This window comes from Streptomyces sp. NPDC030809 (genome assembly GCF_055572195.1).
Genome location: NZ_JBVIDV010000003.1, coordinates 1 through 57,277 on the forward strand (window position 1 = coordinate 1; position 57,277 = coordinate 57,277).

The window sequence follows — 57,277 nt, forward strand, 5'->3', positions numbered from 1 at the left end:
GAACTCCTCGTCCAGGCGGATGGTGACGTGTCTCGACATGCCTTTCACCGTACAGCGGCCCTGCTGTACGGGGGAGGGGAACGGCCCGGGGGTGGGGGGGGGGGAACCCCCCCCCCCCCCCCCCCCCCCCCCCCCCCCCCACCGCCCCCCCCCCCCCCCCCCCCCCGCGCCGCCCGGGCCCCTTGTCCGCCGTACACCCCGTTCGAAAGGGAGTTTCCGCATGCAGCCGATGACCGAGGAGGAGTGGCGGGCCTTCGTGCTGGCCGGCACCCGCACCGCCAAGCTGGCCACCACCCGCAAGGACGGCCGGCCGCACGTCACCCCCGTGTGGTTCCTGCTGGACGAGACCCCCGACGGCCGCACCGAGGTGGTCTTCACGACCTGGCACGCCTCGGTCAAGGCCCACGCCCTGCTGCGGGAGCCGCGGTTCGCGCTGTGCGTGGACGACATGGCGGCGCCGTACGCGTACGTGATGCTCGAATGCACGGCCCGCTTCACGGAGGACCCGGCGGAGCTGCGGCAGTGGGCGGCCCGGATCGGCGGCCGGTACATGGGCGCGGAACTGGCGGAGCAGTACGGGGAGCGGAACTCGGTGCCGGGGGAATACCTCGTACGGGCAAATGTTGATCATGCCATTGCCCTTCAGGGGATCGCTTCCTGAGGCTTCGCGCAACACACTTGATCCGCACGCCAGTTGATCACGACCGGCAGTTCCGGTCCCGACCGGCAGTTCCGGTCACGACCGGCAGTTCCGATCACGACCACCACAGGAGAGCCGACTGTGCGCACCGCCGCCGTGACCCCCGAGGGCGACCTGATCCGCTGGGTCGAGCTGCCGGGGGCCGAACCCGTCCGCGTCTACGTGCACGGGCTGGGCGCCACCTCGCCGGCGTACTGGGCCGAGACGGCGGTGCACCCGCTGCTGGCGGGGCGCCGGTCGCTGCTGATCGACCTCCTCGGGCACGGCATCAGCGACCGGCCGGAGGGCTTCGACTACGCGCTCGCCTCGCACGCCGACGCGCTGGCCGCGGCCCTGACCGCGGCCGGGGTGGCCGGAGCCGAGGTGATCGCGCACAGCATGGGCGGGTCGGTGGCCCTGGTGCTGGCCGACCGCCACCCGCACCTGGTGTCGAAGCTGGTGCTGGTGGACGCCAACCTGGACGCGGCCGAGCCGGTGCCCGGGGCGATCGGCAGCACCGGCATCGCGGCCTACACGGAGGAGGAGTTCCTCGCGGGCGGCTGGGCGGAGGTCCGGGACCAGGCAGGGGCCCACTGGTGGTCGACCATGCGGCTGACGGACCGCACCGCCCTGCACCGCAGCGCCGTACAGCTGGTGCGCGGCTCGGAGCCGGTGATGCGGGAGCTGCTGCTCGGCCTGGAGATCCCGCGGACCTTCCTGCTGCCGCAGGCCGACGGGCCGCTGAGGGGCGCCGAGGAGCTGCGGGCCGCGGGGGTGTCGGTGGTGGAGGTGCCCGACTGCGGGCACAACATCATGCTGGACAACCCGCAGGCCTTCGCCGAGGCCACGGCGGCCGCGCTCGCCTAGGCGGCAGCGGCCGCGCGCGCCCGGGCTACGGGTGGCGGTGGTTGCGCCACCACAGGGACAGCAGGGTCAGCGAGTCCGCCGGGGCCGGCCGGGAGGGGCACACGTCTACGTGCGAGACCCGGCAGGTGTCGGCGGGTTCGGCGCGGCCGAGGGCCACGGCGGTGCCGTCCCCGGCGATCCGCCAGCGCTTCCCGGCCGGAATGTGGCCGACCGGGAAGTCCCCGGCCTCCATCAGGATCCAGCGGCCGTGCACCGTGCGGTGCCAGGCGGCCGGCGAGCCGCAGCGGCGGCACGGGGTCCGGGCCGGATCCCGGACGTCCGGCACCGCCGTGCCCGTACGGTCGGCATGGCGCAGCGCGGCGGAGGCGCCGGCCAGCACCTCGGCCAGCAGCACCGGCTCACGGGACGCAGCTTCCACGACTTCCACCCCCACAGACCGCGAACAGCCGTCCTCCGGATCCTTCCACCCGCCACTGACAGCCATGCGGGCGGAAGGACCGCCGGGCCGGATCGCCGCCCGCCCGTCGGCCGGCCGCCGCCCGTCCGCCACCCGCCGGACACCTGCCGCCGCCCCCGCGCGCCCTGCTGTGGGCCGGGCTCGCCGGACTGCTGTACGTGATCCTGCTGCCGCCGCGGATCACCGCCCGGCCGGGACTGCTGAGCTCCCGCGGCCTGTGCACCGCGCACACCGTCCGCACCGACGCCCTCGTCTCCGTGCGCTGCTCGGAAGGGGTGGCCCGGCGGCTGGTGCTGCGCGACGGGTACGGCGGCCGGGTGGAGCTGGATCCGGAGGTGCTGGTCCGCAATCCGCCGCTGTGGCACCGGCTGGACGCCGATGCCCGGACCGCGCTGGAGCGGGGGACCCTGCTGTGCGGGGCGACCGCCCTGCGGCGGCTGTCCGAGCGCATCGACCGGGAAGCCGCCCGTACGGTCTTCAGGATCTCGGGCCTGGCCTGAGGGCCACGGGCCCGCCGCGGCTCACAGCCAGCCGTTGCGCCGGAAGCCGCGGTGGATGACGAAGCAGGAGACCGCGATCAGGACGAGCACCGCCGGGTACCCGTACGTCCACTTGAGCTCCGGCATGTGCTCGAAGTTCATCCCGTAGACCCCGCAGACCATCGTCGGGACGGCCACGATCGCCGCCCAGGCGGTGATCTTGCGCATGTCCTCGTTCTGGGCGACGGTCACCTGCGCGAGGTGGGCCTGGAGGATCGAGTCGAGCAGGGAGTCGTAGGACGCGATCTGCTCGGTGGTGCGGGTCAGGTGGTCGGCCACGTCCCGGAAGTACGCGCGGATGTCCGGCCCGATCACCGGCATCGGCTGGGTGGCGAGCTGCTGGAGCGGCCGGTCCAGCGGGGCCACCGCCCGCCGCAGTTCGAGCAGCTCCCGCTTGAGCTGGTAGATGCGTCCCGCGTCGCCCCGGCTGCCCTCCTCGCTGAAGACGGCGGACTCCACCGCGTCGAGGTCGCTCTGCACGGCGTCGGTGACGGCGAGGTACTCGTCGACCACGTGGTCCGCTATGGCGTGCAGGACCACCGCCGGGCCCTTGGCGAGCTGCTCCGGGTCGGTCTCCAGGGCCTCGCGCATCGGGCCGAGCGAGCCGTGGCCGCCGTGCCGGATGGTGATGACGAAGTCGGTGCCGGCGAAGACCATCAGCTCGCCGGTGTCCACGACCTCGCTGGTGGCGGTCAGCTCCTCGTGCTCGACGTAGCGGACGGTCTTGAAGACGGCGAAGAGGGTGTCGTCGTACCGCTCCACCTTGGGCCGCTGGTGGGCGTGGACGGCGTCCTCCACGGCCAGCGGGTGCAGGCCGAAGAGCTCGGCGAGGCCGGTGAACTCCTCCGCCTCGGGCTCGTGGAGACCGATCCAGACGAAGCCGTCGCCCGTCTTGCGGACCCGGCGCAGCGCGTCCTCGGCGTTCTCGCAGCCGTCCTGCCGGACCCCTTCGCGGTAGACCACGCAGTTGACCACGGCCGATCCCAGGGGGGAGCGGGCGGGGTGGCTGAGGTCCACGGCCCGCCGGACGCTCCGGCGGACCGCTCGGCGTAGCTGGCTGAACATCGACACTGCGGGCTCCTTCGGCGGTTCGGGGCCCAGTGTGTCATCAGCGGTGTTCGGGGTTGGGGTAGTCGAAGCGGCAGCCGGCGTCCCACAGGGAGCGCTGGTTGCCGTGCGCGGGGATGCCGCCGGCCCGCTTGAGGAGGGCGGCCAGGTGCATGAGGTTCCAGCTCATGAAGGCCGTGTTCCGGTTGGTGAAGTCGTTGTCCGGGCCGCCGGAGCCCTCGTCGAGGTACGACGGGCCCGGCCCGGCCTCGCCGATCCAGCCCGCGTCGGCCTGCGGGGGGACCGCGAAGCCGAGGTGCTGGAGGCTGTAGAGGACGTTCATCGCGCAGTGCTTGACCCCGTCCTCGTTGCCGGTGATCAGGCAGCCGCCGACCCTGCCGTAGTACGCGTACTGGCCCTGCTCGTTGAGGATGCCGGAGCAGGCGTAGAGCCGCTCGACGACCTGCTTCATGACCGAGCTGTTGTCGCCGAGCCAGATCGGGCCGGCCAGGACGAGGATGTCGGCGTTCATGATCTGCGAGTAGAGGACCGGCCACTCGTCGGTCTCCCAGCCGTGCTCGGTCATGTCCGGCCACACGCCGGTGGCCAGGTCGTGGTCCACGGCCCGGATCAGCTCGGTGGCGACGCCGTTCGACTCCATGACGGCGCGGCTGCGCTCGATCAGGCCCTCGGTGTTGCTGACCTCGGGCGAGCGCTTGAGGGTGCAGTTGACGTAGACCGCGCGCAGGCGCAGGTCCTCGTACCGGTACGCGGGGGGTGTGGGCGGTGTCGGGGGCACCCGGCCAGCGTGCGGGCCACCGGGCGCGCCTGCCACTCCGGTGACCCGTACGGCTCAGCCCCGGCGCGGCCCGCCGGAGCCGCGGCCCAGGCTGCTCGCGCGAGAGGCGTCCGAGGTGGGTGCAGCCGAGGAGATCCGCGCCTTCTACGGCCGTACGGGCGCCCCGCTGCCCGAGGGTGTGGCCGAGCCGACTGACGACGAGCTCGCGGCCGCGGACGCGATGGAGTGGTGAGCGCCGGCGCGGCATTGCGCGGCGAGGTGTGGGTCTGCGCGCTGCCCCAGCCGGTGGGCCCCCATCCGGTGGTCGTCCTCACGGTCAACCGGATCGCTGAACCGCTCGCCTCGGTCACCGTCGCCCTGATCACCGGTACGTCCGGCCCCCAGGCGACCCACGTGCCCATCGGGCCCGACGCGGGACTGGCGAAATACGACGCGTCGTACGTGAACTGTGCGGACCTGCACACGGTCGCGAAGGCACGGCTGGGCCGGAGACTCGGCCTGCCGGCCCCCGGCGAGCTGCGCCGGGTGGAGGACTCCGTCCGCCTGATCCTCGGCCTGCAGCACTGACCGCAGCGGTCCACGTCATGCAGCCGGGCGGAGACGGCTCCGCCGACGGTGTGCAGCCTGGCCCTGCGCACGATCATCTGCACGGTGGCGCCCTGCCGCCGGGTCTGCGCCGGTGTTTCACGTGAAACAGCGGGCGGGCCGGACGGCCCCCGCACGGCGGACACAATGAGCGTATGACCGATGACACCAGCACGTCCGCGATCACGGGGATGCCCGACTGGGAGAAGCGTTTCCGGGCCCCGAGGGTCGGGCTGCCGGAGTGGGCCGAGGACGCCCCCGACCGCTCCCTCTTCGTCTCCAATGCGACCGGCACCTACGAGCTCTACGCCTGGGACCGGGCCACCGGCGAGCGCCGGCAGGCCACGGACCGGCCGAACGGCACCACCGACGGCACCCTCTCCCCGGACGGGGAGTGGATCTGGTGGTTCTCCGACACCGACGGCGACGAGTTCGGCGTCTGGGTCCGCCAGCCCTTCGGCGGCGGGGACGACGAGCCCGCCACCCCGGGCCTGGAGCCCTCCTACCCGGCAGGTCTGGCGATCGCCCGGGACGGCACCGCGGTGGTGGGCCGCTCCACCGACGAGGACGGCTCGACCGTGCACGTCGTACGGCCGGGGGCGGCGCCCGTGGAGATCTACCGGCACCGCGAGTCCGCGGGGGTCGGGGACCTGTCCCGGGACGGCACCCTCCTCGCGATCGAGCACACCGAGCACGGGGACGCGATGCACTCCGCGCTGCGGGTGCTGACCCTCGACGGCGAGACCGTGGCCGAGCTGGACGACACCAAGGGCGGCACCGAGGAACTGGGCCTGGAGGTGCTGGGCTTCGCACCGGTCGCCGGGGACACCCGGCTGCTCGTGGGCCACCAGCGGCGGGGCCGCTGGGAGCCGATGGTGTGGGACGTGGCGAGCGGTACGGAGACCCCGCTCGCGGTGGACCTGCCCGGAGACGTGGCCGCCGAGTGGTACCCGGACGGCTCGGCCCTGCTCGTCGAGCACAGCTTCGAGGCGCGCAGCGAACTGTGGCGCTACGACCTGGCCACGCAGGCGCTGACCCGGGTGGAGACCCCGCGCGGCACCGTCTCGGGTGCGACCGCCCGGCCGGACGGGACCGTGGAGTACCTGTGGTCCTCGGCCGCGGAGCCCTCCTCGGTGCGGTCCACGGCGGGCGGGGTGGTGCTGGACGCCCCCGGCCTGAAGGCGCCGGGCTCGGTGCCGGTGCAGGACGTGTGGGTGGAGGGCCCGGGCGGGCGGATCCACGCCCTGGCCCAGCGCCCGGCGGCCGGCGAGGGCCCGTTCCCGACGGTCTTCGAGATCCACGGCGGCCCGGCCTGGCACGACAGCGACGCGTTCGCGGCGGCCCCGGCGGCCTGGCTGGACCACGGGTTCGCGGTGGTCCGCGTGAACTACCGCGGTTCCACCGGCTACGGCCGGGAGTGGACGGACGCGCTCAAGCACCGGGTGGGCCTGATCGAGCTGGAGGACATCGCGGCGGTCCGGGAGTGGGCCGTCTCCTCCGGGCTGGCGGACCCGGCCCGGCTGGTGCTGTCCGGCGGCTCCTGGGGCGGCTACCTGACCCTGCTCGGGCTGGGCACCCAGCCGGAGGCCTGGGCGGTGGGCCTGGCCGCGGTCCCGGTCGCGGACTACGTGACGGCGTACCACGACGAGATGGAGGCGCTGAAGGCGCTGGACCGGACCCTGTTCGGCGGCACTCCGGAGGAGGTGCCGGACCGGTTCACGGCCTCGTCCCCGCTGACGTACGTGGACGCGGTGCGGGCCCCGGTGCACATCGCGGCCGGGGTGAACGACCCGCGCTGCCCGATCCGGCAGATCGACAACTACGTGGACCGGCTGGCGGCCCGCGGGGCGGTGCACGAGGTGTACCGCTACGACGCCGGGCACGGCTCCCTGGTGGTGGAGGAGCGCATCAAGCAGGTCCGGATGGAGCTGGAGTTCGCGCTCAAGCACCTGCCGCCGGCGTAGCAGGCTCGGCCTCACGAGGCTGTCCGGGGTCCGGGACGAGGCCCAGTTCCGCGTCCCGGACCGCCTCGGTCTCGCGGCGGTAGAGGCGGAACCACATGAAGAGCACGAAGGCGGCGAAGACGAACCACTCGCCGGTGTAGCCGAGGTTCTGGAAGGCCTTCAGGTCGAGCCCGGTGTTCACGGGCGCCGCCACCGGCACCGGCTCCATGCCGGGCACCCCGGCGGGCGCCTGCGGCAGGGTCAGCCACGCGTCGTACAGCGGGTAGGGCACCAGGTTCACCAGCGAGGCGGCGCCGATCACACCGAGCTGCCCGGCCGGCAGGCCGCCTTCTGCGTGCACGCCCTTGGAGGAGGAGCTTTCCGAGGCCTGGAGGGAGCCGGTGACCTCGACCCGGCCGGCCGGCGGGGCCGGGGCCTTCTTCGGGTCGGCGGTGCCGGGCAGCCAGCCGCGCACCACGGGCACGGCCTTGCCGCCGTCGGTGCGCAGCAGGGTGAGCACGTAGAAGCCGGTCCGGCCGTCGAGGGTGCGCTCGGGCACCAGGAGCTGGTCGGCGTACCGGCCGGAGACCTTGGCGGGCTTGCCGGAGGTCTCCTTGTCCACCGGGAGCAGCGCGTCCAGCGGCTCGGCCGCGGGCTGCGCGGCGGGCCGTTCGGCGGTCGCCTCGCGGTGGCTGTCGACGCGGTCCTCGAAGCGGCCGAGCTGCCACGTCCCCATGAAGAGGCAGAAGGGGACGGACAGCACGACGAAGATGTTGATCCCCCACCACCGCGGGGTCAGCAGAAACCGGTGCACCCCTCCACCGTACGGGCCCGGCCGCCGCGGCTAGGCGGCGGGCTCCGCCGGGAGCACTCCGGTCCGGTAGAGGGTGCCGGAGCAGGCGTTCGGGATCACGGTGCGGGCGGTGGGTGCGCCGGGCTCCGCGGTGTGCGTGACCTCGACCCCGGTCCCGTCGTCGGTGGTGGGCTGCTCGCCCTCGCCCAGCGGGTCGTCGGCTTCGCCGCCCTCGGTGTCCCCGCCCTCGCCGGTGCCGGTGCCCCCGCTGCCGGTGGCTCCGGGCTCGGCGCCGCCGGTCTCGCCGCCGGAGGCGGTGCCGCTGCCGGCGGTCGGGTCCGGGGTGGGGGTCGGGCCGGGGGCGGTCGGGCAGGCCTCCGAGGGGACCCAGGCGAACTTGATCTCGTAGGCGGCGTTCGGGGGCAGGACCAGCGCGCTCTCGTCGGCGGCCGGGCTGGGCAGCCCGGTGGCCGGGTCCCCCGCGGTGTGGTCGGCCACGGTGATCTTCCCGCCGGTGTCGGTGCCGGCCGCGGCGGCCTTCACCGTGCCGCGGCCGGAGACGCGGCAGCTGCCCTGGGAGACGTTGGTGATGCGGAAGGTGCCGTAGACCTTGCCGTCGGCGTCCGGGCTGCGGGTGTCCTCCAGGGCGACGCCGAGCTGGTCGGCCTGGCAGGCGGGGGCCGGGGCGGCGGTGGCGGTCTTGCCGGAGCCCTCGCCGTCGCCCGTGCCGCCGCTGCCGGTGGTCTTGCCGGGGTCCTCGGTCCGGTCCCCCTTGGGCCGGCCGGGGCCGCCGGTGCCGCTGCCGGGCTTGCCGGGCTTCAGGGGGACCGCGGGGCCGTCGGGCAGCCCGGGCCAGGTCAGGTCGGGGTCGGTGAGCCCGGCCTCGCCGGCGCGGGTCTGCTGCCCGTGCCCGGCGATGGCGGTGTGGTCGTCGGTGCCGCCGCCCCCGGAGGCCGCGTCGACGAAGGTGGGGATGGAGATCCCGACGAGCAGGGCCGCGGCGGCCACGCCGACGAGGGTGGCCTGCCGCTTGCGGGCGCGGCGGGCGGGCACGGCGTACCGCAGGCGCTCCAGGGCGCCGTCGGAGGGTTCGAGGCCGGCGACCGCGCCCTGGAGCAGGCTCCGGATCGCGAGCTCGCCGTCGGTGCCGGAGGAACCGGCGAGACCCGGGAGACCTGAGAGACCTGAGAGACCGGACGGGCCGGAGGCCTCGCCACCGGGACCGGAAGTGCTGTTCACGCCGCCGTTTTCCTTCGGGTTGCGTTCGTCGCTCATTGCCCCGCCTCCATGGCCACCCGCAGTGCCGCGATCCCGCGGGAACCGTAGGCCTTCACGGAGCCCAGGGAAATCCCCAGCGTCTCCGCCACCTGCGCCTCCGTCATGTCGGCGAAGTAGCGCAGCACCAGGACCTCGCGCTGCCGCCGCTGGATGCCCTTCATCGCCTTGATCAGGTCGTCCCGCTCCAGCTGGTCGTACGCCCCCTCCTCGGCGCTCGCCATGTCCGGCATCGGCTTCGACAGCAGCTTCAGGCTGAGGATGCGCCGGCGCAGGGCGGAGCGGGAGAGGTTGACCACGGTCTGGCGCAGGTAGGCCAGGGTCTTCTCGGGGTCGCGGACCCGGTTGCGCGCCGAGTGGACCCGGATGAAGGCCTCCTGGACCACGTCCTCGCAGGAGGCGGTGTCGTCGAGGAGCAGCGCGGCGAGGCCCAGCAGCGAGCGGTAGTGCTGCCGGTAGGTCTCGGTGAGGTGGTCGACGGTGGTGCCCACGGCGGCCGTGTCCTCGGCGCTCTCCCGCGGGGAGGGCACACGTCCGGCACGCGTGGACCCGCGTGTGGAGCCCAGCGGAGAGATCACGGGCATGCCTCCGCCAGGCCACGGGGCCTGGGTGCCGCTGCCTGAGGGGCGCGGACGCCTGCGGGGCGGTGCGAGCGGCCCGCCCACGGGCAGGACTGCGATGTCGAGAACCTGTGCCACGCAGGTTGGACACGCAACCCCCCGCCAGGGTTGTACGCACGGGGCATCCCGATGAGTGCCGCCTCCCCTGTCCTCATGCGCACCCGCTCTCCCGATCGCCCCGTTCATCCAGGCGGCAGTCGGGCCATCACCTTGATCTGAGGATCAGACAAGATCCTACAAAGTGATGTACGGTGCGGGCCCCCCAGGCCGTCCCTCTCGCTCCGTCACGTTCCACTCACGCGGACGCGTATCCGGCGGCGGTCAGTTCCGCGATCCGAGCGGTGTTCAGGGCCGCTCCCTGGCGCAGGTTGTCGGCGCAGACGAAGAACTCCAGGGCCCGCGGATCGTCCAGGGACGCCCGCACCCGTCCCACCCAGGCGGGATCGGTTCCGGCGGCGTCGGCGGGGGTCGGGAACTCCCCCGCGGCGGGGTCGTCCACCAGGACCACCCCGGGGGCGGCGGCCAGCACCTCGTGCGCCCCGGCCCGGGTGACCTCGTCGCGGAACCGGGCCCGCACGGTCATCGAGTGGCCGGTGATCACGGGCACCCGGACGCAGGTGACGGCCACCGGCAGCGCGTCGAGGCCGAGTACCTTGCGGGTCTCCGCACGGATCCGCAGCTCCTCCGAGGACCAGCCGTCCGCGGCGGGCTGCCCCGACCAGGGGACCACGTTGAGCGCGAGGGGCGCGGGGAAGGGCCCGGGGTCGGCGCCCACGGCCCGCCGTACGTCCCCGGGCTGCTCGCCGAGCTCGGCGCCGGTGACCAGGGACAGCTGGCGGCGCAGCGCCTCGGTCCCGGCCCGGCCCGCGCCGCTGGCGGCCTGGTACGTGGCGAGCTGGAGCTCGGTCAGTCCGTAGGCGGCGTGCAGCGCGCCCACGGCGACGATCATGGAGAGGGTGACGGGGTCGGGGCCCGCGACGATCCCGCGCGGGCGCAGCAGTGCCGCCTGCGGGTTGATCTCGGGGACCACGAGGGGCACGCCGGGGTCCGCCCGGAAGGCCGGGGAGGCGTCCACGACGGTGGCGCCGCGCGCGGTGACCACGGGGGCCCAGCGGGCCGAGACGTGCTCCGGGGTGAGGAACACGGCGACGTCGCCCTTGCCGAGGCCGTCGAAGGCGTCCTCGGTGAGGGCGAGCACTTCGGTCTCCTCGCCGCGCACGGCCGACCGGCGGCCGGCCGAGCGCGGGGAGGCGACCAGGCGGATCCCGCCCCAGACGTCCGCCCGCTGGGAGACGATCCGGAGCAGGACCGAGCCGACCGCGCCGGTCGCCCCGACCACGGCGAGCGCCGGGGCGGAGGACCGGTCGCCGGTCATCGTCCGGTGCCTCCGTAGACGACGGCCTCGTCGCTGTCGGAGTCCAGGCCGAAGGCCGTGTGCACGGCGCGGACGGCCTCGTTGACGTCGTCCTGGCGGGTGACCACGGAGATGCGGATCTCGGAGGTGGAGATCAGCTCGATGTTCACGCCCGCGTCGGACAGCGCCTTGAAGAAGGCGGCGGTGACGCCCGGGTTGGTCTTCATGCCCGCGCCGACCAGGGAGATCTTGCCGATCTGGTCGTCGTAGCGCAGGGACTCGAAGCCGATGGCGGTCTTCGCCTTCTCCAGGGCGTCGATGGCCTTGGAGCCCTCGGCCTTGGGGAGGGTGAAGGAGATGTCCGTCAGGCCCGTGGAGGCGGCCGAGACGTTCTGGACGATCATGTCGATGTTGATCTCGGCATCGGCGATCGCCTGGAAGATGGCCGCGGCCTCGCCCGGCTTGTCCGGGACGCCGACGACCGTGACCTTGGCTTCGGAGACGTCGTGGGCGACTCCGGAGATGATGGCGTGCTCCACCTGCTCGTCCCCTTGCGGCTGCTCGTTGCTGACCCAGGTGCCGCGCAGTCCGGAGAAGGACGAGCGGACGTGGATCGGGATGTTGTATCGGCGTGCGTATTCCACGCACCGGTGCAGGAGCACCTTGGAGCCGGACGCGGCCAGCTCCAGCATGTCCTCGGAGGAGATCCAGTCGATCTTCCGGGCCTTCTTCACCACGCGCGGGTCGGCGGTGAACACGCCGTCCACGTCGGTGTAGATCTCGCAGACCTCGGCGTCCAGCGCGGCCGCCAGGGCCACCGCGGTGGTGTCCGAGCCGCCGCGGCCCAGGGTGGTGATGTCCTTGCTGTCGGCGGACACGCCCTGGAAGCCGGCGACGATGGCGATGTTGCCCTCGTTCAGCGCGGTGCGGATACGGCCCGGCGTGACATCGATGATGCGCGCTTTGTTGTGGACCGAGTCGGTGATGACGCCTGCCTGGCTGCCCGTGAACGACTGGGCCTCGTGGCCCAGGTTTTTGATCGCCATGGCCAGCAGGGCCATGGAGATCCGCTCTCCGGCGGTCAGCAGCATGTCGAACTCCCGGCCGGTAGGCATCGGAGATACCTGCTCGGCGAGATCGATCAGCTCGTCCGTCGTGTCGCCCATCGCCGAAACCACGACGACCACCTGGTGGCCGTTCTTCTTGGCATCGACGATCCGCTTGGCGACGCGCTTGATGCCCTCGGCATCGGCTACGGAGGAGCCTCCGTACTTCTGCACGACAAGGCCCACGTGCGCTCCTCGCTCATTCCGTTACTGCGGTCAGCTCCGCAGTCTAACGAGCGCCCGGAATCCGGCCCTCATGTACCACATCATGAGACATCCCTTCCGTCAGAAAAGACGACCGAACGGCCCGGGCCGTTCCCGGCCTCAGCGGGTCACATCCGCGACCTTGGCGGTGGCCAGGGTGATGCGCACCGGCTCGGGCAGCTCGACCACCGCCCCGAAGGGGCGCGTGGTGACCTCCCGGTACCGGCCGCCCTCGGGTGAGGTGTGGAGCACCACCGCCCCCTCTTCCCGGTCGATGAGCAGGTAGACCGGAATGCCCGCCTCCGCGTACCCGTGGCACTTCTCGCCTCTGAGCAGGGCATTGGCCTCTGCGTCGCGGGAGGTGACCTCTACGATCATGAGCACCGGGGCCGGGTCGGACCACTCACCGTCTCCGGCGAACGCGTCGGCGGAAGCGAGGACGGCGGCGGGCCGGGTGCGTCCCCGGCCGTCGGCCTCCGTCTTCAGCCCGCGCCCGGGATACAGGCCCAGGTCCGGCCGGGCGAGCAGGCACTGCCTGGTCAGCCAGGCCACGATCGTGGCCTGGCCGCCGTCCCCGCCCCTGCCGCCGCGAACACGTCCCCGTACCAGCTCCAGCCGCACGAACTCGAAGTCGCACCCGGCGGTCCTCTCGAACTGCTCGGCCCGGTCGGCGGTCACAGCAGTTGCACCCTGGTGAGTACGCAGTGCGGCTCGGCGGTGTGGGCGACGACGAGGTACTCGGCGAGGCCGAGCGCACCATCCGGGCCGACGGGGATGCGGCGGAGCTCCGGCCACTTGTCCGAAGCCGTGTGCCCCGGCACCTCACCCCTGGTCTCGTTGATCGCCACCGTGAGGGCAACCACGGCGCCGAACACCTGCCCGTCGAGCAGCGGGTCCATCAGGAGCCTGCTGACCTCCTCCGAGAGGAGACACGGCCACCCCTCGGCCCCCGCCTCACTCAAGGGGAAGCCCGCGCGCTTGCCGGTACGCGATGACGTCCGACAGCGGCACGGTCCTGAGGGTGCCGTTCATGGCGGCCTCCCGGATCCGGTCCGCGTCCGGGTCGGTGTCGAGCATGGCCTCGCACCACCAGTGCCGCAGCACCGCTTCGGCCTGCTCCAGCGGCGCTTCGCCGAATTCGCGGAAGAACCGCATGCGCTGCGCCCCCTGGAGGGCATTGGCGATCCCGTCGAACGTGCGGGGCACACGCTCCGGCTCCTGCGGTGCGGGCGTCGGCTCGAAGGGCTGTGCGGTCATGACGGCCTCCGGACGAGAGCGTGAGGGATCCCCGTTCACGGTACTCGGATCGCGCCCGACCGAGGCCGGGACCCGAGGAGCCGTGCACAGGCTGAGCGGGCTCATCCGCGGGGCCTCGGGAGGAGGCCGCCCGCTTCGCGGACGATGTCGGCGAATTTGTGGACCTCGGACGGGGTGGGGGTGGCGGGGCGGAAGGTCTGGAGGGTGCGGGCTTCCGCGGCCTCGGCGTGGAGGGTCTTGCAGTGGTCGCAGTTCATGTCCAGCGCGCAGCGGGCGCAGGTGCTGTTGATGATCGTCGCGGTCAGTTCGTCCGCGTCGCAGAAGAAGCAGGCCATGATGCGGCGCCCCACGACCCAGTCCCCCTCCTCGAACTCCTCGGCGGCCGGTTCGGGGGCGGCGGGTGCAGGCTCGGGGGGCATCTTCTTCTCCAGGCGGGTGCGGAGCAGGGCGGCGGGGTTGTGGACGGGCCGGGGCAGTCCGGCGGTCAGCGCGTGGACGAGGCGCCGGGCGTCGTCGTCCCGCTCCAGCCAGGCTTCGGCGAGCGGGGCGAGCTGTGCGCACTCGTCGGCGGAGAGGGCGAGCTCCGGCTCGGTCTCGCGCAGTTCCGCGAGCACCCGGTACGCCTCCTCCCGCGGCGGCAGCCGGTGCGGCTTCGCCTTGATCTCGCGGCAGAAGGCGAGCCACCAGTCGCGGTCGCGGGCGGTGCGCGAGAAGTACGTACGCGTCACCCAGCGCGCGGACTGCGGCCGGACCAGGTGCTCCTTGAACTGGCACAGGTGCCCGGCGTCGATGAGCAGATGGAGGAGGGCCCGGCAGCCGGCCTGCCCGAGCCCGGGCGTGGCGGCGGACAGGCTCTTGTGGTCGATGGCGGCGCCTTCGGGCAACCGGTCGATAAACCAGGCGAGCGCGGCTTCATCCTTGGACAGGTGCGCGAATTGCTCCCCCGCAGGGGGAAGTTGGCCGGGAGCGTCCCGCTTCCCGAACCCGGGATTGGCCATCGGATGAGCTGCGGCGGCGGGCAGCACGGCGATAGACTCGAGGCAAGCCACGAGATCCCTCCTATGCAGGATCTTGTCGGTCAAGCCCCGGCCGGTGTTGTGAGCATCGCGCCGGGGTTGTTTGCGTCTGTGGCGGACGCTAGAGCCTCGCGACACTCCGTCGCAACTTGCTCACTATTAGTAATACCGCTGGGTCGCAGGAGACCCGGGTGGGGTGGTTGGGCTTATCCCAACCACCCCATCCCTAGAGGAGAGCTCGGAGCTCGGAGCTCAAAACTGGGCGAGGAACCCGGCCCAGGCGTAACCCGGGAACGTGAGTTCGGGCCCGGCCTCCACCTTGGAATCCCGCACATGGACATCGTCGCGACCGTCCGCGACCTCGACGCAGTTGTCGCCCTCGCCACCGCTGTAGCTGGACTTCCGCCAGTGCAGGTTCATCGCTCCTCCAGCATCCGCATGAGGAATTGGGCCGACTCCCGTGCACCTAGGGCCGCGGTGCGAATCAGGCCGAGCCGCTCGGTGTGCGTACGCACCACCTCGGTGTCCGTGGTGAGTTGCCGGATCGACTGACCGACCGAGTACGCATGCCGAACCCCGGCCTCGTCCTCCAAGACGATCATCATGCCGCTGGTTCCCACCCCGGCGGCAAACTCGAACGGCAGGACCTGGAGGGTTACATGCCGCAATGCACCCACGTCCAACAGGCGCTGTAGCTGCCCCCGTTGCGCTTGACGGTCCCCCAAGAGGGTCCTGAGGGCGGTCTCGTGCACGACGAAACTCATGGCCACCGGTGGCTGCTTCTCCAGGATCAGCTGTCGCTGCAACCGCACCGCGGTTCGCTCCTCGACCGTGCCGTCATCCACCGGTGGCCAGTGGATCTGGAACAGGGCGCGCATGTACGCCTCGGTCTGCAACAGGCCGGGGATCAAAGAGACCTCGTACCACCAGAGGCTTCGCGCCTGTCGCTCCACCTCGAAGAAGCTCCGGTCCCGCTCAGCGGACTTCTCCCGGCTCAGATACTCCTTCGCCGCGCTCAGCAAGCCCTCCGCCTGGAGCAACGCATCCGCCGCGTCCAGGAGTTGCGGGGTCGGCATGCGGACGCCCTGTTCCATCGCCTTGATCGTGTCGGGGGCGTAGCGGGCGGCCGCGCCCAGTTCCTCGCGGGAGACGCCCGCCTTCGTGCGCCACCGCTTGAGCTGGTCGCCGGCGTACCGCCAGGACGGGGGAGGTACAGAAGGGTTCGGCACTGACACAGTGGCCACCTCCGGCGGTTACACCACGATCTGTATCCGGTCAGTCACTCTCCACCGTAGCCCCGGCGCGGAACCCTGGGGCCATGAACAGCGCACTGCGGCCCGATTGGGTCCCCGTTCTCGGCCACCGGCTCCACAGGACCGGCGTGTACTTCGACGCCGTCCGGATCAGCGGCGTGCGCGGGGAGGCCGTGGCCGCGCAGCTCGTGGAGGAGACCGGCGGGCAGGCCGGGCCCGTCGTCTGCGAGGCCGTCGGCTTCCGGTGGATGTACTTCCTCGTGCCGCCCGGCAGCGCCCGCGGCCACGCCTGGCCGCTCGGCGTGCAGCGCCTCGGCTCGGAGCCGCGGACCGTCGCCTACGTCGCGGTGCCCGCGCTCGACGGGGACACCTGGCCGCTGTTCTGGCAGTCGCGCCCCACCCGCGCGGCCCGCTTCGTGGACCCCGACGCGCTGTACGACGTACTCGTCACCGAGCCGGCGTCCCGGGCCGCGGCCCGGGAGCTCCTCGCGGCCTACAAGTCGCCCCGGAACGCGCCGCCTACGAGCGGGCCGGGCGCCGCAGGCCCAGCGGGGCCGCGATCTCCTCGGCCATGACCCGGCCCGCCTGCTCGGCGAGGTCCTCGTCGGCGAGGTCCTCGTCCGTGTCCAGGCCGTCCAGCTCCTGGAGCGGCTGGTCGAGGCGGACGTGCGACACCAGCGACTGGAGCGCGCGCAGGGCCGCGGAGGCCGTCGGGCCCCAGTTGGTGAAGTAGGAGAACTGCCACCACCACAGGGCCTCGGTCACCCGGCCCGCCCGGTAGTGCGCCAGGCCGTGGCGCAGGTCGGCGACGATGTCCGCCATGTCGTCCGAGAGCCGGTGCGCCACCGGCGCCTTGCGCGGCTCGTAGGGGTCGAAGACCTCCGAGTACACGTCCACCGGGTCGAGCATGTACGCGAACCGCTCGCGCAGCTCGTCCACGTCCGGCTCCGGCCCGGTGTCGGGCTCGTAGCGCTCGTCGGGCAGGACGTCCTCGTACGCACCCAGCCGCCCGCCCGCCAGCAGCAGCTGCGAAACCTCCAGCAGGAGGAACGGCACCGCGCTGTCCGGGTCCTCGCCCTTGGCCACCTCGGTGACCGCGACGATGAAGGACTCGATCTGGTCGGCGATCTGGACGGCGAAGTCGTCCGGATCCAGTCCCAGGGCGTGCAGGGTTGCGTCAGACATCGAGTAGTCGCCTTCCTTCAAAGGCCCGCCCGAGCGTGACCTCGTCCGCGTACTCCAGATCTCCCCCGACGGGGAGGCCGCTGGCCAGGCGGGTGACCTTGAGGCCCATCGGCTTGATCATCCGGGCGAGGTAGGTGGCGGTCGCCTCGCCTTCGAGGTTCGGGTCGGTGGCGAGGATCAGCTCGGTCACCGTGCCGTCGGCCAGCCGCGCCAGCAGCTCGCGGATCCGCAGGTCGTCCGGGCCCACGCCCTCGATCGGGCTGATCGCCCCGCCGAGCACGTGGTAGCGGCCGCGGAACTCGCGCGTCCGCTCGATCGCGACCACGTCCTTGGGCTCCTCGACCACGCAGATGACCGTGAGGTCCCGGCGGGGGTCACGGCAGACGGCGCACTGCTCCTCCTGCGCGACGTTCCCGCAGACCGCGCAGAAGCGGACCTTCTCCTTGACCTCCAGCAGCGCGTGCGCCAGCCGGCGCACGTCCGTCGGCTCCGCCTGCAGGATGTGGAAGGCGATCCGCTGCGCGCTCTTGGGCCCGACGCCGGGCAGCCTGCCCAGTTCGTCGATCAGGTCCTGGACCACGCCTTCGTACAACGGACTGCCTTCTCTCTGCTACGGATGACGTACGTACGGTAATGGCGGGACGGGTCAGAAGGGGAGACCCGGGATGCCCGAACCGCCACCGAGGCCCTGGGCCAGCGGGCCGAGCTTCTCCTGCTGGAGCGCCTGGGCGTTCTGGTTGGCGGCCTGGACCGCCGCCACCACCAGGTCCGCGAGGGTCTCGGTGTCCTCGGGGTCCACGGCCGCCGGGGAGATCACGAGGGCGCGCAGCTCGCCGGAGCCGGTCACCGTGGCCTTGACCAGGCCGCCCCCGGCCTGGCCCTCGACCTCGGTCCTCGCCAGCTCCTCCTGGGCCGCGGCGAGGTCCTGCTGCATCTTCTGGGCCTGCTGGAGCAGCTGCTGCATGTTGGGCTGACCGCCACCGGGAAACACGGGTCACTCACTCCTTGTCGTTCGCTCAAACCGAGCCTACGTGCTCCTCGGGCGGGGCGCCCTACGCCGTCGGGCCCAACTCTTTCGAGTGAGAGTTGCCGTCGTGCCGTACCTGATCAAGACCTCCTTGCGGGCGGAAATCCCGGGGTTCGGTGCCCATACCCCGCCGTTCGGCGGTAGGAAGGGGTGGCGCATCATTGCGCACACGCGCACCACCACACGTCAGCGCAGGCAGAGGGAGTGCCGGGTGAGCCAGCCGGAAATGCAGCCCGAGGGGCCGCCCCGGGAGGAAGGCGGGGCAGATCTGACCGGCCGGCCGTTCCCCCTGGGCGACTGGGGCGAGCCCGCGGAGCGCCTGGACGAGCTGTACCGGTGGGTCGAGGCCGACGCGCTGCGCACGGCCGAGTGGTACCTCTCCGACCGGGCCTGGAAGCGGCGCGGGGCGCGGGTGCTGCGGGGCGGGGCGGCGCTGGGGGCCGTGACCGGGGCGGCGCTGCCGCTGCTGGAGCTGACCGGGGCGGTGCCGGGGGCCGCGTCGTACGGGTTCCTCGCGCTGCTCCTTGCGGGGGCGGCGGTGGGGTGCGACCGGTTCTTCGGGCTGACGTCCGGGTGGATGCGGGACGTGGCCACCGCGCAGGCGGTGCAGCGGCGGCTCCAGACGCTCCAGTTCGACTGGGCGTCGGAGAACGTGCGGGAGGTGCTGGGGCCGACGGAGGGGACGGCGTCCGAGGCGGCCGAGCGGTGCCTGACCGTGCTGCGTCGGTTCTCGGAGGACGTGACGGAGCTCGTGCGGTCGGAGACCGCGGACTGGATGGTCGAGTTCCGGGCGGGCCCGACGCCGCTGGTCATGCAGTCGCTGGCCGCCGGGCCGGCCCGCCCCGACCCGGGCGTGCCGCCCGCGCGCTTCCCCCTGCCCCCGGGCACCCGGCCCAACATGCCGCGGCAGCGGCCTCCCGAGCAGCCCCGCTGACGCCTTGCGGGGCTCCGCGGCCACGCCCGGCAGGGCCGGAACTGCTTCGGGGGCTCCGCCCCCGGACCCCCGGTCCTCAAACTCCCCCAGCTACCGCTGGGAGGTGCCCCCTGGACGGGCTGGATTTTGCCCCCCTCCGCTGGAAATTGCGGCTTGCCGGTGGGGCTGGATCTTGGGCCGCACCTTCCGGAACGGGCCGGGGCACATCCAGCCCCGCCGGGTTCCGGTGCGCGGAGCACCGGGTCAGCTGAAGATGATCATGGAGCCTTGGCCGAGGCTTCGGGTGGCGGCCGCGTGGAGGCCGAGCCAGACGTGGCGCTCGCGGGCGAAGGGGCTCGCGTCCGGGGGGACGGGGGAGGCCGGCTCCTCCAGGGACGTGGGGCGGCCGGGGGGCGGCGGCGGCTGGGGCGGGTTGGCGGGGTCGATGCCGATGACCGGCGCGACGAAGGCCAGCTCGCGGAGCAGGCCCTGCGAGGAGCCCAGCGGACCGCCCCCGGCGAGGAGTTCCTCCGTGGCCAGCGGGGCCGCGAAGTCGACCGGGACGTACGCCCCGGCATGGTCGTAGTGCCAGACCAGGTGCGACTGCTGGGCCGTCGCCTCGAACATCTCCAAGAGCTGCTCGTAGTCGCCGCCGAGTTCGTCCACCGGGGTGACCGGCAGGCCGCACAGGTGGAGCAGGTAGGCACGGCGCAGGAAGTGCAGCGCGTCGTAGTCGAAGCCCGCGACCGGGGCCACGTCGCCCGAGAGGCCCGGCATGTAGGCGAAGACGGGCACGGACGGCAGGCCCGCCTCGGCCAGCGCGCGGTCGTACGCGGAGATCTCCTCCGCGAAGGGGTTGTCGGGGCTGTGGCACAGCACGTCGACAAGGGGTACCAGCCACAGGTCACAGGCCACACGGGCTCCCATCGTTGTCCGCCGATCGGCCCAGCGTAGTCTGCCGGGCACGCTGCGCGAAGAGGTCGGCCCCGACGAGCTACGAGTTCGGCGCAGCGTTCCCGTAGCGCCAGACCCAGCAGTCCAGGACCCGTTCCGGCTCGCGCCCCAGCAGCTTGGTCACCGTGTCCTTCAGCTCGGCCGCCCGCTGCTCCCGCTCCGGCAGGACCAGCAGCCCGGTCCGCCACCAGTCCAGGTCCGTACGGGCCTGCTCCTGCCAGTCGGGCCCGATCTGCGGGGGCTCCTTGCCGTAGCGGATGTCGTTCAGCATGTTGGAGGTGTGCCGCGGGGTGGCCCCGTAGATGCCGATCCGCTCCGGGCCCCACGGGCCGTTGAAGTAGCCGCCCGGCAGCCGGAAGCCGAAGTCCTGGTCCACCTGCCAGTGCAGGGCGTCGGCCGCCCCCGGGTCGGGCAGCGGCACCGGGACCAGGCTGCGGCCCTCGGGCAGGTAGTCCCGCCAGCGGCCCTCGGCGATGAACATCGGCACCGCGTCCCGGTCCCGCACCTCGAACGGGGTCGGCACGATCGGCAGCAGCGCCGCCGCGACCGCCGCGCAGCCCAGCAGCCGCTGCTTGCGCACCGGCACGGCCAGGATCCGGGCCAGGCCCAGCGCCACCAGCATGCCCAGCGCCGGGGCGCAGACCATGCCCACCCGGCCCTCGATCACCGACTCGAAGAGCGGCTTGTCCGCCAGCAGCTTCCACGGGCCGGGCAGCACCACGTCCGTGCCGGGGATCCGGATCCGCTGCCCCAGCGAGAGCCAGGCGGCGAAGACCGCGGTGACGGCCAGCGCCCGGACCGCGGTCCGCCGCCACAGCGCCGCCGCGAAGGCCGCGCACAGGGCCAGCAGCGGCCAGCCGTAGAAGGCGTTCTGCTCGGTGCGGTTCAGCGCCAGCTTGTCCGCCTGCGCCTCGTCGCCGAACAGGGAGCGCTGGGCGTACTCGACGAAGGCCCGCGGGCTGTTCCCGGCCGCGTCCCCGTGCAGCACCGAGTGGTAGCTCTGCGGCCCGAAGAACTGCCACCACAGCGGGAAGGCCACGATCGGCACCGCGACCGCGGCCGCGATGCCCAGTCCGCGCAGCAGCGGCCGCCACATCTGCCGGGCCACGTCCCGCCGCATCAGCCCGTACGCCGCCGCGAAGGCCAGCATGCCGAGCGCGGCCAGCAGGAAGGGCTCCTCGCCCAGGAAGACCTGGTACGCCGAGAACAGGCCGAGCAGCACCCCGTCCCGGCGGACCCGGCGGCCGTGGCCGGGCGCGCACAGCCGCAGCGCCCGGTCGATGATCACCGGGATCATGAAGAGCACGCAGAAGTTCGGATGGGCGTTGGCGTGCGAGACCATCGGCGGGGCGAAGGCCGCCAGCGCCCCGCCCACCGCGGCCGCCCAGCGGCTGCGCACCAGCCAGCGCCGGATCAGCCAGTACCAGGCCAGCGCGGTCCCGGCGAGCCCGAAGGTGAGGACGAGCGCCCAGGTCAGGGCGGGTCCGAAGGCCAGGGTGACGGGGGTGAGGGGCACGGACAGGCCGAGCATCACCGTGTTCGCCATCAGGTTGACCCCGTCGGGCATGCCCTGGAAGGTCGTGAACAGCGGATTGCGCAGGTGGGAGACGTTGTCCGCGGTGACCGCGAAGAACCACTCCCACTGGTTCTGGTCCTGGCCGGAGTCCGCGAGGTAGCGGCGGCCCGGGTCCGCCCACAGGCCCTTGTAGAGCAGCAGGGAGCCGAGCAGGTACAGCGCGGCGACCGCGAGGGCGCCCGCGTTCAGCCGGGCCAGCTCGCCCAGCACCCGCAGGTAGTCCCCGGGCCGGACCTTGGAGCCCTCCTGGTGCGCCCAGCGCACCGGGACCTCGGCCACCGGCCAGCCCTGCTGCCGGAAGTAGCGCAGGATCTCCACGTCGATGCCCCAGCCGTCGAGCCGGGAGGCGCCGAAGGCGGCGCGCGCCCGGTCGCCGTCGAAGAGCTTGAAGCCGCACTGGGTGTCCCGGATGCCGGGGACGGCCACGGTGCGTATGACCCGGTTCCCGGCGCGGCCGACGAGCTCGCGCAGCCGGTTCTGGTGGCGCTCGATCTCGGAGTCGGGGTGGGCGCGCGAACCGACGGCCGCCTCGACCGGGCGGCCGGTACCGGCGCCGGCACCGCCGCTGCCGCTGCCGCCTTCGGCGGGCTCGGCGGGCCCGGCGGGCTCGGTGAAGGCCTTCTCCAGCTTCTCCAGTTCCTCGACCGGGGTGGCCAGGTCGGCGTCCATCATGAGCACGCGGCGGCCTGAGGAGGCCAGCACGCCCAGCCGCAGGGCGTTGCCCTTGCCGCGGTTGCGTTCGGAGGACACCAGGCGGATCCGGGGCTCCTCGGCCGCGGCGGCCCGGACCAGGTCCGCGGTGGCGTCGGTGGAGCCGTCGTCGACGACGATCAGCTCCCAGTCGCCGCGGCGGGTGCCCACGTGCCCGTCGAGGTAGGTGCGCACGGCGTCCAGGGTGGGCCCGATCCGGGCCTCCTCCTGGTACGCGGGGACCACCACGCTCAGTTCCACGGCCCCCAGCCAGGGGGTCCGTGCGCCGGGGGGCGCGGCGGGCGGGACGGGGCGGCCGGTGGTCACGGGCCCTCCTGCGGCAGGGTGTCAGCCCAGTCCAGGCCGTGCTGGTTGTACTCCCGTACGAGGCGGCGGACCTCTTCGGCGTCGCCGCGCGTGACCGCGTCGACCAGGGCCCCGTGCCCGGTCCACAGGTCCGTGTGCCCGCCGGCCGCCCGTTTCAGGTGGGGCACGGCGAAGACCCAGCACTGGACGCGGATGCGGTGCAGGAACTCGCTGATGTACGCGTTGCCGACCAGCTCGCTCAGTTCCCGCCAGAAGCGCAGGTCGTAGCCGATCAGGACTTCGAGGGAGCCGCTCTCGGCGGCCCGCCGGGCCTCGTCCGCCCGGCGCCGCACCGACACCAGGGCCTCGCCGGCGCCGGGGCCCGAGCCCCGCTCGGCCAGCCGCCGGAAGATCCCGTCCACGATCAGGGAGCGGGCCTCGACCATGCCCCGGAAGTCGTCCACGGTGAACACGCGGACCCGGAATCCGCGGTGCTGCACGGAATCGAGCAGCCCTTGGGCCGAAAGGTCGACCAGGGCCTCGCGCACCGGGGTCGCGGAGACCCCGTACTGCTCGGCGATCTGCTTGACCGTGAACTCGGTGCCCGGAGGCAGGCGCCCGGACAGCACTTCGTCGCGCAGCGCGTCCGCGATCTGCTGGCGAAGTGTGTTGCGGGTGACAGCTCCGCTGCCGGCCATGGGGTCCGTCTCCTTTGTAGGGCTTCGGACACCTTAGGCCAGGCGGGGCCGCGGAGGTCGGGCCGATCACACCGATCGGGGCCGATCCGGGCCGGTGGGGCCGGTCGCATGCCGGAGCGTGCGGCCGGCCCGCGCGGGCCTCAGGCGGAGGTGGTGTGCCGGTCCGCGACGAGCAGGGCCTCGTCGAGGAGGGCCAGGCCCTCCTTGGCCTCCGCCTCGGTGATGTTGCAGGCGGGGACCACGTGGGTGCGGTTCATGTTCACGAACGGCCACAGCCCGGACTTCTTGCAGGCGGCCGCGAACTCGGCCATCGGCGCGTTGTCCGCCCCGCCCGCGTTGTACGGGACCAGCGGCTCGCGGGTGGTCTTGTCCTTGACCAGCTCGACGGCCCAGAACGTGCCGAGGCCGCGGACCTCGCCCACGCTCGGGTGGCGCTCGGCGATCTCCCGCAGGGCCGGGCCGATCACGTTCTCGCCCAGGTGGGCGGCCTGCTCGACGATGCCCTCCTCGGCCATGGCGTTGATCGTGGCCACGGCGGCGCCGCACGCCAGCGGGTGCCCGGAGTAGGTGAGGCCGCCCGGGTAGGGGCGGGTGGCGAAGGTCTCGGCGATCGCGCCCGAGATCGCGACGCCGCCCAGGGGCACGTAACCGCTGTTGACGCCCTTGGCGAAGGTGAGCAGGTCGGGGGTGACGTCCCAGTGGTCGGCGGCGAACCACTTGCCGGTGCGGCCGAAGCCCGCCATGACCTCGTCGAGGATGAAGACGATCCCGTACCGGTCGCAGAGCTCGCGGACGCCCTTGAGGTAGCCGGCCGGCGGGACCATGATCCCGGCCGTGCCCGGCACGGTCTCCAGGATGACCGCCGCGATGGACTGCGGGCCCTCGAAGGCGATGGTGTCGGCCAGGTGCGCGAGGGCGCGCTCGCACTCCTGCTCCTCGGTCTCCGCGTGGAACGGGGAGCGGTAGAGGAACGGGCCCCAGAAGTGCACGACACCGGCGGACGCGGTGTCGGACGGCCAGCGGCGCGGGTCGCCGGTCAGGTTGATCGCGGCGGCGGTGGCACCGTGGTACGAGCGGTAGGTGGAGAGCACCTTCGCGCGGCCGGTGTGCAGCCGGGCCATGCGGATGGCGTTCTCGACGGCCTCGGCGCCGCCGTTGGTGAAGAAGATCTTGTCCAGGTCGCCGGGGGTGCGCTCGGCGATCAGCCGGGCGGCCTCGGAACGGGCCTCCACGGCGAAGCCGGGGGCGAGGGTGCAGAGCTTGGCGGCCTGCTCCTGGATCGCGGCGACGACCTTGGGGTGCTGGTGCCCGATGTTGGTGTTGACCAGCTGGGAGGAGAAGTCGAGGAAGCGGTTCCCGTCGTAGTCCCAGAAGTACGAGCCCTCCGCGCCGGCCACGGCGAGCGGGTCGATCAGGGCCTGGGCGGACCAGGAGTGGAACACGTGCGCGCGGTCGGCGGCCTTGACGGCCGCACCGGCCTGGGGATCGGGCTGAGGGGTCATGGCGCCAAGGCTAAAAGTCCACAGGTTGGACACGACATCGGCACCTGGTAAGCCCGGAAGGGGGCCGCCTCGGCAGTGTGTCTGCCGGGGCGGCCCCCTTCGGTGTCACGAGGAGGTGGTGCGGGGTGCGGCTCAGGCGTGCTTCCAGACCGGGGCGGTCTGGACGCGCATCCCGTAGATGAAGTTGGAGGCGGTGCCGTTCGCGTTCAGGACCACGACGGTGTTGTCGTCCTGGAGGATCACGGACTTGCCCTGGGCGTAGTAGGTCCAGTTGGTCCAGGAGCCGTGCGAGGTCAGGCGGACCCCGTACAGGCCGTCCTTCTTCACCAGGCGGAACTTCTCGCCGTTGGCCAGCGCGTAGACGCCGAGCTTCGGGGAGGCGGTGGTGGCGCCGGTCCAGCTGTGGACCTCGCCGTCGATGGTGAGGCGGACGTAGCGCTGGCCGACCTTGCGGACGTCCTGGTAGGCCTTGGGGGCCGGGCTCAGGAAGCCGACGCGCTTGCCGTTCTCGACGACGTGCGAGCTGAAGGTCTGCGGGCCCGCCTTGTAGGTCTTGACGGTCAGGCCGCCGATCTTCGTCGTGGAGTAGAGGCGGCCGGCGACGTTGCAGTCCTTGGCCAGCTTCGGGAAGGCGGTGGCGGTCCACGGGGTGTCGCCGCCCTGGGTGCGCTGCTTGAAGACGGGCGCGGTGGACAGCACGCCGTCGATCTTCAGGCCGTCGGACAGGGAGACCGGCTTGGTCTGGTCGACCGTGTTCAGGACCTTGCCGTGCTCGTCGCGCAGCTGGGCCTTGGCGCCGGTGTGGGCGCTGCTGGTGAGCTTGACCGTCCAGCCGTTGCCGTAGACGGAGGGGATGACCGTGCTCTTGACGCAGTGCTCGGCGACCACGAGGGAGCGCGCCGGGGAAGCAGCCGGGGCCGGGGAAGAGGCGGCGAAGGCCGCGGTGGGGGCGGCGACCGCGCCGAAGAGGGCGAGGGCGGCGGTGGTGGTGCGGAGGGCGGTGCGCATGACGACTCCTTGAGGCATTTCGCGGGGTGTTGAGTAAGGAGAGCCGTATGCCGTGGTCTCTTCCGGTGGAGGCCGTTGAGTTCGGGCTGCTGGCTGCAAGAAGAAAATTACTGATCTTGTGTGCCTGGAATGATCCGCTCCGTGTCACAGGCCCGTGACAGAGGGCGGGAGCCCGTCGGCGGGCGGGTTCCGGGCGCCCTGCGGGCGGCCTCTGGCCCGGGGCTGCGACGGACCTCGGCGGGCCACTATCCTCGGCCCGTTCGGCCGGTTCCTGTCGGCCGGTCCAGTCCTAGGGGGAGGGACCTCGCGGCGATGGAACAGCTGTCAGCAGACGACCCGCAGCAGATCGGCGCGTACCGCCTCCTCGCCCGCCTCGGGGCGGGCGGCATGGGGCAGGTGTACCTGGCCCGCTCCGACCGCGGCCGCACCGTCGCGGTGAAGCTCGTACGCCAGGACCTCGCCCGGCGCCCCGAGTTCCGCGCCCGCTTCCGGCACGAGGTCGCCGCCGCCCGGCGGGTCGGCGGCCAGTGGACCGCGCCCGTGCTGGACGCCGACACCGAGGCCGACGTGCCCTGGCTGGCCACCGGTTACGTGGCCGGGCCGAGCCTCCAGGCCGTCGTCGCGAACAACTACGGGCCGCTCCCGGAGCGGTCCGTGCGGATCCTGGCCGCGGGACTCGCGTACGCCCTCCGGGACATCCACGCCTCCGGGCTGATCCACCGCGACCTCAAGCCCTCCAACGTGATGGTCACCCTCGACGGGCCGCGGGTCATCGACTTCGGCATCGCGCGGGCCCTGGAGGCGGCCGACGGCTCGGGGCCGGGCACCGGATCCGTCGCGCACACGCGGACCGGGGAGCTGATCGGCTCGCCCGGGTTCATGGCTCCCGAGCAGCTGCGCGGGGAGCCGGTGACGGCCGCCTGCGACGTGTTCTGCCTCGGCTCGGTGCTCGCGTACGCGGCCGGCGGGGTGCTGCCCTTCGGCGCGGCGGACCGGGACGGGGGCGCGGCCGCGCTGCTGCTGCGCATCGCCGACTCGGAACCGGACCTGTCGCGGGTCCCGGAGTCGCTGCGCGAGCTCGTACGGGACTGCCTGCACAAGAACCCGGCGGCCCGGCCCACCCCGGCGGACCTGCTGGCGCGGGTGGGGGCCGGGGACACGGTCGCCGACGGGCGGGCGCTGGAGCCGTGGCTGCCGGCCGCGCTCGTGGCCCAGCTCGGCCGGCACGCGGTGGAGCTGCTCGACCGGGAGGACCCGCGGCCGGGCCCCGGTGCGGTGCACGCGGCCCGGACGGTGACGGCGGCGGCCCCGCCGCCGGTCCCGGCGCGCCCGCCGCAGGGCGCGGCGGCGGGCGGGAACCCGGCGTCCGGGGGCGAGCGGCCGACGCTGGTGGAGCCGGAGGGGGGCGTGGCCGGGGCGGGTGCGGCGGCTGCGGCTTCCGCCGGGACGGGAGGCGCCGGGCCCGTGGTGGGTTCCGGGGCCGGGGCCGGGCCGGTGGCGGGGCCCGTGGTGGGCTCCGGGCCGGTGGCCGGGCAGGGTCACGGGCCGGGGGCGGGCTTCGGGCCGGCGGCCGGGCAGGGGCCGGCGGCAGGCGGGTACGGGTACGGCTTCGGGCAGGGGGGTCACGGGGCGGCCGGGTCCGGCTTCGGGCCGACCGGCGGGCCCGGCTCCGGGCTGGGGCCGACCGCGTACGGGCAGACCGGCCACGGCTACGGGCCCGTACCGGCGTACGGGCAGCCCGCCGAGCGGCGCACCGCCTCCAGCGTGTTCCTGGTGGTGCTGGCCGTGGTGGTCGCCCTGCTGGCGGGCGGGTCCGTCTACGCGTTCATGCAGTCCTCGGGAGACCCGGGGAGCACCGGCGGCGGCACCGCGGGACCGACCGGCAACGGCACCACCGACGCCAAGGGCGGCCCGGGCGGCACGGACGGCCCGGACACCGGCGGGCCCACCGCCCCCGAGACCGCCGACACCGGCTCCGCCGCCCCGGGCCGCCTCCCGGCGGCGTACGCGGGCACCTGGTCCTCCTCCGGGACGGGCTCCTGGCAGATCACCCTGTCGGACGGCCGGGTCGGGGACACGGTCATGACCCTCACGGGCAGCGGTGCCGACTACGTCTGCACCTGGTCCGCGACCCTGCGCTCGGCGGGCCCGCCGGTCGAGCTGAACCCGTCCTCCGTGACCTCCGGGGACCCCGCCCACTGCTCCCCCGGCCAGTGGAGCCGACTGACCCTGCGCTCCGACGGCACGCTGGAACGGGAACTGGTCGGCAGCGGCAAGACCCCGGTGGTCTACACGAAGACCTCCTGACCGCGGTCCCTCCCCCGGGCTACCCGGGGTGCCGGGTAGTACTTGAGGGGGACCCGGCAGGATCCCGCTCCGCGCCGATGTGGGCGGCGGGCCCGGCGGCCTACGGTGCTTGCGTGACCGAGACGACCACCGGGACACCCCGGATCAAGCCGACCCCGCCGACGCAGCCGGCCCAGCCGGCCGAAGTGCGCATCGCCGCGGGACTGATGGGCAGCTTCCGCACGGACATGATCTCCGGTGCGTTCGCCTTCCGCCCGCTGCCGCCCATGTCCACCGACGGGCCGCTCGCCCGGCGGCTGCCCGGGTCCCTGCGCGCCCAGGCCGCCTGGACCCCGCACGCCGCGGTGGTCGTCACCGCGTTCGTGGTGGTCTGCCAGGCGTACCTGTTCACCGCGGGCTCGCTCGGGCCGGTGGGCTGGGCGCTCACCGGGCTGATGCCGGCGGCGGCCGTGCTCACCACCCTGGCCCGCCCGGTCGGCGCCTGGTGGATCTCGCTCGGCGTGAGCTGCATGCTCGCCGCCCTCACCTCCGACGGCTGGGGCTTCCCCTGGTCCCCGGCCACCTTCCTCGCGCACCTGGCGGTGATGGTGGTGGTGGCCGCCCGCACCAACCAGCGGGTGGCGGGCTGGATGTGGGTGCTGACCCTGCTGCTCGGCGCCCTCATGGACGTCTTCGGCACCTCGGGCAACGTGGTGAACACCCCGGCCATGGCCTTCTTCTCCGGGGTCGCGATGCTCGCCATCACCGTGGTGCACATCCGGCGGCAGGCCGCCCGGGAGGTCTCCGCGCAGCAGGTCGAGACGGCCGTGGAGCGGGACCGGCGGACCCTGCTGGAGGAGCGGACCACCATCGCGCGGGAGCTGCACGACGTGGTCGCCCACCACATGTCGGTGGTCGCCATCCAGGCCGAGGCCGCGCCCTACCGGGTGGAGCACACCCCGCCGGAGCTGGAGGCGGCGTTCGCGACCATCCGGGAGAACGCGGTGGCGGCGCTGACCGAGCTGCGCCGGGTGCTGGGCGTGGTCCGGTCGGCGGACTACGAGGCGCCCGAGGCCCCGCAGCCCACGCTGGCCTCGCTGGACGGCCTGCTGGCGAACGTGCGCGAGGCCGGGCTGCCGGTGGTGAAGACCGTCACGGGGGCGGTGCGCGAACTCCCGCAGGGGGTGGAGCTGTCGGCGTACCGGATCATCCAGGAGGCGCTGAGCAACACCCTGCGGCACGCCCCGGGGGCCGGGGCCCGGGTGGAGGTGTCGTACGTTCTGGGCGGGCTCGGACTGCGGGTCCACAACGATCCGCCGACCGGCGACGTGCGGCCCTCGCCGGGGGCCGGGCACGGGATCACGGGGATGCGCGAGCGGGTGGCCATGCTGGAGGGCGAGATGACGACGGGGCCGACGGCGGACGGCGGGTACGAGGTCGCGGTGTTCCTGCCGGTGCGCGCGGCGGCGGGCGGGGACCCGGCATGAGCATCAGGGTGCTCATCGTGGACGACCAGATGATGGTCCGCGAGGGCTTCTCCGTCCTGCTGAACGCGATGCCGGACATCGAGGTGGTCGGCGAGGCCGTGGACGGGCGGCAGGCCGTCGAGCGGGTGGCGGAGCTGCGGCCGGACGTGGTGCTGATGGACATCCGGATGCCGGTGCTCAACGGGCTGGAGGCCACCCGGGAGATCGTGGCCGCCGACGGGTCGGCCAAGGTGCTCGTCCTGACCACCTTCGACCTCGACGAGTACGTGTACCAGGCGCTGCGCGCGGGGGCCTCCGGGTTCCTGCTCAAGGACGCGTCGGCGCGGCAGCTCGCGGACGGGGTGCGGGTGGTCGCGGCCGGGGAGGCCCTGCTCGCGCCCTCCGTCACGAAGCGGCTGATCTCGGAGTTCTCCAAGCTGTCCGAGCCGGGGCGGCCGGTGGCGGCCCCGGCCGCGGTGGGCGAGCTGACGGAACGGGAGACGGAGGTGCTGGTCCTGATCGCGCAGGGGCTGTCCAACGCGGAGATCGCGGAGCGGCTGGTGGTGGCGGAGTCCACGATCAAGACGCACGTCAGCCGGGTGCTGGTGAAGCTGGGGCTGCGGGACCGGACCCAGGCGGCGGTGTTCGCGTACGAGGCGCGGCTCGTGACCCCGTCCTGAAGCGGGGGCCGCTCCGCTAGCGTCTGCGGCATGGACGATGGCGTGACGGGCGGCGGGGCGGGCGGCGCGGCGGACGGCGGGGCGGACGGCGGGGCCGGTCGCTCGGCGGACGGATCCGGTTTCGATCCCTGGTCGGCCGCCTTCGTGGCCGATCCCTATCCCGTCTACCGGGAGCTGCGCAGGCGCGGGCGGGTCCTGTGGTGCGAGGCGACCGGGCAGTGGCTGGTCCCGCACCACGCGGACGTCGCCGCGCTGCTGCGGGACCGGCGGCTGGGGCGGACGTACCTGCACCGCTTCGGGCACGAGGAGTTCGGCCGGACCCCGCCGCCGCCGGAGCACGAGCCCTTCCACGTGCTCAACGGGAACGGGCTGCTCGACCTGGAGGAACCCGACCACGGGCGGGTCCGGCGGCTGGTCTCCAAGGCCTTCACCCCGCGGACGGTGGAACGGCTCGCGCCGGCCGTGCACCGGATGGCCGGGGAACTCGCGGACCGGCTCTTCGCGGAGGGCGGCGGGGACCTGCTGAAGGCGGTCGCCGAGCCGCTGCCGGTGGCCGTGATCGCCGAGCTGCTGGGGGTGCCGGAGGCGGACCGGGGGCTGCTGCGGCCCTGGTCGGCGGACATCTGCGGGATGTTCGAGCTGAAGCCGGACGCGGAGACGGCGGCGCGGGCGGTACGGGCGAGCGTGGAGTTCGACGCGTACCTGCGGGGGCTGATCGCCGAGCGGCGGCGGGACCCCGGGGAGGACCTGATCTCGGCGCTGATCGCGGCGCACGACGAGGGCGGGCGGCTGAGCGAGCAGGAGATGGTGTCCACGTGCGTGCTGCTGCTGAACGCGGGGCACGAGGCGACGGTGAACACCACGGCCAACGGGTGGTGGACCCTTTTCCGGCATCCCGGGCAGCTGGCCGCCCTGCGGGCGGATCCGGCGGGCATGTTGTCCACAGCTGTGGAAGAACTCATGCGCTTCGACACGCCGCTGCAGATGTTCGAGCGGTGGGTGCTCGACGAGGTGGAGATCGGCGGGACGGTGCTGCCGCGGGGGGCCGAGGTGGCGCTGCTGTTCGGCTCGGCGAACCGGGATCCTGCGCGGTTCGCGCGGCCCGACGAGCTGGATCTCCTCCGCAGCGACAACCCCCACATCACCTTCGGTGCGGGCATCCACTACTGCCTCGGGGCGCCGCTGGCGCGCCTTGAACTGAACGCCTCCTTCGCGGCCCTCCTTGCGCCGGGGCGGCCCGCGCTTCGCCTCTGCTCCGAGCCGCAGTGGCAGGACGGCTACGTCATCCGCGGCCTCCGCGAACTCCTGGTCGAGCCCTGACGGGGCTCCGCCCCGCACCCCGCGCCTCCAACGCCGGCGAGGCTGGATGTGGCCCCACTGGCCCTGCGCCCGCACCCCGCGGGTGGGTTTCGGGGGCTCCGCCCCCGGACCCCCGCGCCTCAATCGCCGGCGGGGCTTGATTCGCCCCCCGTCCGCGGTTCGCCTCCGGGCCGGGGGGCACAATCCAGCCCGTCCGGCGTTTGAGGACCGGGGTCCGGGGCGGAGCCCCGAAACCCATCCGCGGGGCGCGGGTGCAGGGCCGGCTGGGCCACATCCAGCCTCGCCGGCGCTTGAGGCGCGGGGGTCCGGGGGCGGAGCCCCCGAAAGCGGGCGGCGGGGCGCAGCTTCCGGGACCGGGCCGAGGGAAAACAAGCCCCGCCGGCGATTGAGGCGCGGGGGTCCGGGGGCGGAGTCCCCGTTAGTGGGGGACGGTGAGGGACCAGGCGGAGGGGTGGAGGGTCCACGTGCGGCGGCGGACCGGCCCCGCGAGGTGGTGGTGGTCCGCCCGGTAGCGGAAGTCCGCACCGGAGACGGTGACCGTGCGGGCCCGGGCCGTGAGCGGCCGGGCGGCCGCGCCGTCGGGGCGGACCACGACCTCGGCCACCCCGGCGCGCGCGAAGACGGAGACCTCGCGGACCGGACGGTCCACGTCGGTCAGGACCACCCCGTCCGCCTCCACGCGCAGGCGATGGCCCGGCCCCAGCCCCACCGGGGGCCGGACCAGGGTCCGCACGAGGGAGCGGCACGCGCTCCACACGGAGCCGGGGGCCGCAGCCGCCACCGCCCCGCCCGCCGGCGCCAGCCGCAGCCCGCCGAGCACGACCCCGTCGGAGTCGTCGACCAGCAGGTCGTGCATCCGTACCCGCCCGTCCAGGACGGCCCGCGCCCCGGCCACCGCCCCCGTGGGCACGCCCAGCGCGCGGGCCAGGGACAGCGCGCCCAGCGGACCGACCGGGACCAGGGAGAGCGCCCCGCCGGCCGCCCCGCGCTCCCGGTGCAGCAGGCCCACCGCCCGCACCAGCGCCCGGTCGTCGCCCACGATCACCGGGCGGCGATGACCCCGGCGGGCGAGGGCCCGCGCGAACTCCTCAGGTCCGTCGGGGAGGCAGATCTTCGCCGCCGCCCCGGCACACAGCACGTCCTTCGCGATCCGCACGGACTCGCCGTCGAGGCGGCGGGCGACCGGGTCGACGAGCACCAGCAGCGCGGTCTCCGCCGCGCCCGCGGGGCTCATGGTGGGCTCTGGAGCCGACACCTCGGTCCTTCCTCGGGTAGCATCTTTGTGCAAGAGCCCCTTGCGCTATTGCGCCAGGGGCTTCGTCTATTCCGGGGCACCGGTCCGACGGCTCAGCCTGCGGTGTACATCGTCGTACGCCCCCTGACCTTGGACATGCCCCATCCGGAAGAGGTGTACGCCTGTGCCCGCTCTTGTGCTGCTCGGAGCCCAGTGGGGAGACGAGGGCAAGGGAAAGGCCACCGACCTCCTCGGTGGCTCCGTTGACTATGTGGTGCGCTACCAGGGCGGCAACAACGCCGGCCACACGGTGGTCGTCGGCGACCAGAAGTACGCCCTGCACCTGCTCCCTTCCGGCATCCTCACCCCTGAGTGCACCCCGGTGATCGGCAACGGCGTGGTCGTGGACCCGGCCGTCCTGCTGTCCGAGCTGCGCGGCCTGAACGAGCGCGGGGTGGACACCTCCAAGCTGCTCATCAGCGGCAATGCGCACCTGATCACGCCGTACAACGTCACCCTCGACAAGGTCGGCGAGCGCTTCCTCGGCAAGCGCAAGATCGGCACCACGGGCCGCGGCATCGGCCCGACCTACGCGGACAAGATCAACCGCGTCGGCATCCGCGTACAGGACCTGTACGACGAGTCGATCCTCATCCAGAAGGTCGAGGCGGCGCTGGAGAACAAGAACCAGCTGCTCGCCAAGCTGTACAACCGCCGCGCGATCGAGGCCGGCGCGATCGTCGAGGAGATGCTCCAGTACGCGGAGCAGATCAAGCCGTTCGTCGCCGACACCACCCTGATCCTGAACAACGCGCTCGACGAGGACAAGGTCGTGCTGTTCGAGGGCGGCCAGGGCACCCTGCTCGACGTGGACCACGGCACGTACCCCTTCGTGACCTCGTCGAACCCGACCGCGGGCGGCGCCTGCACCGGCACCGGCGTGGGCCCGACCAAGATCACCCGCGTGATCGGCATCCTCAAGGCGTACACGACCCGCGTCGGCGCCGGCCCGTTCCCGACCGAGCTGTTCGACCAGGACGGCGAGGACCTGCGCCGCATCGGCGGCGAGCGCGGTGTCACCACCGGCCGTGACCGCCGCTGCGGCTGGTTCGACGCGGTGATCGCCCGCTACGCCACCCGCGTGAACGGCCTGACCGACTTCTTCCTCACCAAGCTGGACGTGCTGACCGGCTGGGAGCAGATCCCGGTCTGCGTCGCGTACGAGATCGACGGCAAGCGCGTCGAGGAGCTGCCCTACTCGCAGACGGACTTCCACCACGCGAAGCCGGTCTACGAGTACCTGCCGGGCTGGTCCGAGGACATCACCAAGGCCAAGACCTTCGCCGACCTGCCGAAGAACGCGCAGGCGTACGTGAAGGCCCTGGAGGAGATGTCGGGCGCCCCGATCTCCGCGATCGGCGTGGGCCCCGGCCGCACCGAGACGATCGAGATCAACTCGTTCATCTAGTCCTGCACGCCCGGAGGGGTGGATCCGCCGTCGGCGGGTCCACCCCTCCGGTCATTCCGCGGTCCCCGCCGGGACAACCCGTTGCATCGGCCGGCCCGTAACCGCGCCGGTCATGTCGTAGTCGCCGTCATGGTGCAGTACGGCCGCGCCATGCCGTTCGGCCGTGGCCGCGATGCAAGAGAGGTCACCAGGCCAGCTGGGCCAGTTCCTCCGCGACCACGGCGCAGGCGTCGGCGGAGGGGTCGATCAGGGGGAAGTGGCCGACCTCGTCGAGGAGGGTGAGGCCGACCATCTCGCCGGCGCGGGCGGCGGCGGCCACGTAGGACTCGGCGACCTTCGGGGGGACGACGATGTCCTCGCGGCCGTGCACGATCGCCGTGGCGATGCCCGTGGGCAGCAGGGCGGCCGGGTCGGCGTGCGGGAGGCGGGCCGGGAAGTGGGCGGGGCCGCCGAGGAGCTGCTCCGAGGCGCCGCCGCAGACGCCGAGCTGCTCGGCGACGGTGAAGTCCGCGATGGGGGCCAGCGCCACCACCCCGCGCAGCGTCGGGGCGGCCGGCAGCCGCCACGGGGAGCCGGCGGGCAGGACGTGCCGGGCGGCGGCCCACAGGGCGAGGTGGCCGCCCGCGGAGTGCCCGGTGACCACGGTGCGGCGCAGGTCGGCCTGCGGGAGGGCGGCCGCGGCCAGGGCCGGCAGGGCGTCCATCGCGGCGGCCACGTCGTCGAAGGTCTCCGGCCAGCGGCCCGCGACCGGGCCGCCCGCGCCCTGGTGCGGTACGGAGCTGCCCCGCCGGTACTCGATGTTCGCCACGGCGAAACCGCGCCGGGCCAGGAAGTCGGCGAGCGGGGTGACGTGCTGCCGGTCGTAGGGCGCCCGCCAGGCGCCGCCGTGCAGGAGGGCCACCAGCGGGGCCGGGCCCGGGCCGGGCCCGCGGGGCGCGTAGAAGTCCACGACCTGGTCGGGGTGCCCGCCGTACGAAGCGGTGGCGTCCGGAGCGACGGGCGGGTGCGAGAAGGCCGATTCGGCTTCGGCTGCGTCCCGTTCCACTGCGGGGTCAGTCAAGCGGCTCAACCTCTCGTACGGCGCTCGACGCGGAGATCGAACGGATCCGGGCAGCGGGACCGTACCAGCCCCCGGGGCGGCGGATCGTGGCGCACCGGGGGCGGACGGGAGCACCGGCCCCCGCCCGCCCCTGGGGCGCATCGTTTCAGCGGACCGGCCCCGGGGACCGGTCATGATCACCCGTATATGTGACCCAGGGTCCGGGCCGCACGCTCCGCGTCGGCGAATCCGACGTAGAGGGGCGTGAAGCCGAAGCGCAGCACGTCCGGGCTGCGGAAGTCGCCGATCACGCCCCGGCCGATCAGCTCGCGCATGACCTGCGCGGCGTTGCCGGTGCGCAGCGAGACCTGGCTCCCGCGCTCCTCGTGCGCCTCCGGGGTCACGGAGGTCACGGATCCGGCCGGCAGGTACGCCTCCACGCACTCCAGGAAGAAGTCCGTCAGGGCGAGGGACTTGGCGCGCACGTCCTCGATGCGCACCCCGTCCCAGACGTCGAGGGCGGCCTCCAGCGCGAGCATGGACAGGATGTCCGGGGTGCCCACGCGGCCGCGGACGGCGCCCTCGGCGGGAACGTAGCCGGGGGTCATGGCGAAGGGCTCGGCGTGCGAGTTCCAGCCGGGCAGCGGGGTGTCGAAGGCCCCCTGGTGCCGCTCGTTGACGTACAGGTAGGCCGGCGAGCCGGGGCCGCCGTTGAGGTACTTGTACGTGCAGCCCACCGCGAGGTCCACGGCGTGCGCGTCCAGGCCGACCGGCAGGGCGCCCGCACTGTGGCACAGGTCCCAGACCACCAGCGCGCCCGCGGCGTGCGCGGCCGCGGTGAGGGCGGGCAGGTCGTGCAGCCGGCCGGTCTTGTAGTCGACGTGGTTGACGAGGGCCACGGCGGTACGGGGGCCCAGCGCGGAGCGCAGGGCGCCCGGCTCCACGGGGACCACCCGCAGGCCGGTCATCCGGGCCGCGGACTCGGCGATGTAGCCGTCGGTCGGGAAGGTGGTGGCGTCCACGAGGAGTTCGTCGCGGCCCTCGGGGGCCAGCCGGGCCGCGCCGACCAGTGCCTTGAAGAGGTTCACACTGGTGGAGTCGCCGACGACGATGCGCCCGGCGGCCGCGCCGACGAGCGGGGCGATCCGGTCGCCGATCCGCTCGGGCGCCGTCCACCAGCCGCTCTCGTCCCAGGAGCGGATCAGCAGCTCGCCCCACTCGCGCGCAACCACGTCCGCGAGGCGGCCGGGCACGGCGGAGGGGAGGGCGCCGAGGGAGTTGCCGTCGAGGTAGACCACCCCGTCGGGGAGGGTGAAGCGCTCGCGCAGCTTGCCGAGTTCGTCGGCGGCGTCGAGTGCGGCGGCCCGCTCGGCGAGCCGCCCGTCGGGTATCCCGCGGGTCTCAGACATGGCTGCGGGCCGTCCAGAGCTCGGGGAACACGTTCTTGGCGGCCCGCTTCTCCAGCCAGGCCACGCCGGCCGAGCCGCCGGTGCCGACCTTGGAGCCCATCGCGCGGCGGGTGGCGACCAGGTGGTCGTTGCGCCAGCGCCAGACCAGCTCGCCCACGTCGGTCAACACCTCGCCGAGGCGGACGAGTTCGGCGTTCTGGTCGGCCGCGTAGAGCTCCGCCCAGATGGTCTCGACCTCGGGCGAGGGCTCGTACTTCTGCGTGAGGTCGCGGGTGAGGACGGCCTCCGGGACGGGCAGGCCGCGGCGGGCCAGCAGCCGCAGCACCTCGTCGTAGAGGCTGGGCTCGCAGAGCGCCTTCTCCAGCTCGGCGTGCACGCGCGGAGCGCCGCGGTGCGGGACGAGCATGGACGAGGACTTCTCGCCCAGCAGGAACTCCATGCGGCGGTACATCGCGGACTGGAAGCCGGACCCCTCGCCGAGGGCACTGCGGTACGAGTTGAACTGGGCGGGGGTGAGCTGGGCGAGCGGGCGCCAGGAGGCGTTGAGGGCCTCCAGCTCGCGGAGGGATCGTTTCAGCGCGTCCATCGCCACGGGGATGCGGTCCTCGCGCAGCGCCCGGGCCGCGGTCTCCCACTCGTGCACGATCACGGTGAACCACAGCTCCATGACCTGGGTGGTCACCAGGAACACCATCTCGCCGGGATCGTCCGAGCGGGGGTGCTGGAGGTGGGTGAGGACGTCCGCCTGGACGTAGTCCTCGTAGGGGGTGGTGCCGGCGAAGTCGAGGTTCGGGGTGTCCGAACCGGCTCCGGAGGCATCAAGGGAATGCGTCGACATTTCTGTCTCCTCGACACGAACTTCCGGGTAGCGGTCCGCTCCTTCCTGCAGGGTGTGGAGCCCCGGTCCCCTGCGGGCATCATAAACCGGCCCCCACGGGTCGGCTCTAGGGTGATCTGGCGCACTCGCACCGACTTCCGCAAGTCCCCGCGGGCCGGTCCGGGGCCCCGGACGGCTCCCGGCCGGCGCCCGCTACGGGGCCTCCGGGCCGTCCACGTAGCGGCCCTGCGCGTCGTACGGCCAGGCGTTCGAGCGGCAGCCGTCCAGGCCCTTGATCTGCTGCATCATCGCGGGCGCGGGGCGGCCGGGTCCGGAGCAGCCCAGGTGGCGCTTGATGCCGATCTCGTGGCCCACCTCGTGGTTGATGATCAGGTGGCGGTACTCGGCGGGCGGGCCGTCGTACTTCGGGGAGCCGGTGAGCCAGCGCTTGAGGTTCACGACCACCCCGAAGGAGGTCTCGCAGTTCAGCTCCCCGCCGGTGTCCATGTTCTCGGCCGCGCAGAGCCGGTCGGCGGTGTCCGCAGTGGCGATCTTGATGGTGAAGTCGGGCCGCTCCCCCGCGCCCACCAGCCGGAAGCTCGCCCGGCCGTGCGCGGCCCAGCTCTGCCGGTGCCCGAGGATCGTGCGGATCTCCCCCGCCGCCCGGTCCGCGTCGAGGCCGGAACCGTCCTCGACCTCGACCGCGTACCGGCGCAGCGCCCCCGTGCCGGTGGCCCCGCCCGCCGCCCGGGCCGCCGTGAAGGTGCCGGGGCCCTGGCGGGGCACGGAGCGCGCGGCGCGGTCGCTCGCCGTGGGCCGGGGCTCCGCGGGCGGCTGCGGGGCGGGCACCTCGTACGTACCGGCCCGGTGTGCGGCGGCGGGCGGCGGGCCGGCCGGGCCGCGGTCGGCGGGGGCGTGCAGGGCGGCGCCGCCGATCACGAGGAGGCCGAGGGCGCCGACGCCGAGGGTCCCCTTGCCGAGGAGGGTCGTACGGGGCGGTCCCCCGCCCTGCCGTGCCCTGCGTTTCGCACCGCGCCCCGCGCCGCGTTTCCCCATGCGCCCGCCCCTTCGCCGTCCCTGCCGGCGGCCGGCCGGGATCCGGGTGGTTCCGGGCGGCCGCCCGCGCGTTCGAAGGGGAAGAGGGGATCTGCGCCTCCGCGGTTCACCGGGGAGGCGCAGCGGGGCGGACCGGGCCGGTCAGCTGCGGTGGGCGCGCCGGCGGCCGAAGGCGAACCACAGTCCGATCGCGACTCCGCCGATCACGGCGAAACCGCCTGCGATCTTGCCGGAGCCGAAGGCCGCGAGCAGGGCGACGACCGCCGCATAGCCCACGGGAATCAGGACGTTGAGGTTGGTGTAGGCCGCCCTGGGCTGGCTCATGGTTCCCCCTGATCGGTGAATCGGGTCTGCTCTGACGCGAGTTGGGTGGCGCGGCGGAGCCTGGTGGTCGTGGAACGGGTGGAGCGTATCGTTCCGGCCCGATCATCTCACCCGTCACGCGCTGCCGGGACGGACCGGAACCGGCCGACTCAACTCCCGCTGCCCGCACCGGACATCTGCGGCCCGGCCAGCCGCGCGAACAGCCCGTCCGCGTCCGCCATGAGCTGCTCGTACGTGCCCTGCTGGACGATCCGCCCGCGGTCCATCACCACGATCCGGTCGGCGTCGACCACCGTGGACAGCCGGTGCGCGATGACGATCCGGGTGGCGTTCAGCCGGTGCGTGCTCTCGGCCACCAGCCCCTGGGTGGGGTTGTCGAGGGCGCTGGTCGCCTCGTCGAAGAAGACCAGGCGGGGCCGGGCCACCAGGGCCCGGGCGATCATGAGGCGCTGGCGCTGCCCGCCGGAGAGGGTGTTGGTGCCCTCCGAGATCATGGTGTCCATGCCCATCGGCATGGCCCGGACGTCCTCGGCCAGGCCCGTCATCTCGGCGGCCGCCCAGGCGTCGTCCACCGTGTGCCCGCCGGAGCCGATGATGTTGGCGAAGATGGTGCCGGCCTGGAGCGAGCCGTTCTGGAGCACCACCCCGCACTGCCTGCGGACCGCCGAGACGTCCAGCTCGGCCAGGTCCTGGCCGTCGTACAGCAGGCTGCCCGACAGCGGGGTCTCGAAGCCCAGCAGCAGGCGCAGCAGGGTGGACTTGCCGCTGCCGGAGGCGCCCACGACGGCGATGAACTCGCCGGGCTGCACGGTGAGGCTGACGTCGTCCAGGACGAGCGGGCCCTCCTGGCCGTAGCGGAACGACACGTGCGAGACGGCGAGGCGGCCGGAGAGGTCGCCGGGGTCCACCTTGGTGCCGTCGGTCTCCGGCTCCGCTTCGAGGATGGGCTGCAGCCGCTCCAGCATCGGGACCGTGCCGACGGCCGAGACGACGGAGGCGGTGAACTGCAGGCCCGCCGCGAGCAGCAGGTTGAAGGCCGCGTAGAACGGCAGGAAGGTGGCGATCGGCACCTCACCGTGCAGGGGGCCGGCGGTCACCCCGAAGACGACCGCCGAACACACCAGCGGGAAACCGGCGTTGAAGGTGGTGACGCTGTTCTGCACCCGGCGGACCCGGGCGGACAGGGCGTGCCCGCGGGCGGCCAGCCGGGTCCACTCGGCGAAGGCCCGCTCCTCGGCGGCGGCCACCCGCAGCTTGGGCATGGCGGTGAGCATCTGGAAGACCATCGCGGACATGGCCTGCTCGTGCGTGTACTCGCGGCGGGCCCAGCGCAGCTGGAGGCGTCCGGCCACCGCGGCGAACAGCACGCCGACGGCCGTGAGTCCGGTGGCGACCAGGGCCAGGGTCAGGTCGTACCAGAAGACCAGTGCCAGGTTGGCCAGGCCCGTCAGCAGGGCCAGCGTGGCCGTGGTGAGCATGCCGGACAGGAGCTCCTGGGCGGCCGTGACACCGAGCACGGTGGTGCCCAGCTCGCCGGTGGAGTAGCGGCTGAAGAACCCGGCCGGCAGGGACAGCAGCCGGTTCCACAGTCCGGCCTGCATGGCCGCGCCGGACCGGCTCTCCAGCCGCAGCACGGCGAGGTTCTGCACGACGGACAGCGCGGCGGTCACCAGGCCGGAGCCGATGACGACCAGGGCCCCCTGCACGATCAGGTTCCGGTCGGCCTCCGCCACGAACTCGCCGAGCACCTTGCCGGTCATCACCGGGATGATCAGGCCGATCAGGGCGACGAGCGCGCCGGTGAGGGCGAGCCGGGCCAGGTCGCGGCCGTGGCCGAGGGACGGGGAGAGGCCGAACTTCAGCAGGGCGGGGACGCTGCGCACGCCCGTGGGCAGCGGCCGGTACAGCACGACGGCGCCGGGCCGCAGCCGGGCGGCGGTCTCGGCGTCGACGGTGGTGATCCTGCCGTCGTCGACGAGGACGTAGCCCTGGCCGAGGGGCAGCAGGGCCACGGGCCGGCCGGTGACGTGGTAGCCGACCACCGGCCCCAGGTCACGGGTCCACCAGCGGTCCTCCAGCCGGATGGTGCGGGTGCGGAACCCGGAGGCGAGGGCGATGGCGCGCAGGTCCTGGGCGGGGGTGCGGGGGCCGGGCCCGGTGCGGACCGGGGGGCGGACCGAGAAGCCCTGCCGGGAGGCGACCAGCCGCACGGCCGCGAGCATCGGCGCGTCGTCGGCCACGTCCGCGAGCTTCACGCGGGTGCCGGTGTCGTGCAGGACCGCGTCGAACGCGCGGACGGCGGAGGAGAGCACCCGGCCGTCCTGGGCCTGCCGCGCGGCGAGTTCGGCGCGCTCGCGGACCAGTTGGACGGCGATCCGGTGGTCGATGGCGGCGCGCAGCCGGGCGGCGTGCTCGGTCAGCGCGGCCGTCAGCCGGCCCTCCCGGTAGACGGTGAGGAGGGAGGCGGTGGTCAGGAGGGCCGGGCCGCGGGCCCTGACCCAGTCCTGTTCGGTCAGGACCAGCTCGGCACCGGGCCCGACGGGCTCCAGGGCGCTGAGGTCCTCCTCCCCGTCGAGGCCGGCGCCGCCCTCGGTGGCGGGGTCGCCGGGGTCGAGCAGGCCGGAGACCACGCGGACGAACTGCACGCCGTCCACCGAGCGGGCCACGTCGCCCTTGTCGAGTTCGGTGGCCACGGAGGTGCTGAGGGAGGTGAACTGGCGGGGCGCGAGGGCGCCGGGCAGCGCCTCGGCGAGGGCGCTGAGCCCCGCGGTGAGGCCGTCGAGGACCCGGGCGTGGTCGAGCACGGCGCGGCGTTCGCCGGGGGGCCGGGGCAGCGTGGCCCGGCCGAGGCGGACCCCGTTGAGCAGGGCCAGCGGCAGGCGGGTCAGCCGGGCGTCGAGCACGGGCCGGGCGACGACGGTGTGGCGGCTCTCGGCGGCCGTGCCGCACACCACGATCATGCCCGCCTCGGCGCGGCACAGGAAGTGGCGCCGGCCGTGCTCCCCGCCGTCACCGCCGTCCGCCCCGCGTTCCACGGCGAACAGGTCGGCCGCGCCGGATTCCACGTACAGCAGGCTCCCGGGGTCGTCGAGGCAGACGGTCCGGGCGGGGGCGGCGGCGGGACTGCTCACAGCGTGTCCTTCTCGTCGGAGCGGCTGGAGTCGAACAGGGCGGCGTAGCGGCCCCGGGCGGCCAGCAGTTCGTCGTGGGTGCCGCGCTCGGCGATGACGCCCCGGTCGAGCACGATGATCTCGTCGGCGTCGCGCACGGTCGACAGCCGGTGGGCGATGATCAGGCAGGCGCAGCCGCGGCGGCGCAGGTTGTCCATGACGGTGCGCTCGGTGGCCGGGTCGAGGGCGCTGGTGGCCTCGTCGAGGACGAGCAGGGTGGGGCGGGCGGAGAGCGCGCGGGCGAGTTCCAGGCGCTGGCGCTGGCCGCCGCTGAAGTTGCTGCCCTGTTCGCTCACCTTGGCGTTGAGGCCGCCGGGCCGGGACATGACCTCGTCGAAGACGGCGGCGTCCTGGAGGGCGGCGAGGACGACCTCGTCGGGCACGGTGTCGTCCCACAGGGTGAGGTTGTCGCGCACCGTCCCGGCGAACAGGGCCACGTCCTGGTCCACGTACGCCATCGAGGCCGCGAGCACCGTGCGGGGGACCTCCTCGCGGGGCCGGCCGCTGATCCGGATCTGCCCCGAGCGCGGCTCGTACAGGCCGGTCACGAGGCGGCCCACGGTGGACTTGCCGCTGCCGGAGCCGCCGACGATCGCGGTGCGGGAGCCGGGGGCGACGGTGAGGGTGAGCCCGGTGACCACGGGGGCGGCGAGCGGGCCGTAGCCGAACGTGACGTCTTCCAGGGTGAGTTCGCCGTCGAGCCGGTTGGCCGGGACGCCCCGCCCGTCGGCCGCTGCCTCGTCCGTGCCGGGTGCGCCCTCCTGGAACCCGCGGGCCTGCGGGTACTTCTCCACGTCGTGGATGCGCTTGAGGTCGGCGTTCATCTCCTGGAGCCGGCTGCCCAGGTTGGTGAGCTGGGTGACGGGGCGGCTGAGGGCCGCCAGCAGGGTCTGGAAGGTGACGAGGATGCCGACGCTGAGGGTGCCGTCGGCCACCCGCAGGCCGCCGACGAGCAGCATGAGGCCGATGTTGACGACGGCCAGCAGGGGCGGCAGGACGGTGAGCACCGCCGTGGTCTGGCCGAGCCGCTGCTGGGCGGTGGTGACCTTGGCGAGGAAGCCGGCCCAGCGGGTGAAGGCGTCGGGCTCGGCGCCGGTGGCCTTGACGGACTCGATGGTGGAGAGGGTCGCGAAGGTGGTGCCGACCAGGTTGCCGCGGTCGGCGCGCAGGGCGTCCACGGCGTCCTTGCGGGACCGGGACACCAGTTGCAGCACCACGACGTTGAGGGCGGCGGTGCCCAGGCCGACCGCGCCGAGCAGCACGTCGTAGCGGATCATCAGGCCGCCGTAGAAGACCACGAGGGCGAGGTTGATCGTGGTGGCGGCCACGTCGCGGGAGAGGATCATCGCGACGGTGTCGTTGCTCGCCACGCGCTTGGCCACCTCGGCCGGGCGGCGCTGGAGGAAGAACTCGATGGGCAGCCGCAGCAGGTGGCGGAAGAAGCGGGCCGAGGCCACCAGGCCGGTGCGGATCTCCATGCGCAGCAGGTAGTGCTGCTGCACGGACGTGAGGACGAAGACCATCAGGGCGGTGACGGCCATGGCCAGGAGCAGCGGCAGCACGGCCGTGGGCGAGTCCGAGCCGAGCACCCGGTCGAGGAAGACCCGGGAGTAGGCGGCGCCGACGATGCCCGGCACCACCAGGAGCAGGCTGGCGAGCAGGACCAGGGGCAGGGCGCGCCCGGAGGGCAGCCGGCGGTCGAGGAGGGCGGCGGCGGTGCTGCTGCGCTTGCCGCCCGGGGTGAACTCGGGGCCGGGCTCGAAGGTGAGGACGATGCCGGTGTAGCCGGAGTCGAACTCGGACCACTCCATCAGCCGGGGCCCGCTCGCCGGGTCGTTGACGGCGACCTGGGTGCGGCCGAACCGGGTGGTGATGCCCTCGATCACCAGGAAGTGCTGGAAGGCCCAGAAGATGATGACCGGCCCGGTGCGGAGCTTCTCCTGCAGCTGGTCGGTCTCGGCCTGGAAGCCCTTGGCGACCAGCCCGAACGACCGGGCCGCGGCCAGCACGGCGCTGGCCCGGGCGCCGTCCCGGGAGACCCCGCACAGGCCGCGCAGCTCCTCCAGCGGGACGTGCCGCCCGTAGTGGGCGAGGATCATCGACAGGCTGGCCGCGCCGCACTCCACCGCCTCCATCTGGAGGACGGTGGGCACCCGGTGGGCGCGCCGCCGTGCCCAGCGGCGGTTGCGGGACGCGGTGCGCCGGGTGCGGCGGGCGTCCCGACGGGAGGGGGCCACGGGGGGTCGGGTCTTCGTGTCACTCACGGCCGTTTCCTCGGCTTCTCGTCGGGTGTCTCGGCACCGGCGGCGCTCAGCGCCCGAGCACCAGGTCGAACGGCGACTGGGTACGCAGCTCGATGGAGGCGGACACCGAGGTCTGCGAGCTGAGCCGGACCGGCGGGGGCTTGGCGGCGCTCCATGCGTAGCCGGAGGCGGAGCCGGGTTCGGGGACCAGATCGACGGTGACCAGGCGCGGTGCCTGGTCCTGCTGGAAGCTGCGGGCCGCCAGCTCCCCGCCGGCGATCGCCGCGAGGCCCTCGCGGGTCAGCGGGTACGGGTCCACCCGGGTGACCGTGCCGCGCAGCAGGCCGAAGACGGCCGGGGGCGCGGTGGACACGGACAGGTCGACGGGGCGGCCGGGGACCAGCCGGGCGGCCCGGTCGGCGGGCACGAAGACGAGCGCGACGAGGCGGTCGCCGGGCAGGTCGGTGCGCTCGACCGTGGCGACGGTGGTGCCGGCCGGGACGAACTGCCCGGCGGTGAGCGCGGCGCTGATGACCTTGCCCGCGAAGGGGCTGGTGATCGTACGGACCTTCCCGTCCCGGTCGGCGAGGCGGGCCACGGGCTGTCCGGCCCGGACCAGGTCCGCGGGGCGGACCAGCAGGTCCTGCGCCATGCCGGTGTACGGGCTCTGGACCTGGCTGGTGCCGCCGGGGTGGGTCAGGACGCCCGGGGCGTCGACGGTGACGTCGAGCCGGGCGAGCGCCGCCCACACGCAGGCGCCGACCATGACGATGAGCACGACGAAGACGGCGATCCAGCCGCGCGGGGCCGCGAGCATGACGGCCGCGTCGAGCTCGTCCGGCTGCCGCTTGCGCTGGAGCGCCTGGTAGCGGAACTTCACGGCGTGTCCCCCTCCCCGGGTCAGGAGCCCGCGGGGGCGGGGTCGGTGGCGGCGGCGGGGGCCTCGACGGCGGCTGCGGTGGCGGCGGTGGCGGCGGTGGCGGCCGCGGCCCGTCCGCCTGCGGCCCCGCCGACCGGGCGGCTGCCGAGGACGAGTTCGCCGACGGTGCCCTCCAGCAGCGGGTCGCGGCCGGTGGCGGCGGCGAACGCGGAGGTGTCCCCGCCGCCGAGGCCGCACACGGCCAGCCCCATGGCGGTGGCCACCAGGTAGACGGTCTGGTAGAGCACGCCGACGTGCTTGAGGATCAGCGGGTAGGCGACCGTCTCGTACTTCCACATCACGCGGCCGAAGCGGGCCGCGACCAGCAGGACCACGTGCGGGTCGGACGCCATCATGGTGCCGCCGCGGGCCTCCTTGACCAGGGAGGCGGTGGCCGGGCCGGGCGGGCAGACGAGCTCCAGCTCGTGCCGGTCGGCGACGTACCGGTACAGCCCCGGCTCCAGGCCCTCGCAGCGGGTGACCAGAGGGTAGACCTCCAGCTCGTGCACGGCGCCGCCGCTGGGCATCGGGCGGTCGGCGAGCTCCTGGCCGTCGCTGCCGGTGGAGGTGCCGCGGATCCGGACGGTCCGGTAGAGCAGCTCGGCGAGCTGGGCGGCGGTCAGCGGGGCGGCGTCGTCGTGCGCGCGGGTGGAGGTGCGCTGCTCGATGGCCTCGGTGAGGGTCAGGTCCCGGGCGGTGACCGCGGCGAGGTCGGGTACGGGCAGGGCGATCCGCATGCCGCCGTCCCCGGGGGCCACGGCCGGCTCGGGGCCGAAGCGGTCCGCGTGGCGGTAGGTGCCGCCGTATCCGGGGGCGGACGCCGGGGTCCTGGTGCGGGCGTGGAAGGCGAGGTCCACCGGGTCCCACTGGATGCTGCCGCGCTCCTCGGCCTGCGGGTCCGCGCCGGGGCCGCCGGGGGCCAGCGCGCCGGCGGTGGCGAGCAGCCGCAGCAGCGGGGCCGGGACCTCCTCGGTCCAGGTCGTCAGGAGCGGGAGCAGGGCGGTGGCGCCCGCGCCGAGCTCGACGGCCAGCGGGCTGCCGGGGGCGCGCAGCGACAGGGCGCCCTCGGCGGGGGTCAGCAGGGCGTGCCGGCTGAGCCGGACCGGGCCGCGGGGGGCGGGCGCCAGGGCGGTGCTGCCGCGGCCCACGGGCACCAGGCGGGCCACCGGGGTCCCGTCGGGGCCGGTCACCGCGTGCTCGAACAGGCCGCCGGCTTCCAGCCGGGCGCGCAGCAACTGCCAGCGCAGCAGACCGGTTTCGCCGTCGTGGGCGATGACGAGCGCGCCGACCGCGGCCTCGTCGCGGTCGGCCTCGCCGAGGGCGGTCAGCGCGGCCGCGGCCCCGGGGGTGAGGGTGCCCAGGCGCACGGTGCCGCTGCGGGTGGTGAGCTTTCCGTCCGCGAAGGCCCCGCCCCGGGCCAGCCGGCTGGTCAGGGTGTACGCGGCCGTGGCCGGCACCCCGCTCGTCAGTGTGCTCGTAAGGGTCATGGCTCCAGCCCTGGGGAGGCGCGGGCCGGGGCGTGCCCCGGCCGCGGCGGGTGTGGCGGGTGAGCGGTGCCGGCCCCGGGCGGGGCCGGCACGGAAGGAGCGTGGGCGTCTAGAAGAAGACGTTCCAGCTGTTGAGGTCGGCCTCGGCGGTGGGCCGGGCGAGCCGGCCCATGCGGACGGGGGCGTCGTAGAGGCGGCCGGGGCCCAGCCGGCGCCAGAAGTGCCGCAGGCCGGGGGCGATCACCTTGACCACGTTGAGTTCGAGGTCGGGGCGGGTCTGGTCGACGACGATGACCTCGGAGCCGGCCTCCTTGATGCGCTCGACCTGGTCGCGGATGCGGTCGGCGAGGTCGAACCCGGCCTGCGGTCCGACCTTGGTGGCGGGCAGCTCCGGGTCGGGCAGCAGCCAGGGCTCCGAGGCGACGGTGGCCGTCTTCAGCCAGTTCAGCGTCTCCAGGTCGCTGACGAGGTACGCGGTGTCCCCGTTCTCGTCGCGCTTGTCGATCATCGGCAGGAACTGGTTGAGCTCGGTGAGCGCCCGGAAGGCGGCGACGCGCGGGTCCGGGTGGGCGCCGAAGCCGACCATGACGTCCTCGACGCTGTGGCGGCGGCGCGAGGCGGCCGCGTACACCGGCATGCCGAGGTCGGTGGTGATGTCGAGCATCCACAGGTCGCGGTCCATGGCGTCGTAGAAGGAGCGCAGCCGGTCCACGTACGGGTCGTCGAGCGAGTCCATGTCGAAGGCCGGGACGCGCAGCCGGTTGTACCACCAGATGGCGACGGCGTCGCGCTCGGTCAGCTCGCACAGGCCCTGGAGGATCGCTTCTTCGAGGGAGTTGCCCGCGGCGCTGCCGTTGGAGTCGGCGATGCAGAAGAAGTGGTCCTTGAGGTCCGGGTGGCCGTACCAGGAGTAGGCGGCGGGGATCAGCCGCTCCTCGTCGTGGGTGAGGGACCAGCCGGTGGTCCAGTCGATCGGGGTGTCCTCGGGGAACGGGTCCGGCACCTTGTGGAGGCGGTTGGCGGGGTCCTGGTTCCACGCCTTGCGGCCGGCGACCTGCGCCTCGGAGAAGTGCAGCAGGCTGCGGGGGTGGACGGCGGTGGCCGGGTCGAGGTCGCGGTAGGCGGCGCGCTGCACGGGCTCGTCCCCGCGCCAGACGCCGACGTAGCGCTCGACGGCCTCGCAGACGGCGCTGACCTTGGCCTGGATCTCGGAGCGGCCCTTGCCGCCGCTCTGGCCGCGCAGGTTGCGGCGCAGCAGGTCCATGCTGTCGTTGACCATCGCGAAGTTGTGGCCCGCGGCGTAGCTGTAGGTCAGGGTGTTGGACTCGGGCGTGTGGGAGACCAGCTTGGTGATGGCGCCGAGGTGCTGGCTGATGTGCCGCTCCAGGCGGGCGAGGGTGGCCTCGGGGCTGTTGACGCGGTAGCCGCCGTCGCTGGTGTGGACGGCGTCTCCGGAGGCCAGCACGATCTTGGGGCTGCGCCCGCTGTAGACGGCCGGGTCCCCGCAGGAGCGGCACTGGGGCTGGCGGACCAGCGGGTGGTACTCGGTCTTCAGGGTGGCCAGGTCGAGGGTGACCATCTGCCCGCACAGGGCGCCGGGTTCGCCGGTGGCGGTGATCCGGGCGGCCTCGGCGGCGATCAGGCCCGCGGCGGCCAGCGGTCCGGCGGCGATGCCCGCGCGGACCGGGTGGCGGGGCACCGCTTCGCCGCGCTTGTCGGCGAGGTAGCGCTCCAGCTGGCGGTTGCCGGCCAGGCGCTGGGCCAGGCAGGTCCAGCAGCCGGTGTGGTCGGGGTCGAGGAACGGGCCGATCCAGGGCGCCACGCCGCCGGTGCGGGCCAGCAGCCACGGCCGGCCGGCGGCCAGCTGGCGCTCGTTGCGGGTTTCGAGGGCCGGGTCGAGGTAGTCGTCGACGAGGACGACGGAGATGCCCTCCTCCGGCACGGTGTCGAACGCGCCGGTGCGGGCGGCCAGTCCGAGCGCGCGCAGCGCGTCGAGGACCGGGCCGGGGTCGACGCCTTCGGCCGCGGAGACCGTGACGGGGGCGGCGGACACCGTGCGGGCGGGGTCGATGCCCAGGGCGTCCCAGTACGCGAGGGTGGCGTCCGGGAGGTCGGGCCGGCCCTCGGCCAGGTGCCCGGCGGCGCGGAAGCGGGTGATCGCCGAGAACACGGCGGGGACGGGCAGCGTGCCGGCGAGGGCCTGCACGATCTCGGTGACCGTCTTTCGGCCGTCCAGGTGCGGCAGCACGGCCGCGGCGGCCTTGCCGGGCACCAGGTAGTTCTGGCCCTCGGCGTAGAGGAAGACCCGCTCGCCCTCCAGCACTTCGGCGTGGAAATGGGCCTTGAGCCGCGGCTTTTCCATCGGTACCCCCCTGGTTCTCGCGATCGGGCCTGACGTGGCATCGCACCGGCTACACAAACACGAGGCCGACCGCGGGTAAATGCTTCACCTGATACGCAGGAAGGGCCCTCGGATACGTAGCCCCGGAGGCGTTCCATACGTACCGGGACGGGCGCTGCGGAGATCACCGGGGGATGCGCGGCCGCGCACGGAATTCGGCCATCCGCTTGCGCTGCGGGAATCGGGTCCAACTGGGCTGATCCGACTGCCCTTTGCCTTGCCCTGGACCGTACGGAATGCGACATTGACCCAATGCATTCACCCACCGGGGACCTCTACCACCGTGAGCGCGAGATGGACCTCCTCCAGGGGGCCATCGCCGAACTCGCCCTGGGCCGCCCGACCGTGGCCACCATTCACGGGTCCCACGGAATCGGGAAGTCCGCACTGCTCAACGCCGTGCCCCGGATGCTGCCGCCCGGGGCCCTGGTGCTGCGGGCCCGCTGCCATCCGAGCGAGAGCGAGTTCCCGTACAGCATGGTGAGCCAGCTGTTCGACCCGGTCCTCGGGGGCGCCGGCGGCCCGGACACGCCCGTGCCCGCCCTCGGCGGGACCGGGCCCACCCACCAGGACCTGCTGGGCCTGCTGCGCACCACCCGGGCCCTGGCCGTGGACCGGCCGCTGGCCATCCTCGTCGACGACCTGACCAACGCCGACCCGCACTCGATGCGCTGGTTCTCGTACATCGCCCGGCGGCTCGACGACCTGCCGGTGCTGATGGCGGCCACCCTGCCCGCCTCGGCCGCCGCGCAGGTGGCCGAGGAGCTCGGCCCGCTGCCGTACCTGCTGCGGCTGTGGCCGGAGCCGCTGTGTCCGACCTGTACGACCGAGCTGGTCGACCGCGCCTTCGACAGCCCCGTCGACCAGGAGCTGGCGGCGCTCTGCCACACCCTCGCGCACGGGAACCCGCTCGTGCTGCACGACCTGGTGACCCGGCTCAGACGCACCCACGTGCCGGCCGGCTCGCCCGACCCCGAGCAGGTGCTGCCGATCGGGGCGCAGGCCCTCTCGGAGACCGTGCTGGCCTGGCTGGACGAGGACGACCCCTGCGCGAGCGAACTGCTGCGCCAGCTGGCCGTCCTGGGGCCCGAGACCGACCCCGCGGTGTGCGCCGCGCTGTCGGGCCACGGCGAGGTCCACGACCAGCAGGCCCGCGAAACCCTCGTACGGGCCGGGCTCCTGGAGCCCGGTGCGCCCGGCCGCTTCACGCACGCGGCGGTCCGGCCCGCGGTCCTCTCCCGGGTGCCGGCGCACGACCGGCTGCTGCTGCACGGACGGGCCGCGGCCGTCCTCGCACGGCTCGGCGCCCCGGCCCGGCAGACCGCGGAGCACCTGATCCTCGGGGGCTGCGACTGGGGGATCGAGGTGCTGCGCGGCGCGGGCACCCAGGCCTCCGGGACCGGCGACCACGAGTCGGCGGCCCGCTACCTTCGGCGCGCGCTCGCCCTGCTGGAGGGGCGGGACACGCCTGCGGCCGAGGGCGACGAGAGCGCGGCCAAACTCGCACGGGAACGCGAAGAAACCTTTCTGGACCTGACGGTCCGGCTGGGCGCCGCCGAACTCCACCGCGACCTCGACGCCTGCGCGCGGCAGGCCGCGGCCGCCGCCGACAGCCCGCTGGGCCCGGTCCGGCGCGCCGAGGCCCTGGCCCGGCTCGCCTCCCCCGCGCTCGTCTCCCGGGCCGAAGGGGCCCAGCCCTTCGTCCGGGTCGGCGCGGAACTCGCCGCGCTGCCCGCACCCCCGCGCGACCACCTGCTGCGGCTGACCGCCCAGACCCTCCTCACCGGGCACCGCTCCGGCCTGCGCCGGGCGGCCCGGCTGGCCGCCGCGGGGCCCTGGGACCCGGCCGCGCACGTCTTCGCCGGGGCCCTCGCCGCGGCCGCCGCCGCCGGCGGACGCCTCGGCACGGCACGCCGGATGGCCCTGCGCGTCGCGGGCGGCCCGACCGGCACGGCCCAGGGAACGGCGGCCGGTTCGCTGGGCGCCGCCCTGGCCCTGACCTGGTCCGGCGACCTCCCCGGCGCCGCGGACCTCGCCGACCGGCTGATCACCCTGGCGCGCGCGTCGGACGACCGCGCCACCGCACTCCTCGCGCACCTCGTCCGCAGCGAGGTCCGCCACCGCCGCGGCGAACACGGCCCCGCGCTCGCCGACGCCGAGACCGCCCTGCACCTCGCCCGCCGGCTGAACGCCCCCGCCCTGGCCGGCGCGGCCGCCGCGGCCGCCGCCCGCGCCCTCGTGGGCCTGGGCCGGGTCGCCGAGGCGGCCGCCGTGCTGACCGAGGAGACGGCGGCCGGGGACGCGCACCCGTTCATCAAGGCCCTGTCCCTCCAGGCCCAGGGCACGGTCGCCGCGGCCCGCGGCGACCACGCCACCGCCGTCCTGCTGTTCCTCGACTGCGGGCACCGGCTCGCGCTGCGCGGCATCACCAACCCCGCCTGCGTGACCTGGCGCGCCCAGGCGGCCGCCTCGTACCGGGCCCTGGGCGAGGAAACCGCCGCGGCCACGATCCTCGACGGCGTGCCCCGGCAGCCCTCCCCGGCGGCGCCGCGGTCCCAGCCGGGGCGCGAGCGCACCCTGCTCAGCCCCGCGGAGCAGCGGGTGGCGGAGCTGGTGGTGCGCGGCAGCTCCAGCCTGGAGGTCGCGGAGAAGCTGTTCCTCAGCAAGCGCACCGTCGACACCCACCTGGGCCGCATCTACCGCAAGCTCGGCATCCACAGCCGCCGGGAGCTGGCCGGCGCGATCGGCGAGGAGATGCCGCTGTGAGGACGGGAGGCGGGCGGCGCCGGCAACCGGCCCCGCCACCCGCTCGCGCCCACGGCCCCGGCCACGGCCCCGGGGATCAGGCGCGGGCCGCCTCCGCGGACCGGCCGGACCGGCCGATGCCCAGCCGGGGAGAGGTCCTCAGGTAGAGCCCGGTCGCCACGTCGTGGCCGACGAGGCCGCGCTTCGCGGACATCCGGTCGGCCAGGACCTCGGCGGGCAGCGGACCGGCGCCGCCCGCGCGCTGCGCGTCGTCCAGGTCCAGGGCCCCGGCGGTCAGCGCCGCGAAGGCCTCGCTGTCCGGTGCGGAGCGCAGCGGGGCCGCGTTCGCCTCGCGGTCCATCAGCTCCGGGTGGCGGCCGCGCGCGAGCCGCTGGGCGAGCCAGAAGTACGTGGCCTTGCCGCGGTACTGCTCGTAGAAGCCGGACACCATCGAGTACATGCGGGCGTACGCGTTGCGGTAGAGGGCCTCGTAGAACGACCGCGCCTCGTCCTCGGTCACCTCGCCCGCGTCGGCCGCCAGGATCGACGCGGCGGCCAGCATGCCGCTGTACATGCCGAGGTGGACACCGGTCGACAGCAGCGGGTCCAGGAAGCACGCGGAGTCGCCGGCGAGGAAGTAGCCGGGGCCGCAGAAGCTCTCCGCCGTGTACGAGAAGTCCTGCTCGACGCGCACGTCGTGCTGGAACGCGGCGTTCGCGACCAGCTCCCGCACCGACTCCGACTCCTGCACGGCGTCCAGGAACAGGGCCTCCATGCCCTCCGCGCCGGCGGCGTACCGCTGCTTGCGCTTGAGGAAGTGGTCCTGGTGGGTCACGAAGCCGACGCTGTACACGTCGCCCTTGAGCGGGATGACCCAGTACCAGCCCTCGGGGGCGGAGATGACGTTGATGCCGCCGCGGGGGGTGCGCGGCAGCAGCGCCGCGCCGCGGTAGTAGCCCCAGACGGCCACGTTGCGGAACACGTCGTGCGGGGTGCGGTTGTCCAGGTGCCGCACCGAGATCAGGCCCGCCCGGCCGGTGGCGTCGATGACGTGGTCGGCGCGGGAGGTGTGCTCCCGGCCCTCGTGGGTCCACTCGACGCCCGCCGCGCGGCCGTCCTCGAAGAGGACCTTGCGGGCCTGGGCGCCCTCGACCACCTCGACCCCCTGGGAGGCGGCGTGCCGCAGCAGGACCTCGTCGAAGTCGGCGCGGTCGACCTGCCAGGAGGTCTGGGCGTCGGTGCCGAAGATCTCGGGCCAGTCCACGACCCAGTCCCGCTCGGCGCCCCACCGCAGCAGCAGGCCCTCCTTGACCTGGTAGCCGCGCTCCTCCACCTTCTCCAGCGCGCCGGCCAGCTCGATGATGGACCGGCAGGACGTCGCCACGGATTCCCCGATGTGGTACCGCGGGAAATGGGCGCGCTCCAGCAGTTTCACCCGCGCGCCCGCGCGGGCCAGCAGCGTCGCGGCGATGGAGCCGGCCGGCCCACCACCCATGACCACGATCTCGGATGCCATCGCTTTACCTTCCCCCATTCCCCCGACGCAATTCCGCCGTATTCCGCTACGCCGGAAGGCGCAGCGGATAATGCCTGCGGCGGACGCCTCGCATCGGCTTTTCCTCGGCCGCAACGACCTTCGCACGGCCCGGGGCCCAAATGAACAGGAGCCGATGCGCAGCGGGTGATTAAGTACCGTGCGGATTGCGTAATCGGGGGAACGGGGGAACGGGGGAACGGGGATTCAGCGCCGGGCCGGGCCGAAGTCCTGCGTCACGCCGAACACCGCGCCCCAGGGATCGCTCAGCAGCCCCGGGGCGAGGACGCGGGCGCCCGCGGCACGCGCGAGGTCCTCGAAAGCGCGGATGTCGGCCACCGCGAACCGCGGCACCCAGCGCGTGTCCGCCGCCTCCTCGGTCTCCGGCCGGGCGCCGCAGACCTCCCGGTAGAAGTCGCCCGACTCCACCGGCCGCGGCGTGTGCAGGGCCGCGCCGGCCATCGCGCCGGGCTCGTCGACGAGCACCACTCCCTCCTCGTGGGCGCCCTGCCACAGCCCGAAGGCCGCGCCCGCCGGGTCCACGGCGAGGCTGAGGCGGCCGTTGCCGCCGGCCGGGAAGCCCGCCACCACCACCTGGGCGCCGTGCCGCTCGGCCCGCTGCCGCGCGGCGTCGAGGTCCTTCGCGGCGAGGTAGACGGTCCACGCCGAGCCGAAGCGCGGCCCGGCCGGACTGGGCCCGAGGCCGCCGACGATCTCGCCGCCGAGCAGCACCAGGTGGTAGCCGTGGCCGCCCTCGGGCCGGAACTCCCAGCCGAAGAGGGCCGCGTAGAAGTCCTTGGCCCCGGTGGGATCGACCCCTACGTGGTCGATCCAGCAAGGAGTTCCGTCAGCGTACGAGGTGCGGCGGGGCACGGCACGAGTCCCTTCGGGGCGGTCGCGGTCAGTCGTTCGTCGAGCAGGTCGGCGGCCTCTTCGGCGCCGCCGGACTCCGGCAGCAGCAGGCGCATCCGGGGGGTGGCCGCGAAGGCGGGGTCGGCGGCGGCCTCCGGGGGCCACACCGAGGCGGCGAAGTCCCAGTCCTCCAGCCGGGTCCGCTGCGCACCCGCGCTGCAGAGCCGTACGAGCGTGGCCGGGCCCAGCCGTTCGCCGATGTCCGCCGTGGCGATCAGCCGCTCCGGGCGGACCATGACGGACGGGCCGGACAGCGGGGAGCAGACCGGCCGCACGTCGCTGCCGGGACGGTCGGCGAGGCCCGCGGCCCGGGCCGCCTCCAGGGCGGGGCCCCGCAGTTCGAGGGGCAGCTGGTAGGGCAGCGTCTCCCCGGTGACCCGGTCGACGACCAGGTACTGGCCGGAAACCATGCGCCAGCCGCGCGCGCCGAGGGCGAGCGCCACCGAGTTCCGCGGCGAGCCGAGTCCGCCGACCAGGGCGACCACGCCGGTGCCCTTGGCCAGCACGGCGGCCTGCACGACCGCGTACGGGTGCTCCAGGACGGCGAAGGGCGGCAAGACTGGCGGGATTCCGCCTATGCCGTGATAGGCCCAACGGCGTAGGAGGCGCCCCTCCGGGTCGAGCACGCGCACTTCGCGACCCGTCTGCCCCGCCCCGCTGTTCGGAGCGAAATGCAGGGTCAGTGCGTTGCCCGCAGGCCTCGACCGTTCCTCGATCAGATGTCGGCCGAAGTAAAAGCCGAGGTCAGGGCCCTCCACCAAGCCGATCACTTGGAGGATCGCCCCAAAGAACTCAAGCGCAAAAATCGGCATGTCCCCCCAGACCCCCAATTTGCTTCCCTTGATCACTTTAGACGGGCGCCGCCGCGCCCATTAAGCGACTAACAGGCCAACAGGTGCTCCCGGAGCAGCGGCGCCACCGTCCACGGCTGTTCGAGAAGCGGCAGGTGACCGGCGCCGGGCACCACGTGGGTGCGGCAGTCCGGCACCACCCGGGACAGCAGGGCGGCATTGTCGTGGAATACCGGCATGTCCTCGCTTCCGGTCAGTGCGAACGTACGAGCCGTGATCCGCGCCAGGTCCGCCGCGCCGTGCACGTGGGCGCCGAGCCCCGCCATCGCCCCGTCGTCCAGCTCCGCCCAGGAGTGCCGGGACACCACGGACCGCAGCTCGGCGCGGAGCACCGGATGGGCCTCGGTGCCCTTGAAGATGTCCGGGGGCGCCGCCATCCACAGGTCGGCCAGCTGCCCGGCCGCCTCCGCCCCCCGCATCCGGCGCAGCATCAGCAGCTCGATGTACCGCTTGCGGGCCGCCGGGTCGGGCGGGCCCCCGGCGGGGGTCGGCGCGCCGACGACGAGCCGGTCCACCTCGTCCGGGTGGGCGAGCGCCGCCTCCAGCGCGACGGTCGAGCCGAAGGACAGGCCCACCCACCGCCGGGCCCCCTCCGCACGGGCCAACCCCATGACCCGGGCCGCGAGTTGGGGCATGGTCACCCCCGGGCGCAGCGCCTCGGAGCCGCCGTGCCCGGGCAGGTCCACGCCGACGTGGCGCAGCCCGGGGAGCAGCCGCCACAGGGGCCGCCACAGGGTGGCGTCCATGGTGTAGCCGTGCACCCACAGCACGGTGGGGCCGCTGCCGTACTCCAGCGTGCGCAGCCCGTCGTACGCGCCTTCCCGCTCGCCGGGCAACGGCGTGCGGGAGACGTGGTGTTCGGCCCCGGCGGCGGTCGCGGCTGCGGTTCCGGTTGCGGTTCCGGCTGCGGTTCCGGCTGCGGGTGCGGCCCCGGCCGCGGTCCCACTCCCGGCCCCGGCAGCGGTCCCGGTTCCCGCGGCGGTCACAGCTCCTCTCCGCCCACGGGCAGGTCGCCCAGCTCGGCGAACCCGGCGCAGAACTCCCGGTAGGCGACCACGGCCGCGTCGGCCGCGTCGAAGCGCGGGGCCATCCGCGGGTTGAGGTTCTCCCACACCACCACGTCCTCCTCCACGGCCCGTTCGCTGCCGGCGACCAGGTGGGGCAGCTGGTCCTCGCGGCCCGCGCGCACCCCGAGGGCCACCCGGACCACACAGCCCCCCTGCCCGTCGGGCACGGCGCCGGTGACGATGACGTGCACCTCGTCGGCCGGGCCGAACTCGGTGACGACGACGCCGGGGCTGTACGCGCGGCCGTGGAAGCGCGGCACGTACGGCCCGGCATCCGGAGCCGACTCGCCGCGGTCGGCCCGCCAGGGCGACGAGGGCATCGGGAACTCCCCGTCCATCACCAACTCGCCGCTGGCACCGGTGGAATGCTTCATCCCGCAGATCCGGTAGACCTTGTGCACGGCCTGGAAGTGCTCGATGTCGAAGACGTTCTCGACGATGATGTCCACCGGCGCGTTCACCGGCCGCTCCACCGCCTTGACCAGCGGCATCGAGTCGGCGAGCTCCTTGAGCAGGGTGCGCAGCCCGCGGTCGTCGTCCGGGCCGTCGGTGAGGCGTACGAAGACGGCCTCGCCGCACTCCACGACCTCGTGCTCCCGCACCCAGGGCCGGCTGCCCCCGCCCGAGGGCTGCCCCATCCCGATGCGCCGGCCGTGGAACGGGCAGACCAGGCAGCCGCCGTCCACCCGGCCCCCGTAGCCGAGATGGGCGCCGCGGTGCGGGCAGTCGGCGTCGTAGACCCGCAGCCGGCCCTCCCTGCGCACCGCCACCAGACGGCGGTTGCCGAGGGCCAGCGGGACCACCTCGCCGTCCAGGTCGGATGCGAACGCGGCCAGGTACCACCCCGAGTGGATCTTCACTGTCACTGCTTCCCCGCCTCCAGAACTTCCTGTGCGGCGCGCCGCCCGTCGGCGTACGCACCCTGCAGCCACGGCAGCGCGCGCCCGGCCACCGCGGCCTCCCCCGCGAAGAACACCCGTCCCCCGCGCCCGCCCAGCGGACGGGCCCAGTCCCGGGCCGCCCGGTCCGAGCCCGGTCCCGGCGCGCAGAACGCCCCGCCGCTGTACGGGTCGGCGGCCCAGTCGGCGGTCGCCACGTCCACGACCCCGACGCCCGCGGTCCACGGCAGCGCCACGGCCAGCAGCGCGGCGAGGCGGACCGCGGACCCGGCCGCCTCCCGGACGCAGGCGGCCGCC

52 protein-coding genes (1 of these 52 cut by a window edge) are annotated in these 57,277 nt (G+C 74.0%); 13 read left to right on the forward strand and 39 right to left on the reverse strand.

The features are described 5' to 3' along the window. Positions 1-229 precede the first annotated feature (229 nt). Both ACZ407_RS04710 and ACZ407_RS04715 read left to right on the forward strand, forming a co-directional pair. Positions 230-661: a PPOX class F420-dependent oxidoreductase gene (locus tag ACZ407_RS04710; protein ID WP_468126047.1), complete on the forward strand. Its 432-nt coding sequence runs from the start codon at positions 230-232 to the stop codon at positions 659-661. Positions 662-781: 120 nt separating this feature from the next. Further along, the gene (locus tag ACZ407_RS04715; protein ID WP_468125491.1) at positions 782-1,546 is read left to right on the forward strand and encodes an alpha/beta fold hydrolase; all 765 of its coding nucleotides are present in this window, start codon (positions 782-784) and stop codon (positions 1,544-1,546) included. A gap of 25 nt (positions 1,547-1,571) precedes the next feature. Here ACZ407_RS04715 and ACZ407_RS04720 read toward each other — a convergent pair whose 3' ends face one another. After that, positions 1,572-1,964: a DUF6083 domain-containing protein gene (locus ACZ407_RS04720; RefSeq protein ID WP_468125492.1), complete on the reverse strand. Its 393-nt coding sequence runs from the start codon at positions 1,962-1,964 to the stop codon at positions 1,572-1,574. 197 nt (positions 1,965-2,161) lie between these two features. On the opposite strand from ACZ407_RS04720, the gene ACZ407_RS04725 reads away from it, so the two are divergent. After that, on the forward strand, positions 2,162-2,503 hold the full coding sequence (locus ACZ407_RS04725; RefSeq protein ID WP_468125493.1) for a hypothetical protein: 342 nt from the start codon (positions 2,162-2,164) through the stop codon (positions 2,501-2,503). A 21-nt stretch (positions 2,504-2,524) separates the two neighbouring features. Here ACZ407_RS04725 and corA read toward each other — a convergent pair whose 3' ends face one another. After that, on the reverse strand, positions 2,525-3,607 hold the full coding sequence (gene corA, locus ACZ407_RS04730; protein WP_468126049.1) for a magnesium/cobalt transporter CorA: 1,083 nt from the start codon (positions 3,605-3,607) through the stop codon (positions 2,525-2,527). Positions 3,608-3,650: 43 nt separating this feature from the next. Continuing rightward, positions 3,651-4,388 (reverse strand): flavodoxin family protein, encoded by a 738-nt coding sequence (locus tag ACZ407_RS04735; protein ID WP_468125494.1) that lies wholly within the window; start codon positions 4,386-4,388, stop codon positions 3,651-3,653. Between the two features lie 228 nt (positions 4,389-4,616). Here ACZ407_RS04735 and ACZ407_RS04740 point away from each other — a divergent pair, with 228 nt between their 5' ends. Both ACZ407_RS04740 and ACZ407_RS04745 read left to right on the forward strand, forming a co-directional pair. After that, positions 4,617-4,955, forward strand: coding sequence for a type II toxin-antitoxin system PemK/MazF family toxin (locus ACZ407_RS04740; RefSeq protein WP_468125496.1), 339 nt, complete (start codon positions 4,617-4,619; stop codon positions 4,953-4,955). Positions 4,956-5,128: 173 nt separating this feature from the next. Continuing rightward, entirely contained in the window at positions 5,129-6,937 is a 1,809-nt protein-coding gene (locus ACZ407_RS04745) for a S9 family peptidase (RefSeq protein ID WP_468125498.1), read from the forward strand. Here the strand turns inward: ACZ407_RS04745 and ACZ407_RS04750 are convergent. The 11 genes from ACZ407_RS04750 to ACZ407_RS04800 form a co-directional block, all read right to left on the reverse strand. Further along, entirely contained in the window at positions 6,915-7,730 is an 816-nt protein-coding gene (locus ACZ407_RS04750; protein WP_468125500.1) for an SURF1 family protein, read from the reverse strand. The two genes, ACZ407_RS04745 and ACZ407_RS04750, sit on opposite strands and share 23 nt — an antisense overlap. A gap of 30 nt (positions 7,731-7,760) precedes the next feature. Then, complete coding sequence (locus ACZ407_RS04755) at positions 7,761-8,984, reverse strand: hypothetical protein (protein WP_468125502.1); 1,224 nt, start codon at positions 8,982-8,984, stop codon at positions 7,761-7,763. Continuing rightward, complete coding sequence (locus tag ACZ407_RS04760) at positions 8,981-9,682, reverse strand: SigE family RNA polymerase sigma factor (protein ID WP_468125504.1); 702 nt, start codon at positions 9,680-9,682, stop codon at positions 8,981-8,983. Before ACZ407_RS04760 ends, ACZ407_RS04755 begins: the two co-directional genes overlap by 4 nt. 217 nt (positions 9,683-9,899) lie before the next feature. Then, positions 9,900-10,979 (reverse strand): aspartate-semialdehyde dehydrogenase, encoded by a 1,080-nt coding sequence (locus tag ACZ407_RS04765; RefSeq protein WP_468125505.1) that lies wholly within the window; start codon positions 10,977-10,979, stop codon positions 9,900-9,902. Then, positions 10,976-12,250 (reverse strand): aspartate kinase, encoded by a 1,275-nt coding sequence (locus ACZ407_RS04770; protein ID WP_468125507.1) that lies wholly within the window; start codon positions 12,248-12,250, stop codon positions 10,976-10,978. The genes ACZ407_RS04765 and ACZ407_RS04770 overlap by 4 nt, the downstream gene beginning before the upstream one ends. A gap of 138 nt (positions 12,251-12,388) precedes the next feature. Continuing rightward, entirely contained in the window at positions 12,389-12,946 is a 558-nt protein-coding gene (locus tag ACZ407_RS04775; RefSeq protein ID WP_468125508.1) for a Uma2 family endonuclease, read from the reverse strand. Beyond that, on the reverse strand, positions 12,943-13,167 hold the full coding sequence (locus ACZ407_RS04780; RefSeq protein ID WP_468125510.1) for a hypothetical protein: 225 nt from the start codon (positions 13,165-13,167) through the stop codon (positions 12,943-12,945). The genes ACZ407_RS04775 and ACZ407_RS04780 overlap by 4 nt, the downstream gene beginning before the upstream one ends. Positions 13,168-13,222: 55 nt before the next feature. Then, the gene (locus ACZ407_RS04785; RefSeq protein WP_468125511.1) at positions 13,223-13,525 is read right to left on the reverse strand and encodes a hypothetical protein; all 303 of its coding nucleotides are present in this window, start codon (positions 13,523-13,525) and stop codon (positions 13,223-13,225) included. 101 nt (positions 13,526-13,626) lie between these two features. Beyond that, positions 13,627-14,574 carry a hypothetical protein gene (locus ACZ407_RS04790; protein ID WP_468125513.1) on the reverse strand — a complete coding sequence of 316 codons (948 nt, stop codon included), beginning with the start codon at positions 14,572-14,574 and terminating at the stop codon, positions 13,627-13,629. A gap of 219 nt (positions 14,575-14,793) precedes the next feature. Next, complete coding sequence (locus ACZ407_RS04795; protein ID WP_468125515.1) at positions 14,794-14,961, reverse strand: DUF397 domain-containing protein; 168 nt, start codon at positions 14,959-14,961, stop codon at positions 14,794-14,796. Then, complete coding sequence (locus tag ACZ407_RS04800) at positions 14,958-15,776, reverse strand: helix-turn-helix domain-containing protein (protein ID WP_468125516.1); 819 nt, start codon at positions 15,774-15,776, stop codon at positions 14,958-14,960. Before ACZ407_RS04800 ends, ACZ407_RS04795 begins: the two co-directional genes overlap by 4 nt. 83 nt (positions 15,777-15,859) lie before the next feature. Here ACZ407_RS04800 and ACZ407_RS04805 point away from each other — a divergent pair, with 83 nt between their 5' ends. After that, positions 15,860-16,369 carry a hypothetical protein gene (locus tag ACZ407_RS04805; protein WP_468125518.1) on the forward strand — a complete coding sequence of 170 codons (510 nt, stop codon included), beginning with the start codon at positions 15,860-15,862 and terminating at the stop codon, positions 16,367-16,369. On the opposite strand, the gene ACZ407_RS04810 is transcribed toward ACZ407_RS04805, so the two are convergent. Genes ACZ407_RS04810 through ACZ407_RS04820 form a run of 3 tightly spaced genes read right to left on the reverse strand, consistent with a single transcriptional unit; the run spans position 16,314 to position 17,970 of the window. Then, the gene (locus ACZ407_RS04810; protein WP_468125520.1) at positions 16,314-16,979 is read right to left on the reverse strand and encodes a DUF5063 domain-containing protein; all 666 of its coding nucleotides are present in this window, start codon (positions 16,977-16,979) and stop codon (positions 16,314-16,316) included. The genes ACZ407_RS04805 and ACZ407_RS04810 overlap by 56 nt on opposite strands. Beyond that, on the reverse strand, positions 16,972-17,571 hold the full coding sequence (gene recR / locus ACZ407_RS04815; protein ID WP_468125521.1) for a recombination mediator RecR: 600 nt from the start codon (positions 17,569-17,571) through the stop codon (positions 16,972-16,974). The genes ACZ407_RS04810 and recR overlap by 8 nt, the downstream gene beginning before the upstream one ends. Before the next feature lie 54 nt (positions 17,572-17,625). Next, the gene (locus ACZ407_RS04820; protein WP_468125523.1) at positions 17,626-17,970 is read right to left on the reverse strand and encodes a YbaB/EbfC family nucleoid-associated protein; all 345 of its coding nucleotides are present in this window, start codon (positions 17,968-17,970) and stop codon (positions 17,626-17,628) included. A 247-nt stretch (positions 17,971-18,217) separates the two neighbouring features. On the opposite strand from ACZ407_RS04820, the gene ACZ407_RS04825 reads away from it, so the two are divergent. Next, on the forward strand, positions 18,218-18,940 hold the full coding sequence (locus tag ACZ407_RS04825; protein ID WP_468125525.1) for an SLATT domain-containing protein: 723 nt from the start codon (positions 18,218-18,220) through the stop codon (positions 18,938-18,940). A 243-nt stretch (positions 18,941-19,183) separates the two neighbouring features. Here ACZ407_RS04825 and ACZ407_RS04830 read toward each other — a convergent pair whose 3' ends face one another. The 5 genes from ACZ407_RS04830 to ACZ407_RS04850 all read right to left on the reverse strand — a co-directional run bounded on the left by ACZ407_RS04830 (position 19,184) and on the right by ACZ407_RS04850 (position 25,653). Next, positions 19,184-19,834, reverse strand: coding sequence for a hypothetical protein (locus ACZ407_RS04830; protein ID WP_468125526.1), 651 nt, complete (start codon positions 19,832-19,834; stop codon positions 19,184-19,186). Between the two features lie 79 nt (positions 19,835-19,913). Then, positions 19,914-22,466, reverse strand: coding sequence for a dolichyl-phosphate beta-glucosyltransferase (locus ACZ407_RS04835; RefSeq protein ID WP_468125528.1), 2,553 nt, complete (start codon positions 22,464-22,466; stop codon positions 19,914-19,916). Further along, a complete protein-coding gene (locus tag ACZ407_RS04840) occupies positions 22,463-23,143 on the reverse strand; it encodes a GntR family transcriptional regulator (RefSeq protein WP_468125529.1) in 681 nt (226 codons plus the stop codon). The genes ACZ407_RS04835 and ACZ407_RS04840 overlap by 4 nt, the downstream gene beginning before the upstream one ends. A gap of 140 nt (positions 23,144-23,283) precedes the next feature. After that, positions 23,284-24,645 (reverse strand): aminotransferase class III-fold pyridoxal phosphate-dependent enzyme, encoded by a 1,362-nt coding sequence (locus ACZ407_RS04845; protein WP_468125531.1) that lies wholly within the window; start codon positions 24,643-24,645, stop codon positions 23,284-23,286. 132 nt (positions 24,646-24,777) lie between these two features. Beyond that, positions 24,778-25,653 carry a hypothetical protein gene (locus ACZ407_RS04850; RefSeq protein WP_468125533.1) on the reverse strand — a complete coding sequence of 292 codons (876 nt, stop codon included), beginning with the start codon at positions 25,651-25,653 and terminating at the stop codon, positions 24,778-24,780. Between the two features lie 312 nt (positions 25,654-25,965). On the opposite strand from ACZ407_RS04850, the gene ACZ407_RS04855 reads away from it, so the two are divergent. From ACZ407_RS04855 to ACZ407_RS04870, 4 genes are all read left to right on the forward strand, one after another. Next, positions 25,966-27,960 (forward strand): serine/threonine-protein kinase, encoded by a 1,995-nt coding sequence (locus tag ACZ407_RS04855; protein ID WP_468125535.1) that lies wholly within the window; start codon positions 25,966-25,968, stop codon positions 27,958-27,960. Positions 27,961-28,073: 113 nt separating this feature from the next. Then, positions 28,074-29,426, forward strand: coding sequence for a sensor histidine kinase (locus ACZ407_RS04860; protein ID WP_468125537.1), 1,353 nt, complete (start codon positions 28,074-28,076; stop codon positions 29,424-29,426). Next, positions 29,423-30,085, forward strand: coding sequence for a response regulator (locus tag ACZ407_RS04865; protein ID WP_468125539.1), 663 nt, complete (start codon positions 29,423-29,425; stop codon positions 30,083-30,085). The genes ACZ407_RS04860 and ACZ407_RS04865 overlap by 4 nt, the downstream gene beginning before the upstream one ends. Before the next feature lie 30 nt (positions 30,086-30,115). After that, positions 30,116-31,405 (forward strand): cytochrome P450, encoded by a 1,290-nt coding sequence (locus tag ACZ407_RS04870; protein WP_468125541.1) that lies wholly within the window; start codon positions 30,116-30,118, stop codon positions 31,403-31,405. A 418-nt stretch (positions 31,406-31,823) separates the two neighbouring features. Here ACZ407_RS04870 and ACZ407_RS04875 read toward each other — a convergent pair whose 3' ends face one another. Beyond that, positions 31,824-32,639, reverse strand: coding sequence for a diacylglycerol kinase (locus ACZ407_RS04875; protein WP_468126050.1), 816 nt, complete (start codon positions 32,637-32,639; stop codon positions 31,824-31,826). Positions 32,640-32,823: 184 nt separating this feature from the next. Here ACZ407_RS04875 and ACZ407_RS04880 point away from each other — a divergent pair, with 184 nt between their 5' ends. Continuing rightward, positions 32,824-34,107, forward strand: coding sequence for an adenylosuccinate synthase (locus ACZ407_RS04880; protein WP_468125542.1), 1,284 nt, complete (start codon positions 32,824-32,826; stop codon positions 34,105-34,107). 184 nt (positions 34,108-34,291) lie between these two features. Here the strand turns inward: ACZ407_RS04880 and ACZ407_RS04885 are convergent, their stop codons facing one another. From ACZ407_RS04885 to ACZ407_RS04930, 10 genes are all read right to left on the reverse strand, one after another. Continuing rightward, the gene (locus tag ACZ407_RS04885) at positions 34,292-35,167 is read right to left on the reverse strand and encodes an alpha/beta hydrolase family protein (RefSeq protein ID WP_468125544.1); all 876 of its coding nucleotides are present in this window, start codon (positions 35,165-35,167) and stop codon (positions 34,292-34,294) included. Positions 35,168-35,343: 176 nt separating this feature from the next. Then, positions 35,344-36,555, reverse strand: coding sequence for a kynureninase (gene kynU, locus ACZ407_RS04890; protein WP_468125545.1), 1,212 nt, complete (start codon positions 36,553-36,555; stop codon positions 35,344-35,346). Beyond that, positions 36,548-37,393 (reverse strand): tryptophan 2,3-dioxygenase family protein, encoded by an 846-nt coding sequence (locus ACZ407_RS04895; protein ID WP_468125546.1) that lies wholly within the window; start codon positions 37,391-37,393, stop codon positions 36,548-36,550. Before ACZ407_RS04895 ends, kynU begins: the two co-directional genes overlap by 8 nt. Before the next feature lie 192 nt (positions 37,394-37,585). Next, positions 37,586-38,428 (reverse strand): DUF3152 domain-containing protein, encoded by an 843-nt coding sequence (locus ACZ407_RS04900; protein WP_468125548.1) that lies wholly within the window; start codon positions 38,426-38,428, stop codon positions 37,586-37,588. Between the two features lie 141 nt (positions 38,429-38,569). Then, entirely contained in the window at positions 38,570-38,752 is a 183-nt protein-coding gene (locus ACZ407_RS04905) for a hypothetical protein (protein ID WP_468125550.1), read from the reverse strand. Between the two features lie 149 nt (positions 38,753-38,901). Continuing rightward, entirely contained in the window at positions 38,902-41,883 is a 2,982-nt protein-coding gene (locus ACZ407_RS04910) for an NHLP bacteriocin export ABC transporter permease/ATPase subunit (RefSeq protein WP_468125551.1), read from the reverse strand. Then, complete coding sequence (locus ACZ407_RS04915) at positions 41,880-44,186, reverse strand: NHLP family bacteriocin export ABC transporter peptidase/permease/ATPase subunit (protein WP_468125552.1); 2,307 nt, start codon at positions 44,184-44,186, stop codon at positions 41,880-41,882. The genes ACZ407_RS04910 and ACZ407_RS04915 overlap by 4 nt, the downstream gene beginning before the upstream one ends. Before the next feature lie 46 nt (positions 44,187-44,232). After that, the gene (locus ACZ407_RS04920) at positions 44,233-45,045 is read right to left on the reverse strand and encodes a hypothetical protein (protein WP_468125554.1); all 813 of its coding nucleotides are present in this window, start codon (positions 45,043-45,045) and stop codon (positions 44,233-44,235) included. A 20-nt stretch (positions 45,046-45,065) separates the two neighbouring features. Beyond that, positions 45,066-46,571, reverse strand: coding sequence for a SagB family peptide dehydrogenase (locus ACZ407_RS04925; RefSeq protein WP_468125556.1), 1,506 nt, complete (start codon positions 46,569-46,571; stop codon positions 45,066-45,068). Between the two features lie 109 nt (positions 46,572-46,680). Beyond that, entirely contained in the window at positions 46,681-48,933 is a 2,253-nt protein-coding gene (locus ACZ407_RS04930; RefSeq protein ID WP_468125558.1) for a TOMM precursor leader peptide-binding protein, read from the reverse strand. A 291-nt stretch (positions 48,934-49,224) separates the two neighbouring features. On the opposite strand from ACZ407_RS04930, the gene ACZ407_RS04935 reads away from it, so the two are divergent. Beyond that, positions 49,225-51,738: a helix-turn-helix transcriptional regulator gene (locus ACZ407_RS04935; RefSeq protein ID WP_468125560.1), complete on the forward strand. Its 2,514-nt coding sequence runs from the start codon at positions 49,225-49,227 to the stop codon at positions 51,736-51,738. Between the two features lie 76 nt (positions 51,739-51,814). Here the strand turns inward: ACZ407_RS04935 and ACZ407_RS04940 are convergent, their stop codons facing one another. The 6 genes from ACZ407_RS04940 to ACZ407_RS04965 form a co-directional block, all read right to left on the reverse strand. Then, the gene (locus tag ACZ407_RS04940; protein WP_468125562.1) at positions 51,815-53,233 is read right to left on the reverse strand and encodes an NAD(P)/FAD-dependent oxidoreductase; all 1,419 of its coding nucleotides are present in this window, start codon (positions 53,231-53,233) and stop codon (positions 51,815-51,817) included. A gap of 225 nt (positions 53,234-53,458) precedes the next feature. Next, positions 53,459-54,124, reverse strand: coding sequence for a VOC family protein (locus ACZ407_RS04945; protein ID WP_468125563.1), 666 nt, complete (start codon positions 54,122-54,124; stop codon positions 53,459-53,461). After that, positions 54,070-54,720, reverse strand: a complete 651-nt coding sequence (locus ACZ407_RS04950; protein ID WP_468125565.1) for a hypothetical protein — start codon at positions 54,718-54,720, stop codon at positions 54,070-54,072. The genes ACZ407_RS04945 and ACZ407_RS04950 overlap by 55 nt, the downstream gene beginning before the upstream one ends. Positions 54,721-55,043: 323 nt before the next feature. Beyond that, the gene (locus ACZ407_RS04955; protein WP_468125566.1) at positions 55,044-56,000 is read right to left on the reverse strand and encodes an alpha/beta fold hydrolase; all 957 of its coding nucleotides are present in this window, start codon (positions 55,998-56,000) and stop codon (positions 55,044-55,046) included. Further along, complete coding sequence (locus ACZ407_RS04960) at positions 55,997-56,947, reverse strand: Rieske 2Fe-2S domain-containing protein (protein WP_468125568.1); 951 nt, start codon at positions 56,945-56,947, stop codon at positions 55,997-55,999. Before ACZ407_RS04960 ends, ACZ407_RS04955 begins: the two co-directional genes overlap by 4 nt. Further along, positions 56,944-57,277 carry the 3' end of a flavin monoamine oxidase family protein gene (locus ACZ407_RS04965; RefSeq protein ID WP_468125570.1) on the reverse strand. Its footprint extends 923 nt past the window's final position, so the window shows 334 of its 1,257 coding nt (coding positions 924-1,257); its start codon lies beyond the right edge, outside the window — the gene reads right to left on this strand; it ends in the stop codon at positions 56,944-56,946. Before ACZ407_RS04965 ends, ACZ407_RS04960 begins: the two co-directional genes overlap by 4 nt.

Bases quoted from the DNA above. Each gene is read 5' to 3' on its own strand.
- ACZ407_RS04935 (WP_468125560.1), top strand. From the start codon at position 49,225: ATGCATTCACCCACCGGGGACCTCTACCACCGTGAGCGCGAGATGGAC.
- ACZ407_RS04865 (WP_468125539.1), top strand. From the start codon at position 29,423: ATGAGCATCAGGGTGCTCATCGTGGACGACCAGATGATGGTCCGCGAG.
- ACZ407_RS04925 (WP_468125556.1), bottom strand. From the start codon at position 46,571: ATGACCCTTACGAGCACACTGACGAGCGGGGTGCCGGCCACGGCCGCG.
- ACZ407_RS04845 (WP_468125531.1), bottom strand. From the start codon at position 24,645: ATGACCCCTCAGCCCGATCCCCAGGCCGGTGCGGCCGTCAAGGCCGCC.
- ACZ407_RS04870 (WP_468125541.1), top strand. From the start codon at position 30,116: ATGGACGATGGCGTGACGGGCGGCGGGGCGGGCGGCGCGGCGGACGGC.
- corA (WP_468126049.1), bottom strand. From the start codon at position 3,607: ATGTTCAGCCAGCTACGCCGAGCGGTCCGCCGGAGCGTCCGGCGGGCC.
- ACZ407_RS04840 (WP_468125529.1), bottom strand. From the start codon at position 23,143: ATGGCCGGCAGCGGAGCTGTCACCCGCAACACACTTCGCCAGCAGATC.
- ACZ407_RS04805 (WP_468125518.1), top strand. From the start codon at position 15,860: ATGAACAGCGCACTGCGGCCCGATTGGGTCCCCGTTCTCGGCCACCGG.
- ACZ407_RS04875 (WP_468126050.1), bottom strand. From the start codon at position 32,639: ATGAGCCCCGCGGGCGCGGCGGAGACCGCGCTGCTGGTGCTCGTCGAC.
- ACZ407_RS04895 (WP_468125546.1), bottom strand. From the start codon at position 37,393: ATGTCGACGCATTCCCTTGATGCCTCCGGAGCCGGTTCGGACACCCCG.
- ACZ407_RS04900 (WP_468125548.1), bottom strand. From the start codon at position 38,428: ATGGGGAAACGCGGCGCGGGGCGCGGTGCGAAACGCAGGGCACGGCAG.
- ACZ407_RS04850 (WP_468125533.1), bottom strand. From the start codon at position 25,653: ATGCGCACCGCCCTCCGCACCACCACCGCCGCCCTCGCCCTCTTCGGC.
- ACZ407_RS04780 (WP_468125510.1), bottom strand. From the start codon at position 13,167: ATGGACCCGCTGCTCGACGGGCAGGTGTTCGGCGCCGTGGTTGCCCTC.
- ACZ407_RS04940 (WP_468125562.1), bottom strand. From the start codon at position 53,233: ATGGCATCCGAGATCGTGGTCATGGGTGGTGGGCCGGCCGGCTCCATC.
- ACZ407_RS04930 (WP_468125558.1), bottom strand. From the start codon at position 48,933: ATGGAAAAGCCGCGGCTCAAGGCCCATTTCCACGCCGAAGTGCTGGAG.
- ACZ407_RS04855 (WP_468125535.1), top strand. From the start codon at position 25,966: ATGGAACAGCTGTCAGCAGACGACCCGCAGCAGATCGGCGCGTACCGC.
- ACZ407_RS04795 (WP_468125515.1), bottom strand. From the start codon at position 14,961: ATGAACCTGCACTGGCGGAAGTCCAGCTACAGCGGTGGCGAGGGCGAC.
- ACZ407_RS04755 (WP_468125502.1), bottom strand. From the start codon at position 8,984: ATGAGCGACGAACGCAACCCGAAGGAAAACGGCGGCGTGAACAGCACT.
- ACZ407_RS04785 (WP_468125511.1), bottom strand. From the start codon at position 13,525: ATGACCGCACAGCCCTTCGAGCCGACGCCCGCACCGCAGGAGCCGGAG.
- ACZ407_RS04710 (WP_468126047.1), top strand. From the start codon at position 230: ATGACCGAGGAGGAGTGGCGGGCCTTCGTGCTGGCCGGCACCCGCACC.
- ACZ407_RS04745 (WP_468125498.1), top strand. From the start codon at position 5,129: ATGACCGATGACACCAGCACGTCCGCGATCACGGGGATGCCCGACTGG.
- ACZ407_RS04905 (WP_468125550.1), bottom strand. From the start codon at position 38,752: ATGAGCCAGCCCAGGGCGGCCTACACCAACCTCAACGTCCTGATTCCC.
- kynU (WP_468125545.1), bottom strand. From the start codon at position 36,555: ATGTCTGAGACCCGCGGGATACCCGACGGGCGGCTCGCCGAGCGGGCC.
- ACZ407_RS04810 (WP_468125520.1), bottom strand. From the start codon at position 16,979: ATGTCTGACGCAACCCTGCACGCCCTGGGACTGGATCCGGACGACTTC.
- ACZ407_RS04765 (WP_468125505.1), bottom strand. From the start codon at position 10,979: ATGACCGGCGACCGGTCCTCCGCCCCGGCGCTCGCCGTGGTCGGGGCG.